We start from the raw sequence: 56,926 nt of genomic DNA, 5'->3' as shown, positions 1-56,926 counted from the left end.
GGGCGGCTCCTGTCGATGCTGGGCGAGAGCGTGGCCATCCTGCGGGACGGCAGCCCGCCTGCCACTCCCCTGGGCGCGGCCCTGGCCGATCTCCATCGACGGGTCCGCGAGCGCTGCACCCCCGCACAGGCCGCGCGGTGGGCCTGGAAGAGCCGTGAGTACGTGCACGGCCTGCTGTACGAGGCGGTCGCGCAGACCCAGCCCTCGCTCCTTCGGACCGGGGACTGCAAGGGCATACGGTCACTGATCGCGGGTGTCGAACCGTTCTACCCGCTGTGCGAGGCCGCCCAGCCGCACGAACTCACCCCTGCCGAACTGCACCACCCGGGGGTTCAGCGGCTGAGTCGGCTGTCCGCCGACGCGGCGGTGTGGATACCCGACCTGTTCTCCGCCGTGAAGGAGGAACACGCAGGCGGAATCATCAACCTCGCCCTGGCCCTGCGACGCGAACATTCCTGCACCCTGCAGGGAGCCGTTTTCCTGGCCGTCCAGGAGATCAACGGCACCATCGAGGAAGTGCAGCGGCTCTACGCGGAGCTGAGGACGGAGTTGAGCCCGGCGGGGGTCGGTTACCTGGAGGGCATCATCGGCTGGATCCGTGGGTGTTACCACTGGTCCCGTACGGTGCCGCGCTACGCGGACGTCATGTCGGTACCCGCCGCACCGTAAGCGGCCCCAGGAAGCCGCCATTTTCGCCCTATACCCCCGGGAGCGGGCATTATCCCACCGTCATTTCATGATTCACCCTATGGTGTGTAATCCGTCATGGCCTGCCCTGGTGAGGCGTACGCTCGGCTCTCCCGGGCGAAACGACAGAAAGCGGTAGGGCACATGGCGACGGAGCCCCGGCAGCCGGTCACGGAGCACGAGACGTTGATCGAGCGCCGACGGGAACTTCAAGCCCTCGACGCCGCGTTCAAGGAACTCCGACGTACCAGGGACGGTCGGCCACGGGTGAGGCGCAGGGCGCTGCTCGCCTTCACCGGGCCGGCCGGGCTGGGCAAGACGGCACTCGTCACACAGGCTCGTGCGCGGGCGGCGGCCCACGGATTCACCGTGCTCTCGGGCCTGGGCCGGGCGGCGGAACGGAGTTCGGCCTTCCACGTCGTGCGTCAGCTGATGCAGCCGTCGCTGGCCAGGATGGACGAGGCGGAGCTCCATGCGTTCCTGGGCAGTTGGTACGACACGGTCGCCGCCGTACTCCGCCTCGAAGCCAAGGGGCCTGCCCCCGCGCCGGATCCGACTGGCGTCCGTGACGGCCTCGACTGGGTCATGACCCGGCTCACGGTCAGGAAGGCCCCTGTCGTGCTGCTCCTGGACGACCTGCACTGGGCGGATCCGGAGTCCCTCAAGTGGCTCGCTTCCTTCGCGCCCCGGGTCGACGACCTCCCGCTGCTGATCGTGGTCGCCTACCGGCCCGATGAACTGCCCCCGGAGGCCGGGGAACTCCGCACGTTCGTGGGGCACCACGGGGACCGCCCGCACGACCTGGCGCTCCTGACGCCCGACGGCGTCGCTCAGATCGTGCGGAACCATGTCGGGGACACGGCCGAGGACCAGTTCTGCAAGGAATGCTGGTCGGCCACCAGTGGGAGTCCCTTCGAAGCGGTCGAACTCGCCCTCCGGCTCGCCGAACGCAAACTCGAAGGCACCGAGAAGGACCTGCCGACCATGCGTGAACTGGCCGCGGCGATCAAGGGGCCGGGACTGATCGAGCGGCTGGAGCGGCTCGATACGGCGACCGTCCGTTTCGCACATATCGCATCCGTTCTGGGCTCGCCCTTCTCACCACAACTCGCGGCAACCATCGGGTCGCTGGGCGAGGCGGCGGCGGCGGATTCGATCCAGAAGCTGCGCAAGGCACGGATCCTGGCCGAGGGCCACGGACCCGAGGGAAGTATCGAGTTCATCCATGCGCTGACCGCCACGACCGTCTACTGGTCCATCCGCCCACCGGCCTTCCGGGCCGGCCTGCACAACGCCGCCGCGGAAGCCGTGCTGGCCGCGGGCTACGGCCCCGGCGTCGCCGCCCGGCATCTGATGGAGGTCCCCTGCGAGGGCAATCCCGAGGCCGTCGCCTGTTTTCGCGAGGCCGCCCGCGAGAACCTGCGCGCCGGAGCGACGGAGACTGCCCGGCGACTGCTGGACCGGGCACTGCGGGAGCCGCCGCTGCCCGAGGACCGCGCCGCGGTTCTGCACGAACTCGCCTGTGCCACCTTCCTGATCGAGCCCACTGCCACCGTACGGTATCTGCGGCAGGCGCTGGCCGAGCCCCATGTCGACCCTGATCTGCGCGCCTCCATCGTGTTCCGGCTGACGCAGGCGCTGGCCCACACCGATCAGCTGGCCGAGGCCGTGCGGGTGGCCACCGAGGAGGCGAAGCATGCCACGAATCCGCGTGTAAAACTCCGCATGCAGGCAGACCAGTTCGTCTGGGGCATGTTCCGGGCCGATGACCGGGACTCACCCGCACGCTCCCGTGCCCTGGCGCGGTTGGCCGAGAAGTTGCCCGGTCGCGGTCTTGAGGAGCGCTCCATCCTGGGGCTGCGCGCCTGGGACGCCACCATGCGCGGTGAACCGCGGCACACGGCCGTCGGTTATGCGGAGAAGGCCCTGCACGACGGCATGAGCTGGACTGCGGAGAACCGAGGTTTCGAGGTCCCCGTCTCTGTCGCGCTGGTCTTCATGTACGCCGACCAGCCACGACGTGCCGAGGAGCTGTTCGACAAGGGGATCGCCGAGTGTGTGGCCAAGGGCTGGCACGGCTCGCACCTGGCCCTCGGCCGGACTCTGGCCGGCTACATCCGCTACCACCGCGGCTATCTGACCGAGGCCGAGGACCTCGTCCGGCAGGGGCTGCGCATCGCGGACCGGGTGGACGGGGCGGTGCCGGCCCAGTGGTTCGCCGTCGGCATCATGATCCAGACCCTCCTCGCCCGCGGTCGCCCCGCCGAAGCGCGGGCGCTCGCCGATGAGCACCAGTTCGGCGAGAGTGCTCCCAACGCCGTGATCTACCCCGACCCCCGCACGGTGTACGCCGAACTGCTCCTCGCGGAGGGGCGGTACGCCGAGGCGGCGCGGCTGCTGGCCTCGGTCGGCGCGTGGCTGGACGGCCGGGGCTGGCGCAATCCGGCGTGGTGCCCCTGGCAGTTGCGGCTCGCGTCCGCGCTCGCCCCGATCTCCCCGGACGAGGCCGTCGGTCATGCCCGGGAGGCCGTGCGGCGGGCCCGGGAGTTCGGTGCCGCCTCCGCCGTCGGGCAGGCCCTGCACACCCTCGCCGAGGTGACCGGCGGCCCGGCGGCCCTGGAGTTGTACGCGGCGGCCGTCGACCACCTGGAACAGTCGCCGGCCGCCTACGAACTCGCCCGTGCCCAGATCGGCCACGGCGCCGCGCTGTCGCGCACCGGACGGCTCCAGGAGGCCGCCGACCGGCTCTACCAGGGTCTGGAGGGAGCCGTGCACTGCGGCGCGGAGGCACTCGCCGGCCGGGCCCGGGAGGAACTCTCGGCCGCCGGAATGCGCCCCTTGCCCCTGCGCTACGTCAAGGCGGACACCCTGGACACGCAGGAGCTGCATGCGGCCGAACTGACCGTCCAGGGGCAACCGGCCGCCGTGGTCGCCAAGGAACTGCACCTCACCGAGCAGGGCGTACGGCAGTTGTTGTCCCGCATCTACCGCAAGATCGGTACCGACGCGGCCGGTCTCGGGAAGTTCCTGGAGAGTCAGTCCAGCCCGCGCCCCTGCGACGCCGGGTGCGGTCACACCGGCCGGGTCCGCCCCTCCCAGTAGGGGTCCCGCAGCCGCCGCTTGTACAGCTTTCCGTTGGGGTCGCGGGGCATCTCGGCGATGAAGTCCACGGTCTTCGGGCACTTGTAGCCGGCGAGCCGCTCGGCGCAGTGGGCGAGGAGGGCGGCGGCGAGGGCGGGGCCCGGTTCGTGGCCGGGGGCGGGTTCGACGACGGCCTTGACCTCCTCCCCCCAGTCGTCGTGCGGGATGCCGAAGGCGGCGGCGTCGGCGACGGCGGGGTGGGAGAGGAGCGCGGCCTCGATCTCGGCGGGGTAGATGTTGACCCCGCCGGAGATGATCATGTCGATCTTGCGGTCGCGGAGGAAGAGGTAGCCGTCCTCGTCGAGGTAGCCGAGGTCGCCGACGGTGAAGAAGTCGCCGATGCGGTTCTTCCTCGTCTTGGCGTCGTCCTTGTGGTAGGCGAAGCCGCCGGTGTTCATCTTCATGTACACGGTGCCGAGTTCGCCGGGCGGCAGCCGGTTGCCGTCGTCGTCGAAGACCGCGAGTTCGCTGATCGGCCAGGCCTTGCCGACGGTGCCGGGCTTCTTCAGCCAGTCCTCGGCGGTGGCGAAGGCGCCGCCGCCCTCGCTGGCCGCGTAGTACTCCTCCACGCTGGGGCCCCACCAGTCGAGCATGGCCCGTTTGACGTGGTCGGGGCAGGGGGCGGCGCCGTGGATGGCGTGCCGCATGGTGGAGACGTCGTAGCGGGCCCGCACGTCCTCGGGGAGGGCGAGCAGGCGGTGGAACTGGGTCGGGACCATATGGGTGTGCGTGCACCTGTGGGCGTCGATCAGGCGGAGCATCTCCTCGGGGGTCCACTTGTCCATCATCACCAGGCGGTGCCCGATGTGGAGCGAGGCGCCCGCGAACTGCAGCACGGCCGTGTGGTAGAGCGGCGAGCAGACCAGGTGGACGTTGTCGTCGAAGGGCCGGATGCCGAAGATGCCGAGGAAGCCGCCGAGGTAGGCCTCCTCGGGGAGCTTGCCGGGCAGCGGGCGGCGGATGCCGCGGGGGCGTCCCGTCGTCCCCGAGGTGTAGTTCATGACCCAGCCGAGTTCACGGTCGGTGGGCGCGGACCCGGGCTGTCCTTCGAGGAGTTCGGCGTACGGGCGGAAGCCCTCGACCTGGCCGACGGCGTACCGGTGGGTGACGGGGAGGCGGGCCTCGTCGGCGGCCTGCCGGGCGGGGCCCGCGAAGCGTTCGTGGGCCAGCAGGACCTTCGCGCCGGAGTCGGCGACGATCCAGGCGATCTCCGGGCCGACGAAGTGGTGGTTGACGGGGACGAGGTACAGGCCCGCCTGGGTGGCGGCCAGGTACGCGGTGAGGAACTCGGGCCCGTTGGGCAGGACGACGGCGAAGGCGTCGCCGCGGCGCAGGCCCGCGGCGCGCAGTCCGTGGACGAGGCGGTTGGTGGCCGTGTGCAGGCGGCCGGCGGTCCATTCCTCGCCGTCGGGTGCGACGAGCACCGTGCGGTCGGGGTCGTGGGCGGCCTGCGCCCAGAATCCGGCGGGGGGCGTGCTGGTCACGTGCCGCTCCTTCCGGCGATGCGGTTGATGCGGTCGACGGCCTGCTCGAAGCCCCGGGTGAGGTCGTCGAGGACGGCCTGGACGCTGCGTTCGCTGTTCATCCGGCCGACGATCTGACCGACGGGGGTGCCGAGCAGGGGCTCGACCTCGTGCTTCTGGATGCGGGTGAGGGCCTCGGCGACGAGCAGGCCCTGCAGGGGCATGGGCAGGGTGCCGGGGCCGGCCGGGTCGTCCCAGGCGTCGGTCCACTCGGTCCGCAGCTGGCGGGCGGGTTTCCCGGTCAGGGCGCGGGATCGCACGGTGTCGCCGGAGCCGGCGGCGAGCAGTTTGCGGGTGACGGCGGGCGAGGAGAGGTCGGCCTCGGCGGCGGTGAGCCACAGGGAGCCCAGCCACACCCCCTGGGCGCCGAGGGCGAGCGCGGCCGCCGCCTGCTGCCCGCTGCCGATGCCGCCGGCCGCGAGGACGGGCAGCGGGGCCACGGCTTCGACGACCTCCGGGGTGAGGACCATGGTGGCGATCTCGCCGGTGTGGCCGCCGGCCTCGTACCCCTGGGCCACCACGATGTCGATGCCGGCGTCCTTGTGTTTGACCGCGTGCCGGGCGCTGCCCGCGAGCGCGGCGACCAGCACGTCCCGGTCGTGGGCGCGGTCGACGACGTCGGCGGGCGGCGAGCCGAGGGCGTTGGCGAGCAGCCGGATCGGGTAGTCGAAGGCGACGTCGAGCTGGGTGCGGGCGACCTGCTCCATCCACCCGGTGATACGCCATCCGGACGCCTCCCCCTCGGCGAGTTCGGGCACCCCGTACTTGGCGAGGGTGTCCCTCACGAACTGCCGGTGTCCTTCGGGGATCATCGCCTCGACGTCGGCCTCGCTCACGCCCTCGACCTTCTTGGCGGGCATGACGACGTCGAGTCCGTACGGTTTCCCGTCGACGTGCGCCTCGATCCAGTCGAGGTCGCGTTTGAGGTCGTCGGGGGCGGTGTAGCGGACCGCGCCGAGCACTCCGAAACCGCCGGCCCGGCTGATGGCCGCGGCCACGGCGGGAAACGGCGTGAAGCCGAAGACGGCGTGCTCGACTCCCAGGGTCTTGCTCAGCTCCGTCTGCATGGGCGCAGGATGCCGTAGCCGAGCGGCCGACGGAAGAGTTTTTCTGATGCTCCGTCAGTTTTTCAGTCCCGGCCGCGCTCCAGCAGCGCCATCGCCGCGTTGTGGCCCGGCACCCCGCTCACCCCTCCCCCGCGGACCGCCCCCGCCCCGCACAGCAGGACGTTGGGGTGCTGCGTCTCGACGCCCCAGCGGCCGGTGCCTTCCTGGGCGTAGGGCCAGGAGAGGTCGCGGTGGAAGATGTTGCCGCCGGGGAGACGGAGGTCGCGTTCCAGGTCGAGGGGGGTCTTCGCCTCGATACAGGGACGGCCGTCCGCGTCGAGAGCGAGGCAGTCGGTGAGGGGTTCGGCGAGGTGGGCGTCGAGCTGGGCGACGGTGGACCTGAGGAGTTCGGCACGCACGGCGTCGTGGTCGGCGGTGAAGAGCCGGGCGGGGGTGTGCAGGCCGAAGAGGGTGAGCGTCTGGTAGCCGCGCTGGACGAGGTCGCGGCCGAGGATGGTGGGGTCGGTCAGGGAGTGGCAGTAGATCTCCGAGGGCGGGGCGGTGGGGAGCCGGCCGGCCGCCGCCTCGGCGTGCGCGGCGGCCAGTTGCTGGTAGCCCTCGGCGATGTGGAAGGTGCCGGCGAACGCCTCGCGCGGGTCCACGGCGGTGTCGCGCAGCCTGGGCAGCCGCTTGAGCAGCATGTTGACCTTGAGCTGGGCGCCCTCGGCGGGCTCCGGCGCCGGGTCGCCGGTGAGGGCGGCGAGCTCCTGCGGGGACGCGTTCACCAGCACGTCGCGGGCGCCGACGACGCCCTCGCCGTCGGCGGTGCGGTAGGCGACCTCGGCGGTCCGGCCGTCGGTCTCGATCCGCACCGCCTCGTGTCCGGTGGCGAGCACCGCGCCCGCCGAGCGCGCGGCGGCGGCCAGCGCGTCGGTGAGGGCGCCCATGCCCCCGACCGGTACGTCCCAGGCTCCCGTGCCGCCGCCGATGACGTGGTACAGGAAGCAGCGGTTCTGCCGCAGCGAGGGGTCGTGGGCGTCGGCGAAGGTACCGATCAGCGCGTCGGTGAGGACGACCCCGCGCACCAGGTCGTCGGTGAAGTTCTCCTCGATCGCGACGCCGATGGGCTCCTCGAACAGCGTCCGCCAGGCCGTCTCGTCGTCGATCCGGCGGCGCAGCTCGTCCCGGGTGGGCAGCGGTTCGGTGAGGGTGGGGAAGACCCGCTCGGCGACCTGGCCCGTCATGCCGTAGAACCGCCGCCAGGCCCGGTACTCCTCCTTGCCGCCGGTCAGCCGTTCGAAGGCCTCGCGGATCCGCCGCTCACCGCCGCCGACCAGCAGTCCGGTCGGCCGGCCGGCCCGCTCCACGGGCGTGTACGACGAGATGGTGCGGCCCCGGACGCGGAAGTCCAGGCCGAGGTCGCGGACGATCTTCCTGGGCAGCAGGCTGACCAGGTAGGAGTAGCGCGAGAGCTTGGCGTCGACCCCTGCGAAGGGGCGGGTGGAGACGGCTGCGCCGCCGGTGCGGCCGAGTCGCTCCAGTACGAGTACGGAGCGGCCGGCCTTGGCCAGGTAGGCCGCTGCGACCAGGCCGTTGTGGCCGCCGCCGACGATGACTGTGTCGTAGGTCCGGGACGCTTCGGTGGCAGGGGGCATGGTTCTTCGTAACACGTGATGATCTAGGCGGGTAAGAGGCGTGCCGGTCCGTTCCACGGCCGGGTTCGGTTCGCGGGTGCGGGCGGGGTGCGTCACCGGCCTCGGCCGGAGGCCTGCTGCTGACGCAGTACCGCCACCCGCCGGTACAGCTCGACCGCCTCGGCGCCCCGGCCCAGTTGCTCCAGGCAGTGCGCCTCGTCGTTGCGGCTGGCCAGGGTGTCGGGGTGGTCGGGGCCCAGCACCCGCTCCCGGGCCACGGCCACCCGGCGGTACTCGGTCAGGGCGTCCGGCCAGCGGCCCAGCCAGCCGAGGCTCACGGCCACCTCGCGGCGGCTGACGAGGGTGTCGGGGTGGTCCGGGCCGAGGACGCGCTCCCGGATCGCGCAGACGTCACGGGACTCGGCGAGGGCCTCCTCCCAGCGGCCCTGGCGGCCGAGGTTGACGCCGAGTCCGTGGCGGGCGCGCAGGGTCTCGGGGTGGGCCGGGCCCTGGACGCGGGTGCGGTCGTCGATCAGGGCGCGGTAGAGCGTGAGCGCGTCCGCGCTGCGGCCCAGGCGCCCCAGGCTGATGCCGACCTCGTAGCGGGCGGCGAGGGTGTCGGGGTGGTCGGGGCCGAGGGTCCGGGCGCGTGCCTCGGCGACCTCGCGGTAGGTCCCGAGGGCCTCCTCCCAACGGCCCAGCTGGCCCAGCGCGTAGGCGACTTCGTAGCGGGTGACCAGGGTGTCCGGGTGCTCCGGGCCCAGCACCCGGGCGCGGGCCGCGGCCACCTCCTGGGCCATCCGGTACGAGTCCTCCAGCCGGCCCAGTCTGCTGAGGTTGAAGGCGAGGTTGTGGCGGCAGCGCAGGGTGTCGGGATGGTCCGGGCCCATCAGCCGCTGCCGGGCCGCGAGTACCGCCGCGTACACCTGGTGGGCGTCGAAGTGGCGGCCCAGCTGGCCGAGTACGTAGGCCGTTTCCTGCCGGGCGGCGAGGGTGTCCGGGTGGTCGGGGCCGAGCACGCGCTCCCGGGCCCCGGCGACCTCGGTGTACTCGCGCAGGGCTTCGGCGGCGCGGCCGGTGCGGCTGAGGGTGAAGGCGGTCTCGTAGCGGCTGGCGAGGGTGTCGGGATGGTCGGCGCCGAGGAGGTGGGCGCGTTCGGCGGCGACCGCGCGGTGGATCCGGCCGGCCTCCGCCCAGCGTCCGAGCCGGCCGAGGCCGAGCCCGGCGTTGTGGCGGCCGGCGAGGGCGGCGACGGACCCCGGGGGCGGGACAGGGGCGGGCCCCGGGGGCAGCACGGGAGCGGGCCCCGGGGGCGGCACGGGAGCGGAGCCCGGAGGCAAGGCGGACGCGGAGCCCGGGGGCGGCACCCAGGCGCCGGCCGGCGGCGGGACGGCGGCGGCGGTGGCCGGGCGGGCGATCCACTCACCGGTGAGTCCGGCGCCCGGGTCGGGCGGGGTGCTGCTCAGGGTGGTGCCGGCCGCCTTGTGGCCGGTGGTCATGCCACGCGTCCAGGGGGGCAGCCGGGTCTCCCGGGGCCCCGGCTGGGGAGTCCGGAGCCCGGGCCGCGGGGTGACGACGGTGGGGACGTACGTGGGGGTGGTGCGCCCGGAGGTGATCCGGCGGCCCAGCTCCCGGGCGTCGTACGGGCGTTGCTCCGGGCGTTTGGCGAGCAGGTCGAGGATCACCTGCTCGAACCAGCCGGGCAGTTCCGAGCGGTGGGTGCGCGGCGGGACGGGCCGGGTGTCGCGGTGGCCGACGAGGATGGCCCAGGCGTCGTCCAGGTCGAACGGCGGTGCGCCGGTGGCGATCTCGTACAGCACGCAGCCCAGCGAGTACAGGTCGCTGCGCGGATCGACCTCGGTGCCGCCGATCTGTTCCGGCGACATGTAGTGCGGGGTGCCCATGGCGATGCCGGTGCCGGTCAGCCGGGAGGTGAAGCCGATGTCGTGGCCGAGGCGGGCGATGCCGAAGTCGCAGAGTTTCACCGTGCCGTCGGTCAGCCGCATGATGTTGGCGGGTTTGAGGTCCCGGTGCACGATGCCCCGCTGGTGGGTGTAGGCGAGGGCGGCGGCGACCTGCTCGGCGATGTCGACGACGTCCCCGACGGGCAGCGGATGGTGCTTGTTGTCCTCCAGGAGCCGGCTGAGGTCACGGCCGTCGAGCAGCTCCATCACCAGGTAGAGGACGCCGTCGGACTCGCCGAAGTCGTGGACGACGGTGACCCCGCGGTGCGAGAGCCCGGCGGCCACCCGCGCCTCGCGGCGGAACCGCTCGCGCAGCACGCGGGTGAACGCCTGGTCGTGGTGCGGGCCGAGTGGTTTGAGGCACTTCACGGCGACCTGCCGGCCGAGGGACTCGTCGCGGGCCCGCCACACCTCGCCCATCCCGCCCCGCCCGATCAGGTCGAGCAGCCGGTACCTCCCCTGGACCAGCCTGCTGTCCGCCATCGCGCGCCGTCGCCCCCCGTCGCCTCCAGCTCCGCCCGTTCCCGGCCGTAACGGTGCGACCGCGCCGAACCGGCCGAATCCGGGCCCCCTGGTCGACCAGTATGGCGGTCTAGGAGCCGACTTTGTACGGTGCCGGGCGCGCGGCCGGGCCGAGCCTCGCCATGGCCCGCAGGATGTGTTTGGGCGGGAGTTGCCAGCGCAGACGTGCGGGAACACAGCGCAAGGCGGTGCCGGTGGCACGCAGTCGCCGGGTGACGACGGCGGGTTCGGGGGCCGGGGCGCCGTACAACTCGTGGGCGTACGGCGGCAGAGCGGCGTACGCCAGGTGGGCCACGCGCCGCCACAGCACCTCGCGCGCCGGTATCAGCAGCGGGTGCGTCGGCGGCCGGCGCAGGAAGTCGTACACGTCGCGCGCGTCGGCCCCGGCGGCGAGCAGCGGGCGGGTCCTCTCGAAGTAGGCGGCCAGCTCCTCCCGGTCGGCGGGGACGGTCGCGGGGTCGAGGCCGACCAGGCGGGCGCTGACCCGGTGTTCGGCGAGGTAGCGGTCGGCCTGGGCGTCGGTGAGCGGGAAGCCGGAGCGGCGGACCACGTGCAGGTACGAGTCGATCTCCGCACAGTGCACCCACAGGAGCAGTTCGGGTTCGTCCACGCCGTAGCGCTCGCCGGTGTCGGGGTCGGTCGCGCCGAGCATGCTGTGGACCTTCCGGATCCGGGCCCCGGCCCGCTCGGCGGCCTCCGTGGTGCCGTAGGTCGTGGTGCCGACGAAGTTCGCGGTCCGCATCAGGCGGCCCCAGGCGTCCCGCCGGAAGTCGGAGTTCTCCATCACCCCGCGGACCGCCCGCGGGTGCAGGGCCTGGAGGTAAAGCGCGCGGATCCCGGCGACCCACATCATGGGGTCGCCGTGCAGTTGCCAGGTCACGGAGGCCGGGGTGAACAGCCCGGGGTCGGCACCCATGCGGGCAGTGTGACCGAGAACGGCAGGTGACACCAGGCCATGTTCGCGACCAGTGGTCCGGCAGGCCGCCACCGCGGTGGCGGGACGGGTGCGCCATTCGTCAGGCGAGCCATGCGGACTCCTTGTGGCGTACGCGTGGGGAGACGTCCGAGTGGCCCGCGACAGCCGACGTGCCCGTGGTGCCGGGTACGGCCGAGTGCCCCAGGTGCCGGTGCACGAAGTGGATGGCCATGGCGCCCTCACCGGCCGCGGAGGCCACCCGCTTCACCGAGCCGCTGCGGACGTCCCCTACCGCGAACACCCCGGGCAGGCTGGTCTCCAGGGTCATGCACGAGCGCCCGCGGCCGTGCCACACCTCGGGGGAGGTGCAGGCTTCCTGGGCCTCCGGCCCGGTGAGGACGAAGCCGCGGGAGTCGAGGGCGAGGGTGCCTGCGAGCCACTCGGTGTGGGGTTCGGCGCCGGTGAAGACGAACAGGCTCCGTATCGCGAGCCGGCGGTGCCCGCCCGTGCGGTTGTCGACCACGTCGAGCTCCTCCAGCACCTCCTGGCCGATGACCTCGGTGACCTCGGTGTGCAGCATGACCTCCACCCGCGGATGGCGCTCGACCTGGTCGATCAGGTAGCGGGACATGTTGGCCTCAAGGCTGGGTCCTCGGACCAGCAGGTACACCTTCGGCGCGTACCCGGCGAGGAACAGCACCGCCTGGCCCGCCGAGTTGCCTCCGCCGACGACGGCCACCGGGTCGGTGCGGCACTGCTGGGCCTCGTAGACGGTCGCCGAGTAGTGCACGCTCGTTCCCTCCAGGCGTTCGATGCCGGGCACCCGGAGCCGGCGGTAGCGGGCGCCCATGGCCAGGACGACGGCGCGGGCGGCTATCTCACTGCCGTCGGCGAACGCCACCACGTAGTGGTCCTCGTCCTTGGCGTGGAGACCGGTCGCCTCCAGCGGAAGGCTGATCCTGGCGCCGAACTTGTCGGCCTGGAGCACGGCGCGTTCGGTGAGTTCGGCGCCGGAGATGCCGGAGGGGAAGCCGAGCAGGTTCTCGATGCGGGACGACGTGCCGGCCTGGCCGCCGGTGGCCATCGCCTCCACCACCGTGGTGCTCAGGCCCTCGGAGGCGGCGTACACCGCGGCAGCCAGGCCGGCGGGTCCGGAACCCACGATGAGGACGTCGCCGTGACGGTTCCCGGCGGGCAGTGACGGCAGGCCGATGAGCCGGGCCAGTTCCGCGTTGCTGGGGTTGCGCAGCAGGGTGGTGTCCCGCCAGATGACGAGGGGTGTCTCCGCCGGGCCGACACCGAAGCGGCGCAGCAGTTCCTCGGCCTCCTCGTCGGTCTCCAGGTCGATCCAGCGGTGCGGCAGCCGGTTGCGGACGGCGAACTCGCGCAGCCGTCTGGTGTCGGGCGAGTAGCGCGAGCCGACGATGCGGAAGCCGGCGCCCTGTCCGACGAGCAGCGCGCGACGGCCCAGACAGGCGCGCAGCACGGTGTCCCCGATGGTGGGGTCCTGGGACACCAGGTGGCGCAACTGGTCCAGGGAGAGGACGAGCACCTCGCCCGGCTCTCTGGCGACAGCGGTGTAGAAGGCCACTTGTCCGTGCAGCAGGCCGAGTTCGCCGATGAAGCGACCGGGGCCGTGCACGCGCAGCAGGTGTTCCTCGGGAGTGCCGTAGTCCTCGAGGACGGCGACGGAACCGCTGAGGACGACGTAGAACGTCTCGCAGCGCTCTCCCTCCCGGATCAGCACGTCGCCCGGAGCCATGCTCCGGCGTTGCCCGTGCTCCGCCAGACGTGCGGTCTGGTCCTCCGTGAGGCGCGGATACGCACCGTAGATGTCCGGGGTCTCCCAGAAGGCGGCCTCGTCCGCGTTCTCCGGCACCGGTTCCTCGCCCGGCGGCGACTGGTCGCCGGACATCAGACGAACGCCTCGTGGACGTAGCACCAGCGCCAGTCCTCGCCGGGCTGGAAGGACTGCACGATCGGGTGGGCGACGGCAGCCGCGTGCTTGCGGGCGTGCTTGTTCGGCGAGGAGTCACAGCAGCCGACGTGCCCGCAGGTCAGGCAGAGCCTCAGGTGGACCCACGGGGAGCCGAGCATCAGACACTCCTGACACCCTTCTGGGGTCAGCGGCTGGACCGGCCGGACGAGCGCGAGGTGGGGGTCTGCGTGCAGGGTCATCCGGATCACCCTTTCCGGGCGGTGAGCGACTGTTCCACCCACTGGCGCAGCGCGGGGGCGGGCGCCGCCCCCGCTTGCCGGGCGACCGTCTCGCCCCGGTCGAGGATCAGCAGGGTCGGTACGGCCTGCACCTCGAAGCGCTGCGCCAGTCGCGGGTTCTTGTCGATGTCGACCTTGACGAGTTTGATGCGGCCGGCGAGATCGGTGGCGACCTTCTCCAGTGCCGGGCTGACCATGCGGCAGGGGCCGCACCAGGTGGCCCACAGGTCGACCACGACGGGGATGTCGGCCCGCTCGACGACCTCGGTGAAGTCGTCGTCGCCCGCGTCCACCAGCCACGGCAGGGGCTGCTTGCAGTGGCCGCACCTGGGGCGGCCCTCCGCGGCCGCGGGCACCCGGTTGGTGCGCCCGCAGTGGGGACACCTGACGGTCGTCGCGTGCATCGTGCTCATGCCGCCCGCGCTCCCTTCACGTCCTCGGGCTGGTCGTAGGTGACGACCAGTTCTCCGTGTTCGGCGTCGACGCGGACCGTCGCGCCGTCCTGGACGTCACCGCGCAGCAGGGCACGGCCGATCATCGTCTCGACCTCGTGGGAGATGTAGCGGCGCAGCGGCCGGGCCCCGTACACCGGGTCGTAGCCCTGGTGGGCGATCACCTCCCGGGCTGCTTCGGTGAGTTCGACGGTGATGCGGCGTTCGGCGAGCCGGCGGCGCAGCTCGTCGAACTGCAGCTCCACGATCCGCTCGATCTGCCGCTCACCGAGCGGCTTGAACAGCACGATGTCGTCGACGCGGTTGAGGAACTCCGGGCGGAAGTGCCCACGCAGCTCGCCCATCACCAGGGCGCGGGCGTCCGGCTTGATCTCGCCCTCGGCGGTGGCGCCGTCGAGGAGGTACTCGGAGCCGATGTTGGACGTCATGATGATCACGGTGTTGCGGAAGTCGACGGTGCGGCCCTGGGAGTCGGTGATGCGGCCGTCGTCGAGGACCTGGAGCAGGGTGTTGAAGACGTCGGTGTGCGCCTTCTCGATCTCGTCGAACAGCACGACCGAGTACGGCTTGCGGCGTACGGCCTCGGTGAGCTGGCCGCCTTCCTCGTAGCCGACGTATCCGGGCGGTGCGCCCACGAGCCGGCTGACGGTGTGCCGCTCCTGGTACTCGCTCATGTCGAGGCGGACCATGTTCTCCTCGGAGTCGAACAGGGCCGCCGCGAGGGTCTTGGCCAGCTCGGTCTTCCCGACACCGGTGGGGCCGAGGAAGATGAACGAGCCGATGGGGCGGCGCGGGTCGCGGATGCCGGAGCGGGCGCGGATGATGGCGTCGGCGACGAGTTTGACGGCCTCGTCCTGGCCGATGACGCGCTCGCGCAGGATCTCGTCGAGGCGCAGCAGCTTCTCGCGTTCGCCCTCCTGGAGGCGGGCGACGGGGATGCCGGTCCAGGCGGCGACGATCTCGGCGATCTCCTCCTCGGTGACGACCTCGCGCAGCAGCCGGTTCTGCCCCTGCTTGGCGGCCAGTTGCTCCTCCTCGGCCTTCAGTCGGCGCTCCAGGTCCTGGAGGCGGCCGTAGCGGAGCTCGGCGGCGCGGTTGAGGTCGTAGGCGCGTTCGGCCTCCTCCGCCTCGAGGCGGACCTGCTCGAGTTCCTGGCGCAGCTCCTGCACGCGGCGGATGGCCTGCCGCTCGGCCTCCCACTGGGCGCGTTTGGCGTCGGCCTCGCCGCGCAGGTCGGCCAGTTCCTTGCGCAGTTCCTCCAGGCGGGCCTTGCTGGCGGCGTCCGTCTCCTTGGACAGGGCCGCCTCCTCGATCTCCAGGCGGGTGACGCGGCGGGTGATCTCGTCCAGTTCGGCGGGCATCGAGTCGATCTCGGTACGCAGCCGGGCGCACGCCTCGTCGACGAGGTCGATGGCCTTGTCGGGCAGGAACCGGTCGGTGATGTAGCGGTGGCTGAGGGTGGCCGCGGAGACCAGCGCGGTGTCCTGGATCTTCACGCCGTGGAAGACCTCCAGGCGTTCGCGCAGTCCGCGCAGGATGGAGATGGTGTCCTCCACGCTCGGCTCGTCGACCAGCACCTGCTGGAAGCGGCGTTCGAGGGCGGCGTCCTTCTCGATGTGCTTGCGGAACTCGTCGAGGGTGGTGGCGCCGATCATGTGGAGTTCGCCGCGGGCGAGCATCGGCTTGAGCATGTTGCCCGCGTCCATGGCCCCTTCGGCGGCGCCCGCGCCGACGACGGTGTGGAGTTCGTCGACGAAGAGCAGGATGCGTCCCTGGGCGGCCTTCACCTCGGCCAGGACGGCCTTGAGGCGTTCCTCGAACTCGCCGCGGTACTTGGCGCCGGCGACCAGGGAGCCCATGTCGAGGGCGAACACCGTCTTGTCGCGCAGGCCCTCGGGGACGTCGCCGCGGACGATGCGCTGGGCCAGGCCCTCGACGATGGCGGTCTTGCCGACGCCGGGATCGCCGATGAGGACGGGGTTGTTCTTGGTCTTGCGGCTGAGGATCTGGGTGACGCGGCGGATCTCCGCGTCACGGCCGATGACCGGGTCCAGCCGCCCGGACCGGGCTTCGAGGACCAGGTCGCGACCGTACTTCTCCAGCGCCTCGTAGGCGACTTCGGGGTTGGCGGAGGTGACGCGCTGGTTGCCGCGGACCTGGGTGAGCGCGCCCAGGAACGAATCCCGGGTCACGCCGTGCTCCTTGAGCAGGCGTCCGGCGGCGGTCGCCGAGCCCTCCTCGGCCAGGGCGAGCAGGAGGTGCTCCACGGACACGTACTCGTCCTTGAGCCGTTTGGCCTCCCGCTCGGCGGCATCGAGCAGGCGGGACAGGCGCTGGGTGACGAAGACCTGGCCGGGTGCCGCGCCGGGACCGGTGACCTTCGGGCGTCGGGAGAGTTCCTCGCGCACGGCCGCGCGCAGCTCCTTCGGCTCGGTGCCGGCCTGTTGCAGCAACCGGGGGATCAGACCGTCCTCCTGGTCGAGAAGCGCGAACAGCAGGTGTTCCCCGTCGACCTCGGTGTGCCCCATGCCGACGGCCGCGCTCTGGGCCTCCTGGAGGGCTTCCTGGGACTTCTGGGTGAGACGGTTCATGTCCATGGGGGTGTTTCACTCCTCGTACCGGTGCGGCGCAGGGCGGCTTCGAGCAAGCTGATGCGGTCCAGCAGGTCGATCACCAGGCCGATGGATGCGTAGTTGAGGCAGAGTCCGGTGCGCAGCCGCTGGACACGGGCCACGGCGGCCGGTGCCGTGGGTTCGAACGTCAGCCCTCCGGAGGCGTCGCGCTCGGCGTCGACCAGGCCCAGAGCGACGAACCGGCGGATGAGGTCGGGATGGACCCCGGAGCGGCGGGCCACGGTCCCCAGAGAAAGCCTGGGCACCGGCACGATCGCGTACCGGACACGTGCCGGCACGGGAGCTGTCAGCCGAGACGCCTGGCGCGCCCCGGCGCGTGGGTCACTCATCCTGTCCTCCTGGGGTCGAACGAGGAGACGGCGGCGAGCTCCTCGAACAGTGCGCGCTCCCGGTCGCTGAGCGTGGACGGCACCATGATCCGGAGTTCGGCGTAGAGGTTGCCGTTCGAGCCCCGCGGGTTCGGCATGCCCTCACCGCGCAGCCGCAGCCGCCGGCCGCTGGACGAGCCCGCGGGCACCGTGACCTTCGCCGTCGCCCCGCTCGGCGTGGGCACCGGAACCGTCGCACCCAGCGCGGCCTCCCAGGGTGTGACCGGAAGCTGCACGTACACGTCCCGGCCCTCGAGGCGGAACTGGGGGTGCGGCTGGATCCGCACCCGCAGGTACAGGTCCCCCGCGGGGGCGTCACCGTTGCTCCGGCCGCCCTCACCCGCCAGGCGGATGCGCTGCCCGTCCGTGACACCCGGCGGCACGTCGACCTCGTACCGCCGCGGCTGCCCGGAGGGCCCGGCGAGGGTGACGGTGCGGCGGCCTCCGCGATAGGCCTCCTCGACGGTGAGCGGCAGTTCGGCCTCCTGGTCGGCTCCGGGGACACGCACCCGTCCGGCGCCCCCGAAGAGCGAGCCGAACAGGTCGTCGACGTCGACGCCCTCCGCGCCGAAGCCGCTGGTGCCGTACCGGACCCGGGGGCCGCCCCCGGTGGACCAGCGGAAGCCGCCGCCCGCTCCCGCGCCGGCCCCGACCCGTTCCTCCCAGTCCTCGGGAACCTTGCGGAAGTCCTCGCCGAAGCGGTCGTAACGAGCCCGCTGGTCGGGGTCGGACAGCGCACTGAAGGCCTCGTTGATCTCCTTGAACCGTTCCTCCGCCGCGGGGTCCTTGTTGACGTCTGGGTGGTACCTGCGGGCCAGCTTGCGATAGGCCCGCTGGATCTCGTCCTTGTCGGCGTCCCGCGGGACCCCGAGAACCTCGTAGAAGTCGCGTGCCATGGCCGCTCACTCCCGCTTGGCGACGGTCACGGCGGCCGGCCTCAGCTGCCGCTCGGCCTCGCCGTAGCCGGGGCGCAGCACCTGCGCCACGGTGTTCGGTTCGGCGTCGGGGTCCTGGACCACGCCGACGACCTCGTGCCGGGAGGGGTCGAACGGGACGCCCGTCTCGGCGTGACGTTCGTAACCGAGGCGTTCGAGGATGGACACGGCCTGGTCGCGCACGGCGCGCACCCCCTCGACGATCGCCCCGGGGTCGGAGCCCGCGTGGTTCAGGGCCAGTTCGAGGTTGTCGACGACGGGAAGGAAGGCCGCGGCCGTGCGGGCGCGCTCGGCCGTGCGCTCCCGGTCCAGTTCCCTGGCGTGTCGCTTGCGCAGGTTGTCCAAGTCGGCGAGGGCACGCCGCCAGCGGTCCTCGACCTCTTTCAGCGCGGCCGCGTACTCGTCCTCGCCCCCGGTCGGACCGGTGGCCGCGTCGGGCCCCGGTTCGGCCGGTGTGGTCGGCGGCGCGGGCTCGGGCAGGTCGCCCTGCGGCGGTTGTGCGGCGCCTTCGGGTGGGCGGTCGGACGATCGGTCCTGGGGAGGGATCGGCATGGCGGGTACCTCAGCCCTTGTCGAACTCGGCGTCGATCACGTCGTCGTCGGCGCCGGCACCGCCCTGCCCGGAGGCGTCCGGCCCGGTGGTGTCCGACGGGCCACTCGCCGCCGCCGCTCCGGCCTGGTGGGCGGCGAGCCCGGCGTGGACCTGCTGGAGTTCGGAGATCAGCGGCCTGGTCTTGTCGACTCCGGCCTCGTTCTTGACCGCGTCGCGGGCCTCTGCCACCAGCATCTCGGCTCGCGCCTTCTCGTGCGCGGGCGCGGCGTCGCCCAGTTCGTTGAGACGCTTCTCGACCTGGTAGGCGATCGCGTCGAGTTCGTTGCGGGCGTCGACGGCCTCGCGCAGTGCCTGGTCCTGGCCCTGGTTGCGTTCGGCCTCCTGGACCATGCGCTCGACCTCGCCCCGGTCGAGATTGGAGCTCTCACTGATGGTGATGCCCTGTTCCTTGCCGGTGTCCTTGTCGCGCGCGCTGACGTTGAGGATGCCGTTGGCGTCCACGTCGAAAGTGACATCGACCTGGGGTTCGCCCCGCGGCGCCGGCCGGATGTCGGTGAGCTGGAACCGGCCGAGCGCCCGGTTGTCGGCGGCCCGCTCGCGCTCCCCCTGGAGGACCACCACGTCGACGGCCGGCTGGTTGTCCTCGGCGGTGGAGAAGGTTTCGCTACGGCGCACCGGGATGGTGGTGTTCCGCTCGACGATCTTCGTCATCACTCCGCCGCGCGTCTCCACTCCCAACGACAGCGGGGTGACGTCGAGCAGCAGGACATCCTTGACCTCGCCCTTGAGCACCCCGGCCTGGATCGCGGCGCCCAGCGCCACGACCTCGTCGGGGTTGACGCTCATGTTGGGTTCCTTGCCGCCGGTCAGCCGTCGCACCAGCGCCTGGACGGCGGGGATGCGGGTGGAACCGCCTACGAGGATGACCTCGTCGATGTCGTTCTCGCCGACCTTGGCGTCGGCCATGGCCTGCTGGACCGGTCCCAGGCAGCGCTCCACCAGGTCGGCGGTGATCTGCTCGAACGTGGACCGCATGATCGAGTCGGTGAGATGCTTGGGCCCGGAGGCGTCGGCGGTGATGAACGGCAGGCTGACCTGGGTCTGGGTGACGGAGCTGAGCTCGGTCTTCGCCTTCTCCGCCGCCTCGAACAGGCGTTGCAGCGCCTGCGGGTCCTTGCGCAGGTCGATGCCGTTCTCCTTCTGGAAGTCGTCCGCGAGGTGGTCGACCAGTCGCCGGTCGAAGTCGTCGCCGCCCAGATGGCTGTCGCCCGCCGTGGAACGCACCTCGACCACGCCGTCGCCGACATCGAGGATGCTCACGTCGAAGGTGCCGCCGCCCAGGTCGAAGACGAGGACGGTCTCGTGCTGCTTCTTGTCCATGCCGTACGCGAGGGCGGCCGCGGTCGGCTCGTTGATGATCCGCAGCACTTCCAGTCCGGCGATCCGTCCGGCGTCACGGGTCGCGGTGCGCTGGGCGTCGTTGAAGTAGGCGGGTACGGTGATGACCGCCTCCGTGACCCGCTCCCCCAGTTGCTTGGAGGCGTCCTCGGCGAGTTTGCGCAGCACCTGGGCGCTGATCTCCTCGGGCGCGTACAGCTTGTCACGCACCTTGAAGCGGGCCTCGCCGTTCTCTCCCGGGACGACGTCGTAGGCGACGGCCTTGGCCTCGTCGGGAACCTCGTCGAAGTGCCGGCCGATGAACCGCTTGGCCGAGTAGATGGTGCCCTTGGGGTTGAGGATCGCCTGGCGCCGGGCCAGCTGCCCCACCAGGCGCTCGCCGGTGTCGGTGAAGGCCACCACGGACGGTGTCGTGCGGTTGCCCTCGCTGTTGGGCACGACGGACGGCTCACCACCCTCCCACACGGCGATCACCGAGTTGGTGGTGCCCAGGTCGATGCCCACTGCCTTGGCCATGAGGAACTCCTTCCGCGGCGGTCGACGTCCGTCGGCGACCGTTCATCCTCCGGGCCGTGTCCGCCCGGTTCGGCACTCGTTCAGCTGGGGCCGGCGTCACTGCGCGGGCGTCGGTCCGTGGGGGGAGGCGCTCTCCGTGTTCGCATCGGGGTTGCCGGCCAGTGCGGCGATCAACCGGACGGCCTCATCGGCGACGTCCTCGTCCGCCACGACGTCGTACCGGCTGGGCTCCATCGAGCGGACCGAGGCGAAGTTCCGGCGGCCGCCCTGGGCCGCGTGCAGCAGCACTCCGAACAACGCGCCGACGACCGCTCCGAAGATCAGCCCGTACAGGGCGAGAAGCAGACCCGAGACGACCGGATTCAGCCAGTTCAGCAGCCCGAAGATCCAGCCGACGAGTACGCCGGGCAGCGCTCCGGTGGCTGCGCCGTGGAGGGCGGCACCCCCGTATCCCATTCGGCCGATCACCTGCTCGACCAGGCGCATGTCCCGACCTATGATCGCGACCTTTTGAACCGGAAAACCCTGGTCGGCGAGGTGATCGACGGCGCGTTCCGCTTCCTCGTACGTGGCGTACGAGGCAACGGCCCTGCGGGCCTGCTCGGTCATGGCCACTCCTTCCGCGTCGGGACCGCCCAGCGGTCCCGACAACCTCCAGAGTGGCTGTTCGCCCGGTCACCCCGCCTGCGCCCGGCGGGTCGAAAAGTGGCACCGGCGGTCCGTCTGCGAGGACAGGAGGCGGGGCCGCACGGGACACCGCCGTCCCCCGATGGCACGGTGCCGCCTCCTTCGACGGCACGAGGCCGGCCTTTCGCCGAAGGACGACGCGCGTCGGCCGGCGCCGCCGGATCCGCGGACGCGCCCAGACCGAGGGCCGGTGATCGGGCCGGTCGCCGCGCGCGGTGCGCGAGCGCGCCGGCGTTGCGGCAACCGGGGGACGCGACCCTCCGTGGCAGTCCCGCAGCCCGGCCTGAGCGGTACGCGAGCGGTAGCGGGTGGCATGAATGACCCCATGCACGTAGTGATCGCGGGTGGACACGGAAAGATCGCGCGCCGGCTGACCCGGCTGCTCTCGGCGCGCGGCGACAGCGTCACAGGCCTGATCCGCAACCCAGGACACGCCGACGACCTGCGCGCGGACGGCGCGGAACCGGTGGTGTGCGATCTGGAGCACGCCTCGGTGGACGAGGTGGCCGGCCACCTTCGCGGCGCCGACGCGGCACTGTTCGCCGCGGGCGCCGGCTCGGGCAGCGGCGCCGCTCGCAAGCAGACGGTGGACCGGAACGCGGCCATCCTCCTCGCCGACGCGGCCGAGCGCGCCGGGATGCGCCGCTTCCTGGTGATCTCCGCGATGGGCGTGGACAGCCCGCCGCCGGCCGGTACGGACCCGGTGTTCGCCGCCTACCTGAAGGCCAAGGCCGAGGCGGACGCCGACATCGCCTCGCGTCCGGGACTGGACTGGACGATTCTGCGCCCGGGGATGCTGACCGACGACGCCGGTAGCGGCCGCGTCCGGCTCGCCGAGCACACGGACCGCGGCCAGGTGCCTCGCGATGACGTGGCCGCGGTGCTCGCCGCCCTGCTCCACGAGCCCAGGACCGCCGGGCGCATCCTCGAGCTGATCAGCGGGCCCACCCCGATCGAGGAGACGGTGCGCGCCGTGGTCGGCGGCTGACGCCGCGCTCCGCCCTCGCACGGGTGCGGGTGGTGACTCGCCCCTCTGTCGCACATGTGGCCGGGGGCTCAGGCCGGCACGGTGAGGCCGAAGACGTCGCCTTGCGGCCTGAGGGAGGAGGATGGACGTGAGCGAAGCGACGAAGGAGGCCCGTCATGAAATCCGGAGCCCCTGATTACGACGCCTGGTACTCGCGCACACCCTCGCAGGCCGAGGGCGAGCGGGACGAGGCGGGCGAGCGCACCGCAACAGAACAGCACCCGGACGTGCCCCGGAGCGAGCCGTCCCAGGCGGAGGGTGAGCGGGGCGACGACGCCTAGCGGGACTCTGTCGGGGATCTGGGAGTTCTCCGGCGCGGCAGCACGGCCGCCGGGCATGCTCGGCGGTCGAGGTGCCCGCCTGCCGTCCAGCAGTCCATGCGGGTGCGGTGTCTCAGCCCGCCGGGGCGATTCCGACCGCCTGATCTGGTCACCGTGCACCGATGCCGGTCCCATGCCCGGAGCGCAGCCTGACATTCACCGACGGACCGGCAGCAGCCGGGCACCGCCGTAGCCCACCACGAGCCGCCCAGCCCGACCACTACCGGCTCGCTCGGTCGGCAGGCGGTTGGTGCGCATGGCCAGCGAGCCCGGACCGGCGCTGACAGGAAGGATGTGGAACATGTCCGACCGTACGGCCACCCGACCCGCGGCGTTCGTCTTCGACCTGGACGGGACACTCGTCGACCGCGTCTAACAGCACGTCATCGCCTGGCAGCAGGCGCTGAGCGAGATGGGCATCGGCCTGGCGATCTGGCGGGAGACCCCCTCGACCCGCTCAGGCACATCGACGAACTCGGCGTCCGGGACCTGTACGGCGCCTGAGTTCAACCCGAATCCAGGGGAGATCACATGCCCGGCAATGTCGAACGCGCCGCCTTGCGCGCCGCGGCTCAGGCCGCCGAACGTGTCCTCGCGAACGCCGCCGAGCAGGCCGAGAAGGCCGCCCCGCAGTCCCCGCAGGACCGGTACGCCCAGCGTGTCGCTGAGGTCGGCATGCTCACCGGCGCGTTGAGGGTCCTGCTGGACGCGGTGCGTCCCTTTACCGAGGAAGGCGAAGAAGACGGAAAGTGACCGGCGCTTTCAGCGACGCCTGCCCGGCGAAGCCCCCGGCGGGCCCCAGCAGCCACCATCCACGAAGGAAAGGATCAACGGATAAGCCGGACCGTGGGCGGGTACGCGGCATGTCGCTCGATTCTCTGAAGGCGTCGAGGGACGGAGTGATCCCATGGCCGGCAGTCGGGCATACCGCCTGCACCACCGCCCCTCCCACCGGAAGGGCAGCCTTCCACTGGGCAGCGCCGGGCGGCACCCCATGGTCGCGCGCGGAGCGCCCCGCCCGCCCGTCCGCACCCCGGCCGACCTTGCCGTCCACGATCTGGTCGCGTTCTCCCGCGCCCTGTTCGGCGCTCCGGACGAAGGCGAGATCCTGCGCCTGGCCATGAACCACGTAGCCGCCGCGGGGCCGTACAGCGCCGAGGCCGGATACCTCAAGGTGGGCGCCGACCTGGTCGCCAGCCCGAAGAACGGGCAGACGCATGCCTCGGCCGTGAGCCGCAGGGTGCACGAGCTGGCCGGGCAGGACGGTAACGTGGCCTTCCCCGGCAGGCGCTGGGGCCGGGCCCTGGGGCTACGGGGATCCGCGGGACTCATCGGCTACCTCGTGGTCACGTCCCGCTCCCGGCCCACCGAGGCCGAGCGATACCTGCTCACCATCTTCGTCCGGCACACCGCCGCCGCACTGTCAGCAGCCTTCGCGCACCGCCGTCAACTCGAGGACGCGCGGGAGCTGTACCGGCTGAGGGCGGAACGCGCGGCCCTCCAGCAGCAGCTGATCTCTGTGGTGGCCGAGCTGGGCTACGAGCGAGCCGTTCACGCTGTCATGGCCGATGTCGCGGCCTCGGGTGGCGGCGAGGATGCCGTCACCCGAGCACTGCACAGGCTCACTGGACTTCCCGCGCTGGTCGAGGACCGCTTCGGTCGGCTCAGGTCCTGGTCCGGCCCCAACCGCCCCATCCCCTATCCCGAACCGGACCCCGCGCAACGGGACGAAATGCTGCACGCCGTCGCCCGTCAGGCCGGGCCCGTGCGGATCAAGGACCGGCTGATCACCCTGATCCGCCCGCACGGCGAGATCCTCGGCGTGCTGGCCCTGGTCGCTGCCCGGGACGAGACCGACGAGCACACCGTGCTCGCACTGGAACACGCCGCCGCGTCGCTCGCCCCGCAGCTGACGCACGTGCGCGATCTGGCCGAAGTGGAGCTGAGACTGCACCGCGAGCTGACCGACGACCTTCTGGCAGGGACGGACGAGACAAGCGCCTACGCCCGGTCCGAGGCAGTCGGACACGACCTGCACCGCACCCACTACGTCGTCGTCGTGCAGTGGTCGAACCGGGCTGCGGACGATGTCTTCGCACAGACCGTGAGCCGGGCGTCCTCCGCCGTGGGCATGCGCTCGCTGCTGACCCGACGTGCCGACCACATCGTCCTCATCTCCGACGACAGGCCGGGCGCCCGCGCGTTGTACGAGGCGGTCGCCCGCGAGACCGGGACACGGTCCGGGACGATCGGAGTGAGCGCCCCTTGTGACTCGGTGGACGACATCCCCCGCCGCTACGAGGAGGCGCAGCGCGCCCTGGAGGTGCGCCGCCACGGCCGCGAGCGCTACGGCACGTCGTTCTTCGACGAGCTCGGCCTCTACCGCATCCTGGGACCCGGCAGCGATTACCAGGAACTGGAGACATTCGTCCAGGAGTGGCTCGGGCAGCTCATCGACTACGACGCCCGGCACCACGCGGCCCTGGTGGAGACCCTTTCCCGGTACTTCGACTGCGGTGGCAACTACGACGAGACCGCCGACTCCCTCGCGATCCACCGCAGCACACTGCGCTACCGGCTCCAGCGCATCCGCGACATCAGCGGCAACGACCTCGCGAACGTCGAGCACCGGCTGAACCTCCAGGTGGCGACCCGCGTGTGGAGGATCGTGCTGGGCGGCCCCGACTGACGCCTCGCCGGAACTCAGCCCAGCACTTCCCCGATCGGGGCGTCGGCGTCCACGTAGCGCACGAGCTTGCGGTTCGCGAATTCCATGATGCCCACGTCGCCGAGTTCGCGCCCGTAGCCGGAGCGCTTGATGCCGCCGAAGGGCAGTTCCGGCCGGGACGCGGTCGGGTGGTTGATCCACACCATGCCCGCCTCCAGCCGGTCCGCCACGCCGCGAGCCCGCTCCGGGTCGGCGGCGAAGACCGCGCCTCCCAGGCCGTAGGGGGAGGTGTTGGCCAGTGCCACGGCCTCCTCTTCGTCGGCGACCCGGTAGACCGTGGCGACGGGGCCGAAGAGCTCTTCCCGGTAGGCCCGCATGTCCGGTGTGACGTCGGTGAGCAGGGTCGGCTCGACGAAGGCACCGGGCAGGTCGGGCCGCCCGCCGCCCAGCACCACCGTGGCTCCCTTGTCCGCCGCGTCACGGACCTGCTCCATCAGAAGTTCGGCCGCGGCCTCGGAGGACAGCGGGCCGAGCGTGGTGGCGGGGTCGGCCGGATCTCCCGGTGCCACTTCGCTCATCCGGTCACGCAACCCGGCGAGGAAGGCCTCGTAGACATCGGCAAGGGCGATGAAGCGCTTGGCCGCCACGCAGCACTGCCCGGTGTTGCCCATCCGGCCGAGGAACGCGGCGTACACGGTGCGCTCGAGGTTGTGACCGTCCAGCACGAGGAAGGGATCGCTGCCACCCAGTTCGAGGACGGACTTCTTGACGTTGCGGCCGCTGATCTCGCCCAGGCTCACGCCCGCCCGCTCGCTTCCGGTCAGTGACGCTCCCTGCACCCGGGAGTCGTCGATGATCTTCCCGACGTCTCTGCCCCGCACGAAAAGATTGGTGTAGACCCCGCTCGGCACGCCCGCCTCCGCGAACAGCTGCTCGATTGCGAGTGCGGACTGGGGGCAGCTACTCGCGTGCTTGAGCAGGATCGTGTTGCCGAGGACGAGGTTCGGAGCCGCGAATCGGACGACCTGGTACAGCGGGAAGTTCCACGGCATCACGCCGAGAAGGACGCCGAGCGGTTCGTTCACCAGTACAGCCGTGCCCTCGGGCACCGGCAGCGGTCGTTCTTCCAGCAGCTCGGGGCCGTACTCGCCGTAGTAGGTGAGGATGTCCGACGCGAGGTCGACCTCCGCCCGGCTCGAGGTGATCAGCTTGCCGACCTCAAGGGTCAGGAGGTGCGCCAGTTCCTCCTTGCGCTCCCTCATGAGCCTGCCGGCGCGCTGCACGAGGGCCCCCCGGTCGGCCGTCGACCTGGCACGCCAGTTCGGAAAGACACGGTGCGCGCCGTCGATCGCGAGCTCCACCTCCTCCGCGCTCAGCGCGGGGAACTCGCGAACCCTTTCGCCGGTGTACGGGTTGACCGTGGCGATGGGACTTCCCTGGGCAGTGACATGGGCGTCCATGACGCCTCCCTGGAGTCGGGACACCTCGGGTTTCCACGCCCGGACCTGCTCACACCTCGTGGGCACCGCCGTCCGTGGACGGGCGCGGGCCGGGTCGGCGTGGCAGGCTTGCAGGGGATCTGCGCCGTTCGTCGCAACACCACAGCGAAGGAGGACGACGCATGGATGAGCAGGAATTCGTCCGTACGGTCGCCGAGCGCACCGGACTGAGCCGGCAGGAGGCGGCGGACCTGACCCGGGCCACGCTCGAGACGCTGGCCCACAGGCTGAGCCCCGGTGAGGCCAGGGACCTGGTCACCGAACTCCCCGAGGGTCTCGCGGAGGCGGTGCGCCGGGGAACCACGGACCGCATCGAGCGCTTCGACCACCGCGACAGCGTGCTGCGCGTGGCCGAACGCACCATGCTCAAGGTGGAGGAGGCCGACCGAGGTGTGCGAACCGTACTGGCCGTGCTCCGGGAGGCGATCAGCGAGAAGGAGTTCAACGACCTGATGTCGCAGCTCGGCAAGGACTTCTCCCAGGCCGTCGATTCCGCCGGGTGACGCCAGGGCCTTCGGGACGGCGGGTGACACCCGGGGACAGATCATCGGCCCGGCGAGGCGGACGCAAGGGGCCGGACACCCTCGTCACAGGGCGATGACATGGAGGTCGACCAGGTCGAGCAGCGCCCTCAGGGCCGAGCTGGGCCGCCGGGTCGACGACGTGCCGAGATGCATGCTCCAGCGGAGCACGGTGTCGGACACGTCCAGGACGTGCAGGCCGGGAGTGCGGGCAACGGCGAACGCGGGCAGGAAGGCGATGCCCAGACCGTGCCGGACCAGTGCCGCTCCCATGTCGATGTCGGGCACTTCCAGTGCCACTCGGCGTCCGACGCCGGCCGCCGCGAACGCCCGATCGACCACCTCGCGGTTGCCGTAGCCCGGCGGGAAGTCCACGAAGGGCTCCCCCGCGAGGTCCGACAGTGCCACCTCTCCCCGCTGCGCGAGCGGATGGGCGGCGCTCACCACCGGGACGAGCGGCACGGTGGCCAGCTCCCGCGCGTCGATCCCGGCGGGCTTGCGGTCGGGCAGCGACAGGAAGGCCACGTCGAGGTCTCCGCTGAGCAGCGCCTGCGCCAGTCCCGCCGAGCCGGCCGTCGCCAGCCGCAGGCGGACATCGATCGCCGGATGCCGCGTGTGCAGCCGGCCGAGGAGCGCGGGCAGGTCCACCACCTCGACCGAGGCCATGGCGCCCACGTTCACCGTGCCGCGCAGCGTGTCGTGTGCCGCACGCACGGCGTCCTGGGCCGCCTGGGCGGCTTGCAGCGTGGTCCGAGCCTCCGGCAGCAGTGCCGCGCCGGCCCCGGTGAGCCGGACCTGCTGCGACGTGCGCTCGAACAGCGCGCTGCCGAGCTCGCGCTCCAGGGAGCGGATCGCGGCGGACACCCCCGACTGCACCACGTGCAGCCGACGGGCGGCGCGCGTGAAACTCAGCTCCTCGGCGACCGCGATGAAGTGCTCCAGCTGGCGTAGTTCCACACCAGGAGTATCACTCACATTGCTGGAGCCCAGCAAAAACATTCGTTGGCTTTGATTCTTCCCGGTGAGGAGGATGGAAGGCGTCGTCCACTTCCACCCGAGGACCCGAGGAGGGGTACCCCTGCCTGCCGTACCGACGCCGCTGACCCGTCCCACCGCCGACGCTCCCGCCGGTCTGCCACCCCGCATCCCCGCCCGGCGCCGCGCCCCGCACGCGACCGGCTTCTGGTTCGTGGCGGTGTCCTTCGCCGTGCTGATGGCCTTCGGTACCGCACCGACCCCACTGTGGCCGCTGTACGGTGCCCGGGACCACTTCGGCGCGACCACGGTCACGGTGGCGTACGCCTCGATGGTCGTGGGCGCGGCGGCCGCCTTCCTGGGACTGGGACACCTGTCGGACCGGCTCGGCCGGCGGCGCATCGTCGTCCCGGCGCTGCTCGTCGGCATCGTCGCGTCGGTCGTGCTGATCGTGTGGCCGGACCTGCCGGGGCTGATCGCGGGCAGGATCCTGAACGGTGTCGGACTGGGGCTGATGGCGTCGACCGCGACGACGTACCTGCACGACCTCCACCACGAGGCTCGTCCGGACCGGACGGGTTCGGCGCTGCCCGGCATCGTGGCCACCGCCGCCAACCTCGGCGGCCTGGCCGCAGGGCCCCTGGTCGCCGGCGCCGCAGCCGAGTGGCTCCCCGCTCCCCTGATCACCGCCCAGGCGATCTTCACGCTCGCCATGGCGCTGTGCCTGGCGCTCGTGCTGTGCACCCCGGAGACCGTGGACCGGGAGCTGCCCGCGGCCGAACCGCCCGAGAGGTTCGTCCTGCGCCCCGGCGGCCGGCGGACGTTCGGTGCGGCCGGCGCGCTGGGCGCCTTCGCCTTCGCGATCCTCGGCCTGATCTCCTCACTCGGGGCGAGCGTGCTCCACGGCACCCTGCACACCGACTCGCGTTTCGTGGTCGGACTGGCGGCCTTCCTCATGTTCGGTTCCGCCGCGGCCGCCCAACTGGTGCTGGGACGTCTGCCGCTGCCCCGGGTCCTGACGGTGGGGGCAGTGGTCTTTCCGGTCGGCCTGGTCCTGTGCGCCGTCGCCCTCTACCACCCGGCGCTCTGGCTCTACCTGGTCGCCGTGTCCCTCTCGGGAGCCGGCTCCGGGCTGCTGTTCAAGGGAGGCGTCGACCGTGCCGGTTCAGTGGCCGAGCCCGCCTCACGCGCGGGGGTCCTCGCCGTGTTCTTCGTCGTCGCATACCTCGGAATGGGCCTGCCCTCCGTCCTGTTCAGCATCGCCCTGCGGCACTTCGCCGTGCAGACCGCGATGATCGGATTCGCGACGGTCCTCTCCTGCGGCGCCGTTGTGTCGGTGGCCGTCGCTCTGCGCGGTGGCACACGTGGTGCCGGCGAGTTCCCGGCGTAGTCCGCTCGGCCCTCCTGGCCTGTCTGCGGCACATGCGACACGGCTGTCTGGGTGCCCCACGGCTGGGCACCCGGTACGGGCGCATGACGCGGATCCGCGGCAGACGGGAGGCCCGAGATGTCCGTGGAATCGGCCAGAACGACGACGCTCCCCTCCGGTGAGAAGATCGCGGCGCTCGGGCAGGGCACCTGGTACCTGGGCGAGGACCCGGGCCGACGCGAACAGGAGATCGCCGCGCTGCGGCTGGGCGTGGACCTGGGCATGACCGTCATCGACACGGCGGAGATGTACGGCCACGGCGCAGCCGAGGAACTCGTCGGGGAAGCCCTCCGGGGACGCCGGGAAGAGGTTTTCCTCGTCAGCAAGGTGCTGCCCGGCCACGCCGACCGGAAGGGCACCGTCGCCGCCTGCGAGGACAGCCTGCGGCGGCTCCGTACGGAACGGCTGGACCTGTACCTGCTGCACTGGCGGGGACGGTGGCCGCTCGAGGAGACCCTTGCGGGATTCACCGACCTGATCGAGGCGGGGAAGATCCGTTACTGGGGGGTGAGCAATCTGGACGTCGCCGACATGACCGAGCTGACCACCCTCCCCGGCGGCGACGCCGCAGCCGTCGACCAAGTGCTGTACAACCTCTCCCGGCGCGGCGTCGAGTGGGATCTGCTCCCCTGGTGCCGCCAGGCCGGGGTGACGGTCATGGCCTACTCCCCCGTCGAGCAGGGGCGGATCCTGGCGGTCGAGGCACTGGATGCCGTGGCCCGGGCCCTCGGGGCGACGCCGGCCCAGGTGGCACTCGCCTGGGTGCTGGAACAGGGGGTGGCCGCGATCCCGCGCTCCGGATCACCCGACCACGTCCGGGAGAACCGCGGTGCGGTGGACCTCCGCCTTCCCCCCGAGGCACGCGACGCCCTCGACGAGGCGTTCCCGCCACCCGGCGGGCCCACGCCCCTGGAGATGCTCTGAAGGAGTTGACAGGATGACGCGTCCGCTCGTCGTCGGCATGGGGGGCTCGCTGCGCACCCCGTCGACCAGCCTCACCGCACTGTGCGTGGCGGTCGAGGGGGCGGCCGACGCGGGCGCCGGCACCCTGGTGATCGACCTCAGGCGGCTGGCTCTTCCGTTCTACACGTCCGGGCCCGGGGTCCCTGCGTCCGCCCGCCGGCTTGCCGACACCGTTCAGGCCGCCGACGCCCTGCTGTGGAGCAGCCCGACGTACCACGGTTCGGTCAGCGGCGCGTTCAAGAACGCGGTGGACTGGCTCGCCCTCCTGGCCGACCACGACCCGCCCTACCTCAGCAACAAACCCGTGGGGATGCTGACGACCGCCGGTGGAGTGCAGGGCCTGCAGGCGATCAACGCGATGGAGTTCATCGTGCGGTCGCTGCGCGGCTGGGCCGTGCCGCTGGTGTTCGCGGTCCCGCGGTCCTCCAGGGTCTTCGACGGCGACGGACGTCTCACCGACCAAGCGGTCGCGGACCAGTTGCGCGGCCTCGGCGCGGAGGTGACCAGGGCGGCCCTGCAGTTCCGGGACGAGGGCACGTGCGACTACGCGCAGGAGCTGCCTCCCGCGGCCGCCCGGGACTGAGTGCGGCCCTGCCACGCGGGGGACCGGGGTCGGGGTCGTGCTTCCTCAGCGCCCGGACCAGCGCCCGGTCCGCTCCACGGGCCGCCGGTGCTCCTCGCGTGCCCCGGGACGCCCGGGCGGGAAGTGCGGCAGCACGTGTTCGGCCAGTTCGTCGATCACTTCCGCGACCGGGCGGCGGCTGTGCTTGAAGTTGATCATCAGCTGGTCGATGCCGATCTCCTGCCAGGCCCGCATCATCGCCAGCAACGACACCCGGCCCACCGAGAAGCCCTGGTGGATGGGCCGGGGCAGGGCCAGGGGGTCCTCGGTCAGATCGAGATAGGTGGCCTGCGCGTACGGCTTGAACCCACGGCCGTCGCCCCCGGTCAACTCCCGCCACCGCTCGATGTTCTCGGCCTGCTGCTGGAGCGGCGGGGTGTAGTACAGCCAGCCGTCCGTGTGGTCGGCGATCCACCGGACGTCCTGCCTGCCGCGTCCCGTCATCAGTACCGGGATCCGCCGGTACACCGGCTTGGGCAGCAGATCGGTGCCGCGCATCCGGCCGAGCGGCGACTCCACGTGCGGGAAACGGTGCTCCAGGACGGTACGGAAGTACTCCAGCGACTGCCGGAACCTCTCGGCCCGGCCGCCCAGGTCCTGGCCGAAGGCCGGGAACTCCACGGGCCGGTCACCGGTGGCCACCCCGAGCAGGAGCCGTCCGCCCGACAGCCGGTCCACCGAAGCGGCCGCCTTGGCGGTGTGCAACGGATGCCGCAACGGCATGACGATGCTGGCGGTCCCCAGGGTGATCGAGGTGGTGCGGGCGCTGAGCAGCCCCAGATACACCCACGGGTCGAAGACCTGTCCGGTGTCCCCGAAACTCGGGTCCAGCAGCGGCACGTCACGGACCCACACCGAGGCGAAGCCGGCCCGCTCGGCCTGCTGGATCCGCTCGATGTGCCCGGCCAAGGACGGCACGGGCCCGTCGAAGCCCTCCAGGGGCGTGATGGCACCCACGGTCATCCTGCCGCCGGGGTACGCCCTGGCCATGGCCGCGTGCTCGGAGAACGGCCGCTGCGCCCCGCCCGCGACGTCCACGGGTGCGCCGGCTGAAGGGACTGTCGGTTGTGTCATGCGATCCTCCGGCGATGTCATGCCGAGTCAGGGTGCATCGAACGCGCCGTGTCGCCCGAGGCGCGGGGCTCGCAGGGTGATGGTGTCGAACAAGGTGTCGGCGCTCGGCTGACGGGCGTCATGGTGCATGCGCCTCAGCAGAGGTCGTATCCATGCTCCGCGTGTGGGCCGATCCCCACCTGCTCCCGGTGGGCGGAAAAGCGGCCGGCTCGATGGGCCTCCGAGCACAAGTGCGGCCTGCCTCCGCCGCGGGCGCGGCGGGCGCCGGCGCCGGATCGGCGCGCTGCTCTGCCAGGGCAGGAGGGGGCGCCCCTTTTCGGCCTGGAGTGCGGAGGCGCTCAGCAGGGGGCTCTGCGAATCTCGACCGGTAGCAGCCGGTTCCCGGTGAGGAGGCGAGAGGCATGGCCGTGATGGGTGTGTCGAAGTTCGAGAGGTTCTTCCGCGCCGCCGCGGGCCTCGACGTGGACAAGAACGACCTGAAGCGGTACGGCGACTTCGTCGACGCCAAGCTCTACGACCTCCTGGTCGTCGGCCAGGCATCGGCCAAGGCCAACGGCCGGGACACCGTCGAACCGTGGGACCTGCCGATCACCAAGGGCCTCCAGGAGAGTGTCCACCGGTTCCGGCGGCTCGACGAGGAGGTCGAGCTGAAGCCGATCCTGGAACAGCTCGCCGCGCACCCTCCCCTCGACAGGGCACCCACCGAGCAGACCGAAGAGCGCTACCCCGAGATCATCGGCGGTCTCAGCGTCGCCCTCGCCGAGACGTTCAAAATCGTGTATCCGGACATCAAGAACCCGCAGACCAGCCACTGGGACGGCGTGACCGCGGTGTTCGACCGGCTGCTGTAGCAGTCACGCCCCGTTGCATGTCACCGGACTCGTCCCGACTCGGACGGCGTGAAGGGAGCCTTGACCATGACACAGGAACTCCGGGGGATGCGGGTGGCGATTCTGGCCACCGACGGCGTCGAGCGCGTGGAACTCGACCAGCCGCGCGGTGCGCTGCAGGGCGCAGGGGCGAAGACCGAGATCGTCTCGATCCACCCCGGCGAGATCCAGGCCCGTCAGTTCGACCTCAACGCGGCCGGAACCTTCCCGGTGGACCGTCTGGTCGCCGACGCCTCCGTCGACGACTACCACGCGCTGCTCCTGCCCGGCGGCACCATGAACCCCGACCAGCTTCGCATGGACCGCGACGCGGTGCGGTTCGTCAAGGACTTCATGGCCAGCGGGAAACCGGTCGCATCGATCTGCCACGGCCCGTGGACCCTGGCGGAAGCAGACGCCGTGCGCGGCCGCCGCCTGACGTCCTGGCCCAGCATCCGTACCGACCTGCGCAACGCCGGCGCGGAGGTCGTCGCCGACGAGGAGGTGGTCGTCGACGGGCAGTTGGTCACCAGCCGCAGCCCGGCCGACCTGCCCGCCTTCTGCGTCGCCATCGTGGAACAGTTCGCCCGGGCGCACCACCCCATGCCCGGCTGACCCGGCGGTCCGGCCGCGGGCGCTGCCCAGTGGGGTGGCGCCCGCGGCCTGCTGGGCCCGCTCTCCCACGGGCCGATCACCCGGGCGGTCGCTTCCCTACGACTGCCGTCAGGAGCGCGCGAGCCGGGCCGCGAGATAGGGCGCGGTGGCGCTGCGGCGGACCCGCGCCACCTTGGCCGGCGGCCCCGCCGCGACCACCCGCCCGCCCGCGTCGCCGCCGCCAGGACCGAGGTCGATGACCCAGTCGGCGGTGGCGATCGTGTCCAGGTCGTGCTCGACGAGGACCACCGTGTTGCCGGCGTCGACGAGCCGGTGCAGCTGCCGCAGCAGTAGTGCGATGTCCGAGGGGTGCAGCCCCGCCGTCGGCTCGTCGAGCAGGTACAGCGCGTGACCGCGCCGGGCCCGCTGCAGTTCGGTGGCCAGCTTGATGCGTTGCGCCTCACCACCGCTGAGTTCCGTCGCGGGCTGGCCCAGCCGCAGGTACCCCAGTCCCACCTCGCGCAACGTCTCCAGACTGCGGGAGGCGGCCGGGACGGTGGACAGGAACTCGGCGGCGGCGTCGACGGACAGCGCCAGTACGTCCGCGATGTTCTTGCCGCGGTGGGTGACTTCCAGCGTTTCGGCGTTGTACCGGGAGCCTTCGCAGGTGGGGCACGGCGCGTAGGTGCCGGGCAGGAAGAGCAGTTCCACCGCGACGAACCCCTCGCCCTGGCAGGTCTCGCACCGTCCTTCGGGCACGTTGAAGGAGAACCGCCCGGCCGAGTAGCCGCGCGCCCTGGCCTCGTCCGTCGACGCGTACAGCTTGCGCACCGCGTCGAACATCCCCGTGTACGTGGCCAGGTTGGACCGGGGGGTCCGGCCGATGGGCCGTTGGTCGACCCGGACCAGCCGGTCGAACGACTCGACCCCCGACGCGTCCTGGACGTCGACCTCCAACTGCGCCTCGTCGGGCTCCTCGGGCGCGAGTCCGAGGTGGCCGCGGACGACCTCGGCGAGCACCTGCGTCACCAGCGTCGACTTTCCGGAACCGGACACGCCCGTCACCGCCGTGAGTACGCAGAGCGGTACGTCGACGGACACGTCGTGCAGATTGTGGCGGGAGACGCCGCGCAGGCGCAGCCACCCGTGCGGGGTGCGCGGGCGGTGGTCGAGCGGCTGGGCGCGCCCGAACAGGTACTGGCTCGTGGCCGACTCCCCGACCTGCTCGAGACCGGCGACCGGGCCGCTGTACAGCACGCGGCCGCCGCCCTCGCCCGCGCCGGGGCCGATGTCGACCACCCAGTCCGCCCGCCGTACGACGTCCATGTCGTGCTCCACGACGAACAGCGAGTTGCCCGCCGCCTTGAGACGGTCCAGCACGTCCAGCAGCGGTTCCGCGTCAGCCGGGTGCAGGCCCGCGGAGGGCTCGTCGAGGACGTAGACGACGCCGAACAGCCCGGAGCGCAGCTGGGTGGCGATCCGCAGGCGCTGCGCCTCGCCGGGGGACAGGGTCGTCGAGCGGCGCCCGAGGCCGAGATAGCCGAGGCCCAGGTCGAGCAGTACGTCGATGCGCGCGACCAGATCGCCGCAGATGCGGACCGCGACCTCGGTCGTCTCCCCGGACCGGGCGGTCGACGTGGTGGCGTCGGCCTCGGACCGTCCGGCGACGGGCCGCAGCAGCGCCACGACCTCGGTGAGCGGCATCGCGTTGATCTCGGCGATGGAACGCCCGGCGAAGGTCACGGCGAGCGCCTCGGGCCGCAGTCCGCTGCCGTGGCACTCGGGGCAGGGCACACTCCTGACGAACCGGAGCGCCCGTTCGCGCATCTTCTCGCTCTTGGAGTCGGCGAGGACGTGCATGACGTGCTTGCGGGCGCTCCAGAACTTGCCCTGGTAGCCGTAGTCGATGCGGTCCTCCTCCGGCTCGATGTACACGGAGGGCTGTTCGTCCGTGTACAGCAGCCAGTCCCGGTCCTTCTTCCTGAGCCTGCGCCACGGCCGGTCGATGTCGATCCCCAGGTTGCTCACGACGCTGCGCAGGTTGGCGCCCTGCCAGGCACCCGGCCAGGCGGCGATCGCCCCCTCGCGGATGCTCAGCGAGGGGTCCGGGACGAGCAGGTCCTCGGCGACGTCGTGCACGACGCCCAGTCCGTGGCAGTTCGGGCAGGCGCCGGCGGCGGTGTTGGGTGAGAACGACTCGGCGTCCAGCCGTGCGGCCCCGGGCGGATAGGTGCCGGCCCGGGAGTACAGCATGCGCAGCAGATTGGACAGCGTGGTGATGGTGCCGACCGTCGAGCGCGAGCTGGGCGATCCGCGCCGCTGCTGCAGGGCCACGGCCGGTGGCAGTCCGCTGATCTCCTGCACATGCGGTGCGCCGACCTGTTGCAACAGCCTTCGGGCGTACGGGGCCACGGACTCGAAGTAGCGCCGCTGGGCCTCGGCGTAGAGCGTGCCGAACGCGAGTGACGACTTGCCCGAACCGGAGACGCCGGTGAAGGCGACCATCGCGTCCCTCGGAACGTCGACATCGATGTTGCGCAGGTTGTTCTCACCGGCGCCCCGGACATGCACGAAGGGGTCGGTCGCGTCCTTGTCCACCGTTCCTGATTACCTGATCGCGCCGGGAACCGCGCGACATGCGCCGTCACCAGGCTCCGTTCGCCCGGGCGCACCGCCGCGAGGCCGACGCGACGTCGGTGTTACCCGGGGGCATCCTGGGGGCACTCGCGAGCGCGGGGACAGCCGACGAGAGGGAGTCATGCGGGTGTCGTCTCAAGGCGTTACGGTCGTGGCTCTCCTTGCGGATCCGGATGCGCCGACCGAGATCGCGCAGCGCATGGCCCGGATGCTTCCTGGCCGGCTCGCCGAGAGGTCGGGCCAGGGACGACGGTTCGACGTCGAAGTGGTCAGTGAGCCCTTCACCGCAGCGGCCGAGGACCTGCCCACCCTGATGCACCGGATCATGGACCGCGGAAATGAGGGGGACTGGGACATCGTCGTGGCCCTCACCGACCTTCCGCTGCACTCACATGGGCGCAAGCTCATGGTGGATCTGAGTCACGAACACGGCCTGGCGCTGCTGTCCCTCCCCACGCTGGGTGGCTTCCGGCTGCAGACCAGGGCCCAGCGGGCCGTGGAAGAAGCCGTGCTCAGCTTGGCGGCCTCGCGGGCCACCGGGGCCGCGGGGCCGACGGGAAGCCGGCCGCTGCGGGGGCCCTTCACCGGTCGTCTCGCCCCTGTCCGTCCGGGCCAGGTCGGCGAGGACGAGATCGCCGACCTGCGGTACGTCGTCAGTGGGCCGCGCGGTTACCTGAGGGTGCTCCTCGGTATGGTCCGCGCCAACCGGCCGTGGCGTCTGGTGCCGGGCTTGTCGAAAGCCCTGGCGGCCGCACTCGCCACGGGAGCGGTCGCCACCGTGAACTCCACCATCTGGAACCTGGCCACCTCCCTGAGCACGCCACGCCTGGTGATCGCCATGGTCGGGTCCCTCGCTCTCATGATCGGCTGGCTGATCATCGACGCGAACCTGTGGCACCGAACGGATGAGGTGTCGCCGGAGGCACGGAAGACGGCGGCTCTCTACAACGCCTCGACGGTCGTGACCGTGGGTATCGGGGTGATCGTCTGCTACGCGGGGCTGGTGGTCATCAACCTGGTGTGGGCGCTCTTCATCCTCAACGGCCGGGTGTTCGCCTCCACGACGCGAACCCCGCTGCACTCCACGGAGTACTGGACCCTGTCCTGGTTCGTCGCGTCGGTCGCCACGGTGGGCGGCGCGCTGGGATCGGGCCTGGAGAGCGACGAGGCGATCCGGGCGGCCGCCTACTCCAAGCGCGAACAGGAACGTCGCAACGCGCTGCGTGACGACCAGGGTGATTAGCGGGTGACTTCCGCCGTTCGGTCGATGCGTATGTGTTGCGCCTCGGGGGCCGACGGGGACCCGCACGGCACGCCGCCGAAGCGCCCGCGCTCCCTGTGACGGGCCCACGGCGGAACCACACCGTTCCATCTGATGCAGGTGAACGGCCCCCAGAGGCGTGCTGGAGCCCAGGACCCCCGTCGCAGCACTTCCGAGAGTCAGGGTCTTTGCGCCCTCTCCATCACGGCATGCCACGACATCCAGGGAAGTCATCATGAAAGCAGCGGTATACGAAGGTCCGCGAACGGTCGCGGTGAAGGACGTACCGGACGCGAAGATCGAGCACCCCTGCGACATCATCGTCAAGATCACCACTACCAACATCTGCGGTTCGGACCTGCACATGTACGAGGGCCGCACCTCGTTCGAGTCCGGCCGCACCCTCGGGCACGAGAACCTGGGCCAGGTGGTGGAGGTCGGCTCGGCCGTCCGCAAGGTGCAGGTCGGCGAGTACGTGGTCCTGCCCTTCAACATCGCCTGCGGCTTCTGCAAGCAGTGCGAGCGGGGGCTGACCAACTACTGCCTGACCATGCAGCCGGAACCGTCCCTCGCGGGAGCCGCCTACGGATTCGCCGACATGGGCCCCTACCAGGGCGGCCAGGCGGAGCTGCTGCGCGTGCCCTACGGCGACTTCAACGCGCTGCGTCTGGGCGAGGACGCCGCCGAGCGGCAGACCGACTACGTGATGCTGGCCGACATCTTCCCCACCGGCTATCACGCCACCGAGATGGCCCACGTCAAGCCGGGCGACCAGACCATCGTCTTCGGGGCCGGTCCGGTCGGGCTGATGGCGACCTACTCGGCCATCCTCAAGGGCGCCGGCCGCGTCTGGACGGCCGACCACCAGCCCGACCGGCTGCGCAAGGCGGAGGAGATCGGGGCCATCCCGATCAACACCGCCGAGCAGAACCCGGCGGAGGTCGTCAAGGAGGCCACCCTCGGTCTGGGCGCCGACAACGGCTGCGAATGCGTCGGGTACCAGGCGCACGACCCCCAGGGCCACGAGGACGCCAGCCTCACGCTCAACGGCCTGATCGACTCGGTCAGGTTCACGGGCGACATCGGCGTGGTGGGCGTGTTCCTGCCCCAGGACCCCGGCGGCGCCGAGGCCCAGGGGGAGCTGGAAGCCCAGGGCAAGGTCCCGATCGACTTCGGCATGATGTGGTTCAAGGGCCAGCACATGGGCACCGGTCAGGCGCCGGTGAAGAGGTACAACCGGGCGCTGCGGGATCTGATCGCGGGCGGGAAGGCGAAGCCGAGCTTCGTCGTCTCCCACGAGCTCAGCCTGGACGAGGCCCCCACCGCCTACGAGCACTTCGACGCCCGTGACGAGGGCTGGACCAAGGTCGTCCTGCACCCGAACGGACACGGCAACGGCCACAAGCGGTAAGGGACTCGGGGCCGCCGTGCCCCTTCTCCCCCTCGCACCGGTCCGGGGGACGGGTGGCGACCCGCCCGTCCCCCGGCCGGGGCCGGGTCCATGGCCGCGGGCCGGCCGGACCCGAAGCGACAACGACTGCCCGTGACGGCACCCCGTCCGGCGGCTGCGGCCGCCAGCCGGTCAGCGGGCCGTGCAGGAGGCTGCCTTGCCCGACGGCTGCCGCACCTCGACCAGGCCGACGCCACCCCGCAGGGCATTGCGGCCAGGCGGACACCCGTGACGTGGCTGCGGGCCTTCGGCGAGGTCGTGCGATCCGGGCTCACGATCGAGGAGACGCGGCTGGAACCCCTGCTCGCGCTGCGCGCCGCCGCCGGGATGGCGATCGTCGTCGGGGCGACACTGTGGCTGGTCTCCCCTGCCTATGCCGCGTCCGCCGCCCTCGGCGCCTACTCCGCGGGTGGGGCCACCTTCCAGCGCAGCTGGCGTCCGCGCAAGGTGGTCGCGCTCGGCGCGGGGGCGGGTCTGGCGGTCAGCACCTTCGTGGGCTACCTGGCGGCGGGGCGACTCGTGACGTTTCTGCCGCTGCTGGCCGTATGGGCCTTTGCCGCGGGAATGGCATGGGCCGTCGGGTCGACCGCCGGGATCGTCGCGGCGACGACGGTGGGCAGCATGCTGGTGACCGTCACCTTGCCCACGAGTGTCGGGCGAGCCCTGGAACACGCCGGGGTCATCGCGCTCGGGGGCGTGACGCAGGCCGTGCTGATCCTGCTCTTCCCGATCCGGCGTTGGGGAGCGCATCGTGACGCGCTCGCCGACGCCCTGGCCGCCGTCGCGGACTACGCCCGCCGGCTGCGGCACGACCCGACCGCCCCGTTCGACCCGGAGCCGTTGATGACGGCCCGGGACGCGGCTGCCGTGACACCGTCACAGGCCCGCACCCGTCCCCCCGTCCTGCACGGCCCCCGGGGCCTCGCCGAGCGCGTTCGGCCGGTGGTCGCGGCGCTCGCCGACCCGGACGTGGGCGCCCCGGCGGAGGGACCCGGGCGGGACCGCGCGCGCGAGTTGCTCGACGCGGCGGCCGACGTCCTGGACGCGGCCGCCCGTGCGATCCGCCGCGGCGCTCCCGCCGAGGTGCGGCCCGAGAGCATGGACGCCCTGCGCGTCGACGAGGAGCACGAGGTACTGGAGGGCCCCGCGCGGCAGGCCGCCGAGCAGCTCGTGGAACTGCTCGGCGAGGCGTTGGAGATCGCCGGGAGCGGCTGCGGGCGCGGGAGGACGCCCACGCCCGCCGGCCCCGCCGGCGCCCGGTTCCTCATGCGCCCGACCATGCACCGGCTGGTCCCGGTCGTCACCCGGGCGGTCCGCAGTGAACTCCGCCCCGACTCGCCCGTGTTCCGGCACGCCGTCCGCCTCGCGGCGGTGGCCACGCTCGGCTACCTGCTCGCCGCCCGGCTCCCCCTGGGGCACGGCTACTGGGCGCCCCTCGCCTCCGTGATGGTGATGCGTCCGGACTTCCACCGGACGTACGCGCGTGCGGTGGCCCGTCTCGCCGGGACCCTCGCGGGGGTCGCGCTCGCCACCGGAACGGTGCGGGCCCTGGGCCCGGACGCCCATGTGTCCGCCGCGTTGGCGGTGGTCTCGGCGGGCCTGTCGTACACGCTGAACCGCACCGGCTACGCCTACTCCCAGTGCTTCACTGCCGCGTACGTCGTCTTCCTGCTCGGCATGGGCGGCCAGGCGTGGGAGCAGACGGTCCCGGAGCGGGTGGTGCTCACGCTGCTCGGCGGGGCCCTCGCGATGCTGGCGTACGTCGTGTTCCCGGCGTGGGAGACGCCCCGGCTGCCGGGCCGGCTCGCGGACTGGCTCGCCGCCAACGGTCGCTACGCGGCCACGGTGCTCCGCGACTACGCCGAACCGACCCGGGAGCATCACGCCGACATGCGCAGGGCACTGCTGGAGAGCAGGGAGGCACGTGCCGCCTGGCAGGAGGCATACGACCGGGCACGGCGAGAACCCGTCCGCCCCAGGGGGCTGACGTCGCGCGAGGCGCAGGAGGCGCAGGAGGCGCTCAAGGGGTTCGGCCGGGCGGCGATGCTCATGGAGGTTCACGTCCCGCGGGCCGACAGCCGTCCTGTCCCCGAGGCGGAGCGATTGGCCGAGGCTCTGGAGACGGACACCGCGAAGGCGGCGGTCGCCGTGCGCGAGCACCGGAATCCGGACTGGGGACGCGTGGAGGAGGCGCTCCACGCGTGGAAGGACGCCGCCGGCAGTGGGACCCCGGTCGTGCGGCGCGAGGCGGAACTGCAGAAGCGGGCCCTGGAAGACCTCGCGACAGCCGTGAGCCGCACACCCCTGGAACGGGACGTCGGCTCTGCTCGCGAGGAACAGCGGGTACGGGCCGCCGCGGCGGCGGAAGGTGACGGATCAGGACCCGCGCACCGGGACGGGTGACGAAGTCGGCCAGGGAGCGCCTCGCCTCACGGACCGGCAAGCAGTCTCCGCGCCGCCTCGGGCGCCGCCGCACGAGCGGTCGGCATCGCCGACGCGCCCGGGGTGGCAGTCCGTCCGCGGGACGCCGAGCGCGGCGTCAGCCTGCCTGTCCGGTCGGCCGCATGGTGATGTGGTTGATGTCCACACCCGCGGGCTGCTCGACGGCGAAGACGATCGTGTCCGCGACCTGCTCGGCGGTCATCACCGGCGCCGCCTCGGGGGTGCCGCCGCGCTCGTCCCAGAACGGGGTGTCCACCACCCCGGGTGCGACGACCGTCACGCCGACCCCGTCCTTGCCGACCAGCAGCCGGGTGTTCTCCGCCAGTGCGTGGGCGGCCCACTTGGTGACCGAGTACAGGTTGCCAGGCGTGTTGCGCACCCCGGCGACCGAACCGATGATCACGATACGACCCTTGGACGCCCGCAGGTGTGGCAGGGTCTCCCGCACCAGCAGGGCCGGGCCCAGGACGTTGGTGAGGACCATGGCACGCATGTCCTCGGGCGCGTGGCTCTCCAGGTTGCCGGGCAGTGAGAAACCGGCGTTGGCTATGACGTTGTCCAGTCGGCCCCACGCCTCTACCACGCGGCGCACGGCGGAGGCGACGTCGTGGGCGTCGCTGGTGTCGCCGGTGATCGTCAGCAGCCGCTCACCCGCTGCGGCCGAAGCAGCGAAGGCGGTCAGTTTGTCCGCGTCACGTCCGGTGACGGCCACGCGGTGGCCCTGCTTGAGCAGGGCTCGGCCGGTGGCGGCGCCGATTCCGGTCGAGCCACCGGTGATCAGCGCGACGGGTTCCATGGGACGGCCTCCTCAGGATGTGATCATCGGGGCTCCGCCAGGGCCCCGGAGGTCGATCAACACGAGGTGGCGCGTGAACTCGACCGGCTCCAGGTCGCCGGTTCCCCGAAGCCCGCACTATACCCAGCGCCGCACGATCGGGGCCGAACCGGTCGCCTCCGCGAGCGGCTCCCGACAGGACTTGTCACTGCTCAGCGAGGCGGCTGACGGGCCCTCAACCCGCATCAACCCCACACATGAGCCGGTAGCCGTCCTGCGTGTCCGGCGCCCGTGCCACCTCGACACGGGCGCCGGACCGGTCTCCTTGTCCGGCCGGTCCACCCGGCCCACGTCACCCGCAGAGGGCACGGACAAGTTGCACCTGTGTACCGTCGGGTCCGTTGCCGGACTTACGGATAGCTCACCAGGTACGCCACGTTGCTGCTGGGAGTGACCTGGTTGCCGGTGTTGTCGATGATGTGGTTGATGGTGCCGTCTCCACCCAGGACCGTGGTGACCATGCTGTGGAACTTCACCGCTGACGTGGTGGGCACCTCGATGGCGTGGCCGAGGACGACGGAGGGGTTGTCGCGGAGGTAGGCGTAGACACCCACACCCCACGCCTCGTGGGAGGTGACCGAGTTGGCGACCTTGTACGACGCGTAGCCGAGGTCCCCTCCGCTGGTGGTCCAGCTGGACTGGTCGGGCACGTCGTAGGGGGTCTCGCTCTGGTAGAAGTACGTGCGGCCGCCGTTGCCGTTCCAGGTGGTCTGGTACTTCTGGTAGTGCTCGACCGCCAGGCCGTACATGGTGACGTTGTTGCCGTTGACGATCAGTCCGTTGGCGGCCGGGTTGGTCGTCCAGCCGACGCCGTTGGTATGGTCCGCGCGCCACAGCCAGAGGTCGTCGCCGATGACGTCGTTGCTGTTGACCACCAGTGTCTGAGTGGCCTTGCCGGCGATGTCGCCGCCGATGCGGAAGAACACGTCGTGCAGCACGATGGGATCGGCGGTGTGACTGGCGGTCGAACCGGTCGGGCCGACCTGCATCAGCGTGGCGGAGTTGGTGGTGTTCGCGCTGATGAGAAGCCCGGCGATGTCTATGCCGTCGGCATCGGCGGTGGTGATCGCGGTGACGCCGTTGTCCGGTACGAGGGTGGCCAGGCCCAGTCCGAGGACCACGGTGTCGGGGCGGGTGATGTTGAGCGGGGCGGACAGGTGGTAGACGCCCGGGGTGACGATCAGGTTCTTGCCGGCGGCGAGCGCGTTGTTGATCGTCGTGGCGGTGTCACCGGGCTTGACGATGGAGAACTGGCTGATCGGCAGGGAGGTGCCCGGGGCGCTGCCGTTCGTCCAGTCGGGGCCCTGGACATGGGTGCGCACCGAGGGGACGAACACCTGCCAATTGCCCGAGCCGTCGACGTACATGAACGGCTTCTCGCGCATCACGGGGCTCTGGGCGACGGTGGTGTACTGCGGATTGGGGAAGCCGGTCGCCGGGGCGCCGGTGTCGCCGACGAAGACCATGTTCCAGTTGTGCCCGGTCCAGCCGCCGTTCATGGCGGTGTCCTGGGTGAGGAACTGCTGCTGGGTGCCGGAGTTGATCTGGCCGGAGATCCGCGAGTCACCGATGTAGCCGCCGCTGGACCAGTTGGTGCCGGTGCCGTGGGTGTCGTCCCACAGCTTCATGCTGCCGTGCACGTCCATGCGCCGGAACGGGTCGGCCTGCGAGACAGCCCACATGGTGCTGCCCGAACTGGGGCTCACCGACATGTTCTCGGCATCGCGCCAGAAGTTCTGGGTGGCGTTGCCGTCGCTGGTGTGCCCCTCGACGTGCACGCCTCCGCCGGTGATGGACACCTGGTCCGGTGACAGGCCGAGTCCGGCGACCTGGGTGTAGTAGCCGACGGGTATGTCGACGTCGTACGTGCCGGGGGTGAACAGCAGGGCGTTGCGCTGGGTGCCGAACTCGTTGTTCTGCTGGGTGGCGTAGACCTGGTTGATCTTCGACTGGATGGTGGACGTCGACATCGATGGATCGAACACCGTGACGTTGGGGCCGAAGTCCGGGGTGCCGGCCGGTGGGGTGATGCCGGCGGAGAGCGAGAAGGACTGGGCGGCGGTGCCATTGCAGGTGTATTGCTGCAGTTGGACGCTGTCGGCAGTGGACGCGGACGGCACATCGAGGCACTTGCCGCTGTTGCGGTTGACGAAGTGGTACGTCCCGGAGGCCTCCGCGACCGGCAGCCACTGCTGGTTGGCGCCGCCGCCGTAGAGCCACAGCTGGGTCAGCGCGCCGTCGGCGGTGGAGACGCCGGTCTCGTCCCAGACCTGGTCCGGCGCTGAGGCCACGCCGATCCGGTAGTAGCCGCTGTCGGTCGGGGTGAACTGCCAGGACTGCGCTCCGGTGCCGTTGCAGGCGTACTGCTGCACGGCGGTGCCGTTGCCGGTGGCGCCGCCGCTCGCGTCGACGCACTTGCCGCTGCCTGCGTTGACGACGGCGGTGGGAGCGGTGGGGATGCTCGCGGCGGCGGCACTCGGGGCGGTAGCCAGCGCGATACCGCCGGCGGCGGCCGGCAGCAGGAAGGCTGTCGTGAGGGCGGCCGTGCGTCTGCGCCGGCGGGGTGCGCGGACGCGCGCGGCGGGAACGGCGGCGGGAACGTCGGTCACACGTGTCTCCTTGGTCGCGATGTGGGGGCGCGATGCGGATCGGACGCTAGGGGCAGCCCGCCCGGCCGTCAATACATCAAAATATAAGGCGTGAATTATCGTCCTGATCGCCGCCTTCTTCGCGGCCCTGGCACCGACGCCCGCGCGCCGCCGACCAGTTACCGTCCCGGGGCAGGCCCGCCACCGCCTCCTCGACCGAGAACGGCTCCTTCCCCGCGAGCGCGGCGGTCGACGGCAACCCAGGCACCCGCTGGTCCTCGGCCTTCTCCGACCCGCAATGGCTGCGAGTCGACCTCGGATCCGTCCAGCAGCTGAGCCGTGTCACCCTGGACTGGGAGGCCTCCTACGCGACCGCCTTCCAGATCCAGACCTCCACCGACGACAGCACCTGGACCACCGTCTACTCCACCACCACCGCCACCGGCGGAACGCAGGACATCGCCATCTCCGGCAGTGGCCGCTACGTCCGCCTCCACGGCACCGCGCGGGGCACCCCGTACGGCTACTCCCTTACTGGAGCTTCAACGGGCACGTGCACTCCATCGCCGAGCAGCCCTAGCTCGACATGCCGGCCAACTCCGCGGGCCGCATGTACTTCTACTTCGGTTCGCCCAACAGCCCGTACTACGACTTCATCGAGTTCACCGTCGGCAACAACGTCTTCAACGGCAACACCACCCAGGTCGACGTCTTCGGCCTCAAGCTGGCCATGCGCCTGCACAGCAAGGACGGTTACGACATCGAGGTCGGCGAGAACCGGCAGACCTTCGCCGAGGACCGCTCCACCAGCTTCCAGCGCTTCACCGCCGCGGTTCCGCACCAGTTCAAGGTGCCGGCCCAGACCCAGGCGCCGTACCGGATCACCGCGCCCGGCAGCGACCCCGGTTTCCGCGCGGGCGGCGCCAACGCGAACCACTTCACCACCTACGCCCAGTCGGCGGGCGTGAACGCGGCCACCTCCGACATCTTCGGCTGCGCCGCCTCGCTGGCGGGCAACCCCGACATGTGTGCCGCCCTCAACCGCCACGTCGCCACCCTGCCGGCCTCCCAGCAGTCCGACCTGGCCCCGTTCTACAAGGCGGCACCAGCCAACCACTACGCCAAGTTCTGGCACGACAACGCCATCAACCACCTCGCCTACGGCTTCCCCTACGACGACGTGGCGGGCCAGGCCTCCTTCATCTCCCACGCCGATCCGCAATGGCTCCTGGTCGCTGTCGGCTGGTAGCCGATCCGGTGGCACGGACACCGAACGCATGCTGATCCCCTGACTGGCGGGTCCGCATCCGTCGCCCCGCATGCGGATCGCCCGACAACCGCCCGAGTCGCTGAGGCTTCCGCGCCCTTGGCGCCACCGTCGGCGCGACCGCGGCTCTTGGCCGTCTTCCCGCCAACACCCTTTCCCCTCTCCTTACTTCACTACTTGACGAAAGTAGTCGCCCTCTTTAGGTTCTCGGGTCAGCCACGCGTCGTACGACGCCTCCCTCCGTTCACAGGTGAGGCGCCGGCCGCCACCCCCCATGTGAAAGGCCACCCCCTCTCATGGCCCGATCCCTTTCCACAGCCGCCCTCACCGCCGCACTGGGTCTCTCCGCGTGCCTGCTCACCGCAGGCCCCGCCCAGGCCGACACCGGCACCATCACCGGACTCGCCGGCAAGTGCCTCGACGTCGCCGGGGCCGACTCGGCCGACGGCACGCCCGTCCAGCTCTACGACTGCAACGGCACGAACGCCCAGCAGTGGACGGTCGGCAGCGACGGCACGATCCGCGCCCTCGGCAAGTGCCTTGACGTGACCGGCAATTCGACAGCCGACGGCGCCAAGGTGCAGCTGTGGTCCTGTACCGGCGGCGCCAACCAGAAGTGGACCGTCAGCGCCGCACACGACATCGTCAACCCCCAGGCGAACAAGTGCCTGGACGTCACCGACAACAACTCCGCCAACGGCACCCGGACACAGATCTGGAGCTGCAGCGGCGGCGCCAACCAGAAGTGGAACGCGCCGGCGAGCGGCGGCGACAGCACTCCGTCCGGCTTCGTGGTGAGCGAGGCGCAGTTCAACCAGATGTTCCCGAGCCGGAACTCCTTCTACACCTACAGCGGACTCACCACGGCCCTCAGCGCCTACCCGGCCTTCGCGAACACCGGCAGCGACACGGTCAGGAAGCAGGAGGCCGCCGCCTTCCTGGCCAACGTCAGCCATGAGACCGGCGGACTGGTCTATGTCGTCGAGCAGAACACCGCCAACTACCCCACTTACTGCGACTGGAGCCAGCCGTACGGCTGCCCCGCCGGACAGGCCGCCTACTACGGCCGCGGACCGCTCCAGCTCAGCTGGAACTTCAACTACAAGGCGGCGGGTGACGCGCTCGGCATCGACCTGCTCAACAACCCCTGGCAGGTGGAGAACAACGCCTCCGTCGCCTGGAAGACCGGCCTGTGGTACTGGAACACCCAATCGGGACCGGGCAGCATGACCCCGCACAACGCCATGGTCAACAGCGCCGGATTCGGCCAGACGATCCGCAGCATCAACGGCTCCCTCGAATGTGACGGCAAGAACCCGGCCCAGGTGCAGAGCCGCGTGGACGCCTACCAGCGCTTCACACAGATCCTCGGGGTCTCACCGGGCAGCAACCTGTACTGCTGACGCCAGCCGCCCGGACAAGGAGCCGTAATGCCCAACGTGAAGTCCCTCGCCAAGGGCCTGCTCGCAGCACTCGGTGCGATGACGCTCGTCGCGGCCGCTCCGGCGAGCGCCCACGCGAACGTCCTGCAGTTGCTGCCGCAGAACGCCGACGGCCTGGAACAGACCTTCTCCCCTGCCTACGACTACGACGGCGACGGCTGCTACGCCACCGCCGCCATCGGCGCCGACGGCACCATCAACCCCGGTCTGAAACTCGGCGGCGACGTCAACGGCCACTGCCACGACTATGTCCAACTCGCCAACGCCAACACCTACTCACGCGAGAAGTGCAACAACGGCTGGTGCGCCGTCATGTACGCCAGCTACTTCGAGAAGGACCAGGCCACCTACGGTCCGGCGGCCATCGGGCACACCCACGACTGGGAGCACGTCGTGGTGTGGATCAACGACAACGAGGTCCAGTACGTCTCGGTGTCCCAGCACACCGGCTACCAGGTCGCCGCCCGCTCCTCGGTCCGCTTCGACGGCACCCACCCGAAGATCGTCTACCACAAGGACGGCCTCTCCACCCACGACTTCCGCTTCGCCAACAGCAACGACGAGCCTCCGGAGAACGCGACCGGCGGCTGGTTCTACCCGCGCCTGGTGGGCTGGAACGGCTACCCGGCCGGCTTCCGGGACAAGCTGATGAGCGCCGACTTCGGCGCGGCGACCATCAAGATCAAGGACGGCGACTTCGCGTACGCCCTGGCGCACTCCATGCCCTCGGGCATCCCCTTCGATCCCAACGCCTGACCTGCGGAACAGAGGGGATTGCCACCGGGTCGGTAGCGCCGCTTCCCGCTTCCTGTGCGTCCGCACGTCGAATCCCCAGGGCACAACGCGGCGGACGCTAAGGGAGGCGGATGGCCGCCCTCTGAGCGTGGCCCGAGCCAGTGGTACCCGATGCGCCGGGACCACTGGCTTCTCGGCCCAGCCATGTGCATGGTTGTGGCGTGGCGGTGCGGTCAGAGCCGACCTGCCACGAAGTCGGCCACCTGGGCGCCGAGTTGCTGGCCCGCGTGGTTGTCGAGGGAGGTGTGCTGGCCGGACCAGATCCGGCTGAGCCACGCTTCGGTGGCGGCGTCCTGGAAGCCGGTGAAGGTTCGGGTGACGCCCTTCGAGGTCACCGCAAAATGGTGCCGCGCCCCGTAGAGTCCGGCCAGCGTCGTTGCCGCAGCCTGGCTGAGAGCGCCGTGAGCGCCCGGATAGGACGGATCCGGTGCGGTCGGCAGCAGAGGGGTCCAGCCGGGATCCCCGACGATGCCCGGGTTGTAGTGCGTACCGCCGAGCCGGATGGCCGTCACGGGCCGCCAGACGTGGTAGACGTACTTGGCGTCGTACATCGCGATCGCGGTGTCGGCGAGGGACAGGTCGAGACGGGCGAAGACCTTCACCGCCTTCTCCAGGTCCGCGTTCTGGGAGGTGACGAGGTTCTGCGTGATCTGGTTCCAGACGTTCCATACAGGTGCCGCCGCCCAGAACTTCGCGGCTGCCGTCTGATCGGGAGTGCGGGTGGTGCTGGTCTTGCTCCCCAGGCTCTTTACCTCGTTCAAGGCGCTGGCGTACGCGGCGCTGCTCACGGCCGGCGGCGGTGCCGGGCGGAACTGCCGTCCGTCGGCCAGTACGAACGGCTTGACCGAGCCCCAGTCGGTGAGCACCGGTGTCGGGAAATTGGGAGGGGTGGGCCGGTAGTACCCGGCCTTGTCGCCGGGGCGGAACCGCGGCGGCTTGGCTGAGGATCCGTCATTGGACCGCAGGGTGATCAGCCTGCGGGCGACCTCAGCTCCCACACCCATACCCGCCTGCTTGCCCGGGCCGCCGGAAATCGCGGACAATTGGCTGCTCAGCCGCTGGTTCAAGCCTGCGCGCATGGCCGGGTAAAGGGCGACCAGCACATCGTGGGCTGCCTGGTCCGCTGCGGCGTCCGCACGAGCTCCTCTTGGCGCCGTCACCGAGAACACGTAGGCGGGGCCGGTCCGGGTGATCGATACCACCGCGTCGTACTCGGCAGCCTGCAGAAGCGCGAAGCTGCGCGTGGGTTGGACGGTGGACGGCTGCGCCTTCGGATTGCCGAGGATGGTGACGAGCTCGCGGTTCCACTCCACGACCGACATCCCTGCCCCCGGCGCGGCGGTGCGCAGAGCCGGCGAGTGAGCGGTGGTGGACCCGAAGGCCGGGCCGGCGAGTCCGGCTGCCAGCGCGGCTCCGGCAAGTATGGCGAGTGTCTTCTGCTTTCCACCCATGTTCTGTAGCTCCTTGTCGCTGGTGGCGGGATGTGACAACTGACGGTCACGCGAGGGTGATGATGTCGGGGTGGTATGCACCGGCAGGCAGGTCGAGCCGGCGACGGTCGTGGAGGACGAGTTGCTCGGCGGGTTCCGTGGCAGCTGCCACGGAGCCGGCGTAGTCCAGGGCCCTCCGGTCCACGAGGGCCTTCCGGCGTAGCAGCCAGGCGCGTTCGGCTCCGGGGGCCGGCACTTGGTGCATCCGGGGCGTCGATGCCCTTGCCGGTGTTCGGTGTGACGTCCACGCTCACACTGTGCTGCGGTGCGGGCCCCGGCAGGGGGTCGTAGCTCGTGCGGAGCGTCCAGCCCGGTCATGGCGAGCACCTCAGGCGGGCGCGGACTTCGCGGCCGCCGCGTGTCTGGCGAATCTCGGTCGACTGGGCAAGGGACTGGACGATGCCGGTGCCACGGCCGTGTTCGTCGGAGGTGATGCCGGGGCGATGACGCTCCACGGCCGCGCCGGAGTCAGTGACCACGATGTGCAGAGTTTCGTGATCGAGGGCGAGCAGCAGGGTCATGCGCTCATGGCCGTACTGGGCAGCGTTGGCGGCGAGTTCGTCGACGATGAGAATGGCGGAGTCCCGCTCACTCGCGGGCACACTCCAGGTCTCCAGCAAATCGGCTGCGAAGTGACGAGCGGCGGACACGTGCGCCTCCTGCGCCGGCAGGGTGAGCAGTGCATGGCGGCGGCAGGGCCGGCCGAGCAGTGAAGTCGGGCTGGGGGAATCGGTCACGAACATGGTCTTCTGGCTCTTCTGTCGATGTGCGGAGACCGGAACGGGGTGACCGCAAGCAATTCGGAGGTGGCCGGTAGGCCGGATCCTGATCCTGCGGGGGCGCGCTCAACCAGTTCCACGGACGACACACGCCGGACGGTTCGAGCTATTTGCCTCTTTTGTCACGATTCCTGCGAGTCGTGGCGATGTTGGCGCCTGCCTGGGCTCAGCTGCCTCTGCCCAGAGCTGGCTGTTGCGCGGCCGACGTCCGGAAAAGAAGAGTCGTGCGCGCCTCGTCGGCCGCTCATGCATGAAGTCGGCTGCGGCCTGGGGCGGTTCGACGGAGCGGGAGTGAGAGTGACCAGGGCCCGGAAACCGTCGGCGCGTCGCGAGAGGGGCCAGGGTGTCGGTTGCATGCCCCCACACCCCTTTCGCACAGCCGTGCCCGCCCGTGTACGCGGCCGGCACCCGCGGGGCCCGGCGCGGGACGGCCGGCCCAGCGATGCGTGGCACCACCGCGGACGGATCGATCGGACGGCTGCTTCACCCCACCCCCCGACCCTCGACCTGCTGGTCGCGTACCCGGATGGCCTTCACCTTGATCAACCTGGCGGGGGTGACCATTCCCCGCTGGCGGCGGCCGACCGACCATCAGCCGCCTCGGCGCGCTGGCTGCCGGACAGCCCCTCGGTCACACAGGTGCCGGTGGCGAGCCCTTGACGGACGGCCCCGTCGATCCCGGAGCCACGGGGTGCGGCCGGATCGAGGGGCTACGGTGAGCAGGAGCGTGCCCGTACAGCCGGTGTCGCGGTTAGAAACCTCTTCCATGGCCATCGGCTGGACGTCCTGTGCGCTCCCCTCCAGCTCGGTCCACCGGTCTTGAGGGCGGCCCGGTGCTTGTCGAATGTCCGGGGTCCCTCGCCGCGGAGCGCCCGGCCTTTCGAAGGCGACGTCCTCTTGGCCTCTGGCGCCACCAATCCTCACGCCCTGCTGCTGCCGTCATGCCACTGAGCGACCGGCCGCCCTGTGACATGACCGCCGTGGTCTGGCCTCACGCTCGCATGGTGACCAGCTTCTGACCGTTGCCCGCGAGGATCTCGAAGTGCTCGATGGCTCCCGGAGCCATGGCGACCGCTCCTGGGATCGTGGTGCCGGGAGGGTACTCGCCTGCCCGCCAGGTAGCGCCGTCCGTCCTAGCCCCGCCGGGCCCGACCGCCTGCAGCCGACAGGTGATTCCGGCCGGTGCCCCTCCTGCGGAGATCTGCAGAACACTGCCCCAGGCAGAGGGCGAGACCTTCACCGAGGCGGAGACGCCGGTGGTGGGATCGCTCCCGGAGAAGGTGCGCCAGGCGGTCGGCGCGGTCGGCCCCGGCGGCCTCGCCTGGCTGCCCACGGATCCGATGGCCGCCAGCCATGTGCCACCGGCCGCTGCCGCGATGAACGTCAGCGAGACTGCAGCGCCGGCCAGTTGCAGACGCCAAGACCTGCGGCGCCTGGCCGCAGCCTGCTGGAGAAGCCTCTCCAGCGCACCCCCCTCTGGGGTCTTCGACACCGCGGGCGCGGCGGGCCGTTCGGGCAGCGGGGAGCCCTGCGCGCTTTCGGCTGCCCGTACCATCAGTCGGTCGGTCAGGTCCGTTTCGGCCGCCGGCACCGTCCGGCCCGAGGCCTCGGCTTCGGTCACCGTCGCGAGCAGCGCAGGCAATCCCGCCAGCTGGGCGTGTTCGGCCCGGCATTCGGTGCATGCCGCGAGGTGGATGCGCACCTGTTCCATTTCCGCCGGGGGCAGCGTGCCCAGGACGTAACCTCCCAGCGTCAGCCGGAGGGCGTCGTGCTCCGCGCTCATGGTCGCCGCCTCCTGCCCGCCACGGTCATGGCTCGATCCCCCGTTCCTGCAGCGCCAGCCGCAGGGCGTGCAGGGCGTAGTACGTCCGCGACTTCACTGTGCCCAGCGGGATGCCCAGCACCTGTGCGGCCTCCGCCATGGTCCGGCCCCGGTAGTAGGTCTCCAGCAGGACTGCGCGGTGGTCCGGGGACAGTGACCGGACGGCTTCGGCCACCGCCCAGCTCTGCAGTGCCTGCTCGATCTCGTCCTTGCCCGGCTTCTGCTCGGCGGCTCGTTCCAGCACATCGCCGCCGGCCTCGGCCGGCCTGGACTGCCGGGCTCGGTGGGCGTCGATGACCAGGTGTCGAGCGACCGTACACAGCCAAGCCCGGGCCGGGCCGCGTGCGGGGTCGAACGCGGCGGGATGCTGCCACGCTCGCAGCAGTGTCTCCTGTACCACGTCCTCTGCCCATTGCCAGTCTCCTGAGGTCAGTCGCAGCACGTAGTGGAACAGGGCTCCTGAGTGCTCCGCGTACAGCGTGCGCAGCAGTTCCTCATCCGCGGTCGAAAGGGTCCCTTTACCAGAGACACGGCGCGCGGAGCGATCCGGATCGGTCCTTGGGCCACGTTTTCGGGAACTCCATGGCATAACACGATCATCAGGCATATGTACCGCTTTGTCCCGTACGAACTGCAGCGATCCCATGAAGTACCACAAAAGGTGCGTATCCATCGAACCGCAGGGGCCATGCCGTCCGTGGAGGCGAACAAGAACCGGCGTACGCGCAACTTCTCACCGCTTCCCCTGCGGCAAGGGGTGGAACAGGGGTGACCGAAATGCACCAGACGACGCACGCGCTCTCGCCCGCGACCCCGCTCCCCTGCCCCCGCGCATCGAGGCCGGCGCCACTCTGCAGCCCCGACCGATGTCCAGCACACCGCGCCGATGGCGCTACGCACAGTGATCGGCGGCTGCGCGGCGACCGGGGCAGAGCTCCAACCGGCCAGTGCGCGCACCACCCGTATGGGCGACGCCGACCTCCTGCCCCGGGGCGGGCAGCCGCCACTGGGCGGCACCCAGGCTCGCTCGCTGGGTCCGTGAGGGACGCGTGCCCATGAACGCGGCATCCACCACATCTCTGCGGTTGCGTGCGCCCGAGCCGGCGCAGTTCCCGTCTCCGCCTGATCAGTGAGGAACGCACACCATGTACGTGAACCTTCGCCCACCAACTCGGCGATCCCGTGCTGCGGCCGGGCTGGCCGTCGCCACCATCGTCACTGCCGGCGCGCTGGGACTCCTCAGCTCATGCGACCCGTCGTCGCATCCCTCGTCCTCCGGAGCCGGCGCCATCACGCCCGGTCCGGATCAGCATCAGACCCCCGGGATGCCCGGTGCCACGGGGTCGGGGAAAGCGGCGGGCTCCGCTCCCGGCGCCTCCCCGATGCCCAGCATGAGCATGCCCATGAGCACCTCGAGCACGGGCGCGGCGGCCGCGCCGATGACCGGGAACGCCGTCGCGATCAACAACTTCGCATTCTCCCCGGCCAAGCTGAAGGTCAAGGCGGGCACGACGGTGACGTGGACGAACCAGGACACCGACGCCCACACCGTCACCAGCGCCGGATCGGGCGGCCCCCTGCACTCGGCCGCCCTGGCCACCCACGCCGCCTACAGCTACACGTTCACCAAGCCCGGCACCTACGCCTACCTCTGCACCATCCATCCGTTCATGACCGCCACCGTTGAGGTGACCCGATGACCGACTACTACGACCGTCACGACGGAGCACCGGTCGACGACGCCGGCCAGCCTGAAACCGAGCACGGTATGACACGGCGTCAACTCATGCGTCACGCAGGGTGGTTCGGCGGCGCGGTGGTGCTGACCGTGGCCGGCGGAGAGGTGATCAGTCACATCGCGGACTCCCGGGACACCAACGCCTGGGCTGACGCCGGGGCCGTCGCAGCGGAAAGCGGCGCGCTGCGGTTCGTGCAGGTCTCCGACAGCCATATCGGGTTCCAGGGCCCGGCGAACACGGACGTGGCCGGCTCATTCAGCGAAGCGATCAACCAGGTCAACTCACTCGGATTCAGGCCGGACTTCGTCATGCACAGCGGCGACCTGACCCACCTGTCCACGGCCGGGCAGTTCGACCAGGTCAAGCAGATGATGACCGGAATGAAGACAGACCGCGTCTTCACCGTGCCGGGCGAACACGACTCCATCGGTGATGCGGGCCGCGCCTACCGGCGGACCTTCGGCATGGGCACGCTCGGCGACGGCTGGTACAGCTTCGACACCCACGGCGTGCACTTCATCGCCCTGGTCAACACCCTGAGCCTGGAGAAACTCGGGCACCTCGGCAACGCGCAGATCGACTTCGTACGCAAGGACCTGGCGGGACTGCCATCGGACACCCCCGTCGTGGTCTTCAGCCACATCCCGCTGTTCGCCATGTACCCGAAGTGGGGCTGGAGCACCGACGACGCTCTCAAAGTCATCGCACTCCTGCGCCGCTTCTCCTCCGTCACCTGTCTCAACGGGCACGTCCACCAACTGTTCACCAAGACAGAGGGCAACATCACCTTCCACTCCGCCACCACCACCGCCTACCCGCTGCCCAAACCGGGCCGCGCCCCCGCCCCCACGCCCCAAGTCGTCCCTGCCCGGCAGCTCAAGGACGCACTCGGCATCCGCAGCGTCGGCTACCGCCAAGGCGACCGCGAACTGGCCGTCAAGGACCAGAGGCTGGCATGAACACCCAAAGATTGCTCGTCCCACCCTGCGGGCGGCGACCGCCGCAACCCTCGCCGCGGGCGGATACGTCCACGCCCAGCTCTACATCGACGGGTACCGGTTCGTCCACGTCATTGGCCCCCTGTTCCTGCTCCAGGCCAGCGCGTCCTTCGCCCTCGCTGCCCTGCTGCTGAGGATCTCCGATTCACCGAGCGCGGTCTGCAACCGGCACCACAAGCCGTCCGCAGCCTCCTCGCCGAAACCGGCACGCTGCTGCTCCTCGCGAGTGTGACCACAGACGCTAGGTGTCTCCGGAGCACTACGCTGACCTGCACTTTTGCCAACCACATTCAGCAGTATGGGGAGCTGTCTGCCGAGGATTCTTGGCACATCGGTACAGATTCGAAGGCCTCCCTGCCTGCACCGACGACGCCCCTTCCTCCTCCGGTTGCCTCCAATGGCCCATCCCCAACCACGACGTCACGTCGGCATCCTTCCCAGAGGGCCGCTGGATCACTCCCTCGAAAACGGGGCGGCGGTCTTCTATCTGCCGACGACGCTGCTCGGGTGAGCGTGTCGCGGAGGCCTCCGCTCTTCCCCGCTCAGATCACTGCCATATGGCGACTCACCTCCGGCCTACGCGCCCCCTGGTTGGACCGTCAGCCTTTGCTGGACTTGGTCAGTGGGGGGCTCAGCACCTCGGGACATCTCCCTGAGACCTCCCAGCAAGGGTGCTGCGTGATGACCGTGGGAGGCGCACCCCTGGTATCCCGGTGCGATGAGGCGGCGTTACGAAGATCCAGAGGCCCTTAAGATGATCTTCGTAATTTCCATCGCACTCTTGGCATGTAAGGCGGAGACGTGGCTCCCCAGCCCCCGCTGCTCGATCACTCGCCAGTTGGCGCATCGAGCGCTACTGTCCCCTGGTCGGACACATCGACATTGCACGATCTCGCCCGAATGCATGCCATCTCAGCTGACGCCGTCAGTCAACTGGCCATGCCGTCGGACTGGACTGCCCGGTGGACTACGGCGTGGCGTTTCGGACGGACGCTCGTCGGTTGCACCGTCAGGAACCTGGGCGAGGTCGACGTGCTCTCAAGTGTTCCTGTGCGCCGCTTCACTTGGCGTACCGATCAGTGGCATCGCCCCGGCCTTGGATATCTGGTCAGTACCGACCGTCACCACGGTTTCGAGAGTTTCGAGGAGGAACTCCTCCTTCTGGCAGCTGACTTCTCAGGATCTCTTGTGGAGGCGCTGACTCAACCGTTCCGTCTGCGCTTCCAGAGCGTCAACGGCAGCGTCGAGCACATCCCGGACTATCTTCTGCTGACCGACGACACGCCGTGGCTCATCGATGTGCGGCCTTCAGCGCGGATAGAACCTGAGGACGAGGTCAAGTTCGCCGCTGCGGCCGAGGTCGCCCTGGTTGCTGGGTGGAACTACGCGGTGGTTGCTGGTTGGCACGACCATGTAGTAGGCCTGATCGATACGCTGTCCGCCGGACGAAGGCACTTGACCGACCCACTGCGGCTACAGGAGCAGCTGCTTCTGGCGGCAGAAGACGGTCCACAGCCGTTCGGGACCCTGGTAAGGGTCTGTGTAGCGAACGGTGGAACTCGGTCGGTTTTGTTCAGCGGCGTCCGGCGGTGAGCCGGCCGTCGAAGGTGATGTCGAAGGCTTGGAGT

The 56,926-nt window shown here is 70.9% G+C and carries 46 protein-coding genes and 1 pseudogene (1 of these 47 cut by a window edge); 23 read left to right on the top strand and 24 right to left on the bottom strand.

What is annotated here, in order from left to right:
- Both ACZ3KP_RS38820 and ACZ3KP_RS38815 read left to right on the top strand, forming a co-directional pair.
- Positions 1-669, top strand: the 3' portion of a protein-coding gene (locus ACZ3KP_RS38820; protein WP_467505605.1) for a (-)-alpha-amorphene synthase. The gene continues 351 nt to the left of window position 1, outside the view; 669 of the gene's 1,020 nt are visible here — the last part of the coding sequence; its start codon lies off the left edge, out of view; its stop codon occupies positions 667-669.
- Between the two features lie 162 nt (positions 670-831).
- Entirely contained in the window at positions 832-3,789 is a 2,958-nt protein-coding gene (locus ACZ3KP_RS38815; RefSeq protein WP_467505603.1) for an ATP-binding protein, read from the top strand.
- On the opposite strand, the gene ACZ3KP_RS38810 is transcribed toward ACZ3KP_RS38815, so the two are convergent.
- The 14 genes from ACZ3KP_RS38810 to ACZ3KP_RS38745 all read right to left on the bottom strand — a co-directional run bounded on the left by ACZ3KP_RS38810 (position 3,759) and on the right by ACZ3KP_RS38745 (position 21,114).
- Entirely contained in the window at positions 3,759-5,312 is a 1,554-nt protein-coding gene (locus ACZ3KP_RS38810) for an acyl-CoA synthetase (RefSeq protein ID WP_467505601.1), read from the bottom strand. The two genes, ACZ3KP_RS38815 and ACZ3KP_RS38810, sit on opposite strands and share 31 nt — an antisense overlap.
- Positions 5,309-6,418 carry an NAD(P)H-dependent flavin oxidoreductase gene (locus ACZ3KP_RS38805; protein WP_467505600.1) on the bottom strand — a complete coding sequence of 370 codons (1,110 nt, stop codon included), beginning with the start codon at positions 6,416-6,418 and terminating at the stop codon, positions 5,309-5,311. Before ACZ3KP_RS38805 ends, ACZ3KP_RS38810 begins: the two co-directional genes overlap by 4 nt.
- Before the next feature lie 62 nt (positions 6,419-6,480).
- Entirely contained in the window at positions 6,481-8,052 is a 1,572-nt protein-coding gene (locus ACZ3KP_RS38800) for a phytoene desaturase family protein (RefSeq protein WP_467505598.1), read from the bottom strand.
- A 92-nt stretch (positions 8,053-8,144) separates the two neighbouring features.
- The gene (locus ACZ3KP_RS38795; protein WP_467505597.1) at positions 8,145-10,478 is read right to left on the bottom strand and encodes a serine/threonine-protein kinase; all 2,334 of its coding nucleotides are present in this window, start codon (positions 10,476-10,478) and stop codon (positions 8,145-8,147) included.
- 109 nt (positions 10,479-10,587) lie between these two features.
- A complete protein-coding gene (locus ACZ3KP_RS38790; protein WP_358982457.1) occupies positions 10,588-11,433 on the bottom strand; it encodes an oxygenase MpaB family protein in 846 nt (281 codons plus the stop codon).
- Positions 11,434-11,533: 100 nt separating this feature from the next.
- Positions 11,534-13,348, bottom strand: a complete 1,815-nt coding sequence (locus tag ACZ3KP_RS38785; protein WP_467505594.1) for an FAD-dependent oxidoreductase — start codon at positions 13,346-13,348, stop codon at positions 11,534-11,536.
- On the bottom strand, positions 13,348-13,611 hold the full coding sequence (locus ACZ3KP_RS38780) for a UBP-type zinc finger domain-containing protein (RefSeq protein WP_355150821.1): 264 nt from the start codon (positions 13,609-13,611) through the stop codon (positions 13,348-13,350). Before ACZ3KP_RS38780 ends, ACZ3KP_RS38785 begins: the two co-directional genes overlap by 1 nt.
- A 5-nt stretch (positions 13,612-13,616) precedes the next feature.
- The gene (gene trxA / locus ACZ3KP_RS38775) at positions 13,617-14,063 is read right to left on the bottom strand and encodes a thioredoxin (RefSeq protein WP_467505592.1); all 447 of its coding nucleotides are present in this window, start codon (positions 14,061-14,063) and stop codon (positions 13,617-13,619) included.
- On the bottom strand, positions 14,060-16,699 hold the full coding sequence (clpB, locus tag ACZ3KP_RS38770) for an ATP-dependent chaperone ClpB (protein WP_467505590.1): 2,640 nt from the start codon (positions 16,697-16,699) through the stop codon (positions 14,060-14,062). Before clpB ends, trxA begins: the two co-directional genes overlap by 4 nt.
- Positions 16,690-17,064, bottom strand: a complete 375-nt coding sequence (locus ACZ3KP_RS38765; RefSeq protein WP_467505588.1) for a chaperone modulator CbpM — start codon at positions 17,062-17,064, stop codon at positions 16,690-16,692. Before ACZ3KP_RS38765 ends, clpB begins: the two co-directional genes overlap by 10 nt.
- A complete protein-coding gene (locus ACZ3KP_RS38760; RefSeq protein WP_467505586.1) occupies positions 17,061-17,999 on the bottom strand; it encodes a DnaJ C-terminal domain-containing protein in 939 nt (312 codons plus the stop codon). Before ACZ3KP_RS38760 ends, ACZ3KP_RS38765 begins: the two co-directional genes overlap by 4 nt.
- A gap of 6 nt (positions 18,000-18,005) precedes the next feature.
- Entirely contained in the window at positions 18,006-18,590 is a 585-nt protein-coding gene (locus ACZ3KP_RS38755) for a nucleotide exchange factor GrpE (RefSeq protein WP_467505585.1), read from the bottom strand.
- A gap of 10 nt (positions 18,591-18,600) precedes the next feature.
- The gene (gene dnaK, locus ACZ3KP_RS38750) at positions 18,601-20,505 is read right to left on the bottom strand and encodes a molecular chaperone DnaK (protein ID WP_467505584.1); all 1,905 of its coding nucleotides are present in this window, start codon (positions 20,503-20,505) and stop codon (positions 18,601-18,603) included.
- 96 nt (positions 20,506-20,601) lie between these two features.
- Positions 20,602-21,114: a YflT domain-containing protein gene (locus tag ACZ3KP_RS38745; protein ID WP_467505582.1), complete on the bottom strand. Its 513-nt coding sequence runs from the start codon at positions 21,112-21,114 to the stop codon at positions 20,602-20,604.
- Positions 21,115-21,517: 403 nt separating this feature from the next.
- Between ACZ3KP_RS38745 and ACZ3KP_RS38740 the strand changes: the two genes are divergently transcribed.
- The 4 genes from ACZ3KP_RS38740 to ACZ3KP_RS38725 all read left to right on the top strand — a co-directional run bounded on the left by ACZ3KP_RS38740 (position 21,518) and on the right by ACZ3KP_RS38725 (position 25,228).
- Complete coding sequence (locus ACZ3KP_RS38740; RefSeq protein WP_467505580.1) at positions 21,518-22,180, top strand: SDR family oxidoreductase; 663 nt, start codon at positions 21,518-21,520, stop codon at positions 22,178-22,180.
- A 155-nt stretch (positions 22,181-22,335) separates the two neighbouring features.
- Positions 22,336-22,500, top strand: a complete 165-nt coding sequence (locus ACZ3KP_RS38735; RefSeq protein ID WP_358982439.1) for a hypothetical protein — start codon at positions 22,336-22,338, stop codon at positions 22,498-22,500.
- A gap of 570 nt (positions 22,501-23,070) precedes the next feature.
- Positions 23,071-23,292, top strand: coding sequence for a hypothetical protein (locus tag ACZ3KP_RS38730; RefSeq protein WP_467505578.1), 222 nt, complete (start codon positions 23,071-23,073; stop codon positions 23,290-23,292).
- 154 nt (positions 23,293-23,446) lie between these two features.
- Complete coding sequence (locus tag ACZ3KP_RS38725) at positions 23,447-25,228, top strand: PucR family transcriptional regulator (RefSeq protein WP_467505576.1); 1,782 nt, start codon at positions 23,447-23,449, stop codon at positions 25,226-25,228.
- Positions 25,229-25,242: 14 nt separating this feature from the next.
- Here ACZ3KP_RS38725 and ACZ3KP_RS38720 read toward each other — a convergent pair whose 3' ends face one another.
- Entirely contained in the window at positions 25,243-26,667 is a 1,425-nt protein-coding gene (locus ACZ3KP_RS38720) for an NAD-dependent succinate-semialdehyde dehydrogenase (RefSeq protein WP_467505574.1), read from the bottom strand.
- A gap of 161 nt (positions 26,668-26,828) precedes the next feature.
- Between ACZ3KP_RS38720 and ACZ3KP_RS38715 the strand changes: the two genes are divergently transcribed.
- On the top strand, positions 26,829-27,209 hold the full coding sequence (locus ACZ3KP_RS38715; protein WP_467505572.1) for a DUF2267 domain-containing protein: 381 nt from the start codon (positions 26,829-26,831) through the stop codon (positions 27,207-27,209).
- Between the two features lie 84 nt (positions 27,210-27,293).
- On the opposite strand, the gene ACZ3KP_RS38710 is transcribed toward ACZ3KP_RS38715, so the two are convergent.
- The gene (locus ACZ3KP_RS38710; RefSeq protein WP_467505570.1) at positions 27,294-28,184 is read right to left on the bottom strand and encodes a LysR family transcriptional regulator; all 891 of its coding nucleotides are present in this window, start codon (positions 28,182-28,184) and stop codon (positions 27,294-27,296) included.
- 73 nt (positions 28,185-28,257) lie between these two features.
- Here ACZ3KP_RS38710 and ACZ3KP_RS38705 point away from each other — a divergent pair, with 73 nt between their 5' ends.
- The 3 genes from ACZ3KP_RS38705 to ACZ3KP_RS38695 all read left to right on the top strand — a co-directional run bounded on the left by ACZ3KP_RS38705 (position 28,258) and on the right by ACZ3KP_RS38695 (position 31,177).
- Entirely contained in the window at positions 28,258-29,592 is a 1,335-nt protein-coding gene (locus ACZ3KP_RS38705) for an MFS transporter (RefSeq protein ID WP_467505646.1), read from the top strand.
- 117 nt (positions 29,593-29,709) lie between these two features.
- On the top strand, positions 29,710-30,555 hold the full coding sequence (locus tag ACZ3KP_RS38700; protein WP_467505568.1) for an aldo/keto reductase: 846 nt from the start codon (positions 29,710-29,712) through the stop codon (positions 30,553-30,555).
- A gap of 13 nt (positions 30,556-30,568) precedes the next feature.
- Positions 30,569-31,177, top strand: coding sequence for an NADPH-dependent FMN reductase (locus tag ACZ3KP_RS38695; protein WP_467505566.1), 609 nt, complete (start codon positions 30,569-30,571; stop codon positions 31,175-31,177).
- 45 nt (positions 31,178-31,222) lie between these two features.
- Here ACZ3KP_RS38695 and ACZ3KP_RS38690 read toward each other — a convergent pair whose 3' ends face one another.
- On the bottom strand, positions 31,223-32,290 hold the full coding sequence (locus ACZ3KP_RS38690; protein WP_467505564.1) for an LLM class oxidoreductase: 1,068 nt from the start codon (positions 32,288-32,290) through the stop codon (positions 31,223-31,225).
- A gap of 401 nt (positions 32,291-32,691) precedes the next feature.
- On the opposite strand from ACZ3KP_RS38690, the gene ACZ3KP_RS38685 reads away from it, so the two are divergent.
- Positions 32,692-33,141 (top strand): DUF1931 family protein, encoded by a 450-nt coding sequence (locus tag ACZ3KP_RS38685; protein WP_467505563.1) that lies wholly within the window; start codon positions 32,692-32,694, stop codon positions 33,139-33,141.
- A gap of 66 nt (positions 33,142-33,207) precedes the next feature.
- Complete coding sequence (locus ACZ3KP_RS38680) at positions 33,208-33,774, top strand: type 1 glutamine amidotransferase domain-containing protein (protein WP_467505561.1); 567 nt, start codon at positions 33,208-33,210, stop codon at positions 33,772-33,774.
- 108 nt (positions 33,775-33,882) lie between these two features.
- Here ACZ3KP_RS38680 and uvrA read toward each other — a convergent pair whose 3' ends face one another.
- On the bottom strand, positions 33,883-36,351 hold the full coding sequence (gene uvrA / locus ACZ3KP_RS38675) for an excinuclease ABC subunit UvrA (protein WP_467505559.1): 2,469 nt from the start codon (positions 36,349-36,351) through the stop codon (positions 33,883-33,885).
- 160 nt (positions 36,352-36,511) lie between these two features.
- On the opposite strand from uvrA, the gene ACZ3KP_RS38670 reads away from it, so the two are divergent.
- The 3 genes from ACZ3KP_RS38670 (at position 36,512) to ACZ3KP_RS38660 (ending at position 41,504) form a co-directional block, all read left to right on the top strand.
- Positions 36,512-37,633: a hypothetical protein gene (locus tag ACZ3KP_RS38670; RefSeq protein WP_467505557.1), complete on the top strand. Its 1,122-nt coding sequence runs from the start codon at positions 36,512-36,514 to the stop codon at positions 37,631-37,633.
- A 253-nt stretch (positions 37,634-37,886) separates the two neighbouring features.
- On the top strand, positions 37,887-39,062 hold the full coding sequence (locus ACZ3KP_RS38665) for a glutathione-independent formaldehyde dehydrogenase (RefSeq protein ID WP_467505556.1): 1,176 nt from the start codon (positions 37,887-37,889) through the stop codon (positions 39,060-39,062).
- Positions 39,063-39,329: 267 nt separating this feature from the next.
- A complete protein-coding gene (locus ACZ3KP_RS38660) occupies positions 39,330-41,504 on the top strand; it encodes an FUSC family protein (RefSeq protein ID WP_467505555.1) in 2,175 nt (724 codons plus the stop codon).
- Positions 41,505-41,640: 136 nt separating this feature from the next.
- Here the strand turns inward: ACZ3KP_RS38660 and ACZ3KP_RS38655 are convergent, their stop codons facing one another.
- Both ACZ3KP_RS38655 and ACZ3KP_RS38650 read right to left on the bottom strand, forming a co-directional pair.
- Positions 41,641-42,339: an SDR family oxidoreductase gene (locus tag ACZ3KP_RS38655; protein WP_467505553.1), complete on the bottom strand. Its 699-nt coding sequence runs from the start codon at positions 42,337-42,339 to the stop codon at positions 41,641-41,643.
- Between the two features lie 389 nt (positions 42,340-42,728).
- Positions 42,729-44,987: an RICIN domain-containing protein gene (locus ACZ3KP_RS38650; protein ID WP_467505552.1), complete on the bottom strand. Its 2,259-nt coding sequence runs from the start codon at positions 44,985-44,987 to the stop codon at positions 42,729-42,731.
- Positions 44,988-45,226: 239 nt separating this feature from the next.
- Between ACZ3KP_RS38650 and ACZ3KP_RS38645 the strand changes: the two are divergent.
- From ACZ3KP_RS38645 to ACZ3KP_RS38630, 4 genes and pseudogenes are all read left to right on the top strand, one after another.
- Positions 45,227-45,439, top strand: a pseudogene (locus ACZ3KP_RS38645) (discoidin domain-containing protein); the annotation flags it as partial.
- A gap of 113 nt (positions 45,440-45,552) precedes the next feature.
- Entirely contained in the window at positions 45,553-46,215 is a 663-nt protein-coding gene (locus tag ACZ3KP_RS38640) for a glycoside hydrolase family 64 protein (protein WP_467505551.1), read from the top strand.
- 314 nt (positions 46,216-46,529) lie between these two features.
- A complete protein-coding gene (locus tag ACZ3KP_RS38635; protein ID WP_467505549.1) occupies positions 46,530-47,636 on the top strand; it encodes a lectin in 1,107 nt (368 codons plus the stop codon).
- A gap of 27 nt (positions 47,637-47,663) precedes the next feature.
- On the top strand, positions 47,664-48,431 hold the full coding sequence (locus tag ACZ3KP_RS38630) for an NPP1 family protein (RefSeq protein ID WP_467505547.1): 768 nt from the start codon (positions 47,664-47,666) through the stop codon (positions 48,429-48,431).
- 212 nt (positions 48,432-48,643) lie between these two features.
- Here the strand turns inward: ACZ3KP_RS38630 and ACZ3KP_RS38625 are convergent, their stop codons facing one another.
- From ACZ3KP_RS38625 to ACZ3KP_RS38610, 4 genes are all read right to left on the bottom strand, one after another.
- Entirely contained in the window at positions 48,644-49,783 is a 1,140-nt protein-coding gene (locus ACZ3KP_RS38625) for a vanadium-dependent haloperoxidase (protein ID WP_467505546.1), read from the bottom strand.
- 491 nt (positions 49,784-50,274) lie between these two features.
- A complete protein-coding gene (locus ACZ3KP_RS38620) occupies positions 50,275-50,703 on the bottom strand; it encodes an ATP-binding protein (RefSeq protein WP_467505544.1) in 429 nt (142 codons plus the stop codon).
- 1,027 nt (positions 50,704-51,730) lie between these two features.
- Positions 51,731-52,522, bottom strand: coding sequence for an anti-sigma factor family protein (locus ACZ3KP_RS38615; protein ID WP_467505543.1), 792 nt, complete (start codon positions 52,520-52,522; stop codon positions 51,731-51,733).
- A 25-nt stretch (positions 52,523-52,547) separates the two neighbouring features.
- Positions 52,548-53,168 carry a sigma-70 family RNA polymerase sigma factor gene (locus ACZ3KP_RS38610; RefSeq protein ID WP_467505645.1) on the bottom strand — a complete coding sequence of 207 codons (621 nt, stop codon included), beginning with the start codon at positions 53,166-53,168 and terminating at the stop codon, positions 52,548-52,550.
- Between the two features lie 279 nt (positions 53,169-53,447).
- Here ACZ3KP_RS38610 and ACZ3KP_RS38605 point away from each other — a divergent pair, with 279 nt between their 5' ends.
- From ACZ3KP_RS38605 to ACZ3KP_RS38590, 4 genes are all read left to right on the top strand, one after another.
- The gene (locus tag ACZ3KP_RS38605; protein ID WP_467505541.1) at positions 53,448-53,603 is read left to right on the top strand and encodes a hypothetical protein; all 156 of its coding nucleotides are present in this window, start codon (positions 53,448-53,450) and stop codon (positions 53,601-53,603) included.
- Positions 53,604-53,964: 361 nt separating this feature from the next.
- Positions 53,965-54,261, top strand: coding sequence for a plastocyanin/azurin family copper-binding protein (locus ACZ3KP_RS38600; protein ID WP_467505539.1), 297 nt, complete (start codon positions 53,965-53,967; stop codon positions 54,259-54,261).
- Positions 54,258-55,259, top strand: a complete 1,002-nt coding sequence (locus ACZ3KP_RS38595; protein ID WP_467505537.1) for a metallophosphoesterase family protein — start codon at positions 54,258-54,260, stop codon at positions 55,257-55,259. Before ACZ3KP_RS38600 ends, ACZ3KP_RS38595 begins: the two co-directional genes overlap by 4 nt.
- Positions 55,260-56,180: 921 nt before the next feature.
- Positions 56,181-56,891, top strand: coding sequence for a hypothetical protein (locus tag ACZ3KP_RS38590; protein WP_467505535.1), 711 nt, complete (start codon positions 56,181-56,183; stop codon positions 56,889-56,891).
- Positions 56,892-56,926: the final 35 nt, after the last annotated feature.

The organism is Streptomyces sp. NPDC020958 (assembly GCF_055562175.1).
The sequence above is the reverse complement of the archived record's forward strand: the minus strand, read 5'-3'. Positions and strand labels throughout refer to the sequence as shown.

Bases quoted from the DNA above. Each gene is read 5' to 3' on its own strand.
- ACZ3KP_RS38815 (WP_467505603.1), top strand. From the start codon at position 832: ATGGCGACGGAGCCCCGGCAGCCGGTCACGGAGCACGAGACGTTGATC.
- ACZ3KP_RS38805 (WP_467505600.1), bottom strand. From the start codon at position 6,418: ATGCAGACGGAGCTGAGCAAGACCCTGGGAGTCGAGCACGCCGTCTTC.
- ACZ3KP_RS38800 (WP_467505598.1), bottom strand. From the start codon at position 8,052: ATGCCCCCTGCCACCGAAGCGTCCCGGACCTACGACACAGTCATCGTC.
- ACZ3KP_RS38795 (WP_467505597.1), bottom strand. From the start codon at position 10,478: ATGGCGGACAGCAGGCTGGTCCAGGGGAGGTACCGGCTGCTCGACCTG.
- ACZ3KP_RS38790 (WP_358982457.1), bottom strand. From the start codon at position 11,433: ATGGGTGCCGACCCCGGGCTGTTCACCCCGGCCTCCGTGACCTGGCAA.
- ACZ3KP_RS38785 (WP_467505594.1), bottom strand. From the start codon at position 13,348: ATGTCCGGCGACCAGTCGCCGCCGGGCGAGGAACCGGTGCCGGAGAAC.
- ACZ3KP_RS38780 (WP_355150821.1), bottom strand. From the start codon at position 13,611: ATGACCCTGCACGCAGACCCCCACCTCGCGCTCGTCCGGCCGGTCCAG.
- trxA (WP_467505592.1), bottom strand. From the start codon at position 14,063: ATGAGCACGATGCACGCGACGACCGTCAGGTGTCCCCACTGCGGGCGC.
- clpB (WP_467505590.1), bottom strand. From the start codon at position 16,699: ATGGACATGAACCGTCTCACCCAGAAGTCCCAGGAAGCCCTCCAGGAG.
- ACZ3KP_RS38765 (WP_467505588.1), bottom strand. From the start codon at position 17,064: ATGAGTGACCCACGCGCCGGGGCGCGCCAGGCGTCTCGGCTGACAGCT.
- ACZ3KP_RS38760 (WP_467505586.1), bottom strand. From the start codon at position 17,999: ATGGCACGCGACTTCTACGAGGTTCTCGGGGTCCCGCGGGACGCCGAC.
- ACZ3KP_RS38755 (WP_467505585.1), bottom strand. From the start codon at position 18,590: ATGCCGATCCCTCCCCAGGACCGATCGTCCGACCGCCCACCCGAAGGC.
- dnaK (WP_467505584.1), bottom strand. From the start codon at position 20,505: ATGGCCAAGGCAGTGGGCATCGACCTGGGCACCACCAACTCGGTGATC.
- ACZ3KP_RS38745 (WP_467505582.1), bottom strand. From the start codon at position 21,114: ATGACCGAGCAGGCCCGCAGGGCCGTTGCCTCGTACGCCACGTACGAG.
- ACZ3KP_RS38740 (WP_467505580.1), top strand. From the start codon at position 21,518: ATGCACGTAGTGATCGCGGGTGGACACGGAAAGATCGCGCGCCGGCTG.
- ACZ3KP_RS38735 (WP_358982439.1), top strand. From the start codon at position 22,336: ATGAAATCCGGAGCCCCTGATTACGACGCCTGGTACTCGCGCACACCC.
- ACZ3KP_RS38730 (WP_467505578.1), top strand. From the start codon at position 23,071: ATGCCCGGCAATGTCGAACGCGCCGCCTTGCGCGCCGCGGCTCAGGCC.
- ACZ3KP_RS38725 (WP_467505576.1), top strand. From the start codon at position 23,447: ATGGCCGGCAGTCGGGCATACCGCCTGCACCACCGCCCCTCCCACCGG.
- ACZ3KP_RS38720 (WP_467505574.1), bottom strand. From the start codon at position 26,667: ATGGACGCCCATGTCACTGCCCAGGGAAGTCCCATCGCCACGGTCAAC.
- ACZ3KP_RS38715 (WP_467505572.1), top strand. From the start codon at position 26,829: ATGGATGAGCAGGAATTCGTCCGTACGGTCGCCGAGCGCACCGGACTG.
- ACZ3KP_RS38705 (WP_467505646.1), top strand. From the start codon at position 28,258: ATGGAAGGCGTCGTCCACTTCCACCCGAGGACCCGAGGAGGGGTACCC.
- ACZ3KP_RS38700 (WP_467505568.1), top strand. From the start codon at position 29,710: ATGTCCGTGGAATCGGCCAGAACGACGACGCTCCCCTCCGGTGAGAAG.
- ACZ3KP_RS38695 (WP_467505566.1), top strand. From the start codon at position 30,569: ATGACGCGTCCGCTCGTCGTCGGCATGGGGGGCTCGCTGCGCACCCCG.
- ACZ3KP_RS38690 (WP_467505564.1), bottom strand. From the start codon at position 32,290: ATGACACAACCGACAGTCCCTTCAGCCGGCGCACCCGTGGACGTCGCG.
- ACZ3KP_RS38685 (WP_467505563.1), top strand. From the start codon at position 32,692: ATGGCCGTGATGGGTGTGTCGAAGTTCGAGAGGTTCTTCCGCGCCGCC.
- ACZ3KP_RS38680 (WP_467505561.1), top strand. From the start codon at position 33,208: ATGACACAGGAACTCCGGGGGATGCGGGTGGCGATTCTGGCCACCGAC.
- ACZ3KP_RS38670 (WP_467505557.1), top strand. From the start codon at position 36,512: ATGCGGGTGTCGTCTCAAGGCGTTACGGTCGTGGCTCTCCTTGCGGAT.
- ACZ3KP_RS38665 (WP_467505556.1), top strand. From the start codon at position 37,887: ATGAAAGCAGCGGTATACGAAGGTCCGCGAACGGTCGCGGTGAAGGAC.
- ACZ3KP_RS38655 (WP_467505553.1), bottom strand. From the start codon at position 42,339: ATGGAACCCGTCGCGCTGATCACCGGTGGCTCGACCGGAATCGGCGCC.
- ACZ3KP_RS38640 (WP_467505551.1), top strand. From the start codon at position 45,553: ATGCCGGCCAACTCCGCGGGCCGCATGTACTTCTACTTCGGTTCGCCC.
- ACZ3KP_RS38635 (WP_467505549.1), top strand. From the start codon at position 46,530: ATGGCCCGATCCCTTTCCACAGCCGCCCTCACCGCCGCACTGGGTCTC.
- ACZ3KP_RS38630 (WP_467505547.1), top strand. From the start codon at position 47,664: ATGCCCAACGTGAAGTCCCTCGCCAAGGGCCTGCTCGCAGCACTCGGT.
- ACZ3KP_RS38620 (WP_467505544.1), bottom strand. From the start codon at position 50,703: ATGTTCGTGACCGATTCCCCCAGCCCGACTTCACTGCTCGGCCGGCCC.
- ACZ3KP_RS38615 (WP_467505543.1), bottom strand. From the start codon at position 52,522: ATGAGCGCGGAGCACGACGCCCTCCGGCTGACGCTGGGAGGTTACGTC.
- ACZ3KP_RS38610 (WP_467505645.1), bottom strand. From the start codon at position 53,168: ATGCCTGATGATCGTGTTATGCCATGGAGTTCCCGAAAACGTGGCCCA.
- ACZ3KP_RS38605 (WP_467505541.1), top strand. From the start codon at position 53,448: ATGGCGCTACGCACAGTGATCGGCGGCTGCGCGGCGACCGGGGCAGAG.
- ACZ3KP_RS38600 (WP_467505539.1), top strand. From the start codon at position 53,965: ATGAGCACCTCGAGCACGGGCGCGGCGGCCGCGCCGATGACCGGGAAC.
- ACZ3KP_RS38595 (WP_467505537.1), top strand. From the start codon at position 54,258: ATGACCGACTACTACGACCGTCACGACGGAGCACCGGTCGACGACGCC.